Annotated in this window: 38 protein-coding genes and 1 pseudogene (2 of these 39 cut by a window edge); 11 read left to right on the forward strand and 28 right to left on the reverse strand. The window is 39.5% G+C overall.

What is annotated here, in order from left to right; genetic code table 11:
* Nucleotides 1-430: the 5' portion of a DUF5119 domain-containing protein gene (locus HMPREF9010_RS22095; protein WP_232284306.1), read on the reverse strand. 578 nt of this gene lie to the left of the window's left edge; 430 of the gene's 1,008 nt are visible here — the first part of the coding sequence; the start codon lies at nucleotides 428-430; the stop codon falls past the left edge of the window.
* Between the two features lie 9 nt (nucleotides 431-439).
* Nucleotides 440-1,717: a DUF3575 domain-containing protein gene (locus tag HMPREF9010_RS22090; RefSeq protein WP_008646699.1), complete on the reverse strand. Its 1,278-nt coding sequence runs from the start codon at nucleotides 1,715-1,717 to the stop codon at nucleotides 440-442.
* Nucleotides 1,718-1,832: 115 nt separating this feature from the next.
* Between HMPREF9010_RS22090 and HMPREF9010_RS26680 the strand changes: the two genes are divergently transcribed.
* A complete protein-coding gene (locus HMPREF9010_RS26680; RefSeq protein WP_255342286.1) occupies nucleotides 1,833-1,967 on the forward strand; it encodes a hypothetical protein in 135 nt (44 codons plus the stop codon).
* A gap of 100 nt (nucleotides 1,968-2,067) precedes the next feature.
* Here the strand turns inward: HMPREF9010_RS26680 and HMPREF9010_RS22085 are convergent, their stop codons facing one another.
* From HMPREF9010_RS22085 to HMPREF9010_RS22055, 7 genes are all read right to left on the reverse strand, one after another.
* Nucleotides 2,068-3,354, reverse strand: a complete 1,287-nt coding sequence (locus HMPREF9010_RS22085) for a hypothetical protein (protein ID WP_008646701.1) — start codon at nucleotides 3,352-3,354, stop codon at nucleotides 2,068-2,070.
* Between the two features lie 99 nt (nucleotides 3,355-3,453).
* Nucleotides 3,454-4,965 (reverse strand): hypothetical protein, encoded by a 1,512-nt coding sequence (locus HMPREF9010_RS22080; RefSeq protein ID WP_232284307.1) that lies wholly within the window; start codon nucleotides 4,963-4,965, stop codon nucleotides 3,454-3,456.
* 83 nt (nucleotides 4,966-5,048) lie between these two features.
* Nucleotides 5,049-6,053 (reverse strand): hypothetical protein, encoded by a 1,005-nt coding sequence (locus HMPREF9010_RS22075; protein WP_008646704.1) that lies wholly within the window; start codon nucleotides 6,051-6,053, stop codon nucleotides 5,049-5,051.
* A gap of 35 nt (nucleotides 6,054-6,088) precedes the next feature.
* On the reverse strand, nucleotides 6,089-6,670 hold the full coding sequence (locus HMPREF9010_RS22070; RefSeq protein WP_008646705.1) for an LPP20 family lipoprotein: 582 nt from the start codon (nucleotides 6,668-6,670) through the stop codon (nucleotides 6,089-6,091).
* Between the two features lie 30 nt (nucleotides 6,671-6,700).
* Nucleotides 6,701-8,578 (reverse strand): LPP20 family lipoprotein, encoded by a 1,878-nt coding sequence (locus HMPREF9010_RS22065; RefSeq protein ID WP_008646706.1) that lies wholly within the window; start codon nucleotides 8,576-8,578, stop codon nucleotides 6,701-6,703.
* Nucleotides 8,579-8,589: 11 nt separating this feature from the next.
* Nucleotides 8,590-9,852, reverse strand: coding sequence for a DUF6175 family protein (locus tag HMPREF9010_RS22060; RefSeq protein ID WP_008646707.1), 1,263 nt, complete (start codon nucleotides 9,850-9,852; stop codon nucleotides 8,590-8,592).
* A gap of 39 nt (nucleotides 9,853-9,891) precedes the next feature.
* Complete coding sequence (locus HMPREF9010_RS22055; protein WP_008646708.1) at nucleotides 9,892-10,752, reverse strand: hypothetical protein; 861 nt, start codon at nucleotides 10,750-10,752, stop codon at nucleotides 9,892-9,894.
* A 350-nt stretch (nucleotides 10,753-11,102) separates the two neighbouring features.
* Between HMPREF9010_RS22055 and HMPREF9010_RS22050 the strand changes: the two genes are divergently transcribed.
* Nucleotides 11,103-11,498 carry a helix-turn-helix domain-containing protein gene (locus HMPREF9010_RS22050; RefSeq protein ID WP_008646709.1) on the forward strand — a complete coding sequence of 132 codons (396 nt, stop codon included), beginning with the start codon at nucleotides 11,103-11,105 and terminating at the stop codon, nucleotides 11,496-11,498.
* A 151-nt stretch (nucleotides 11,499-11,649) separates the two neighbouring features.
* Here the strand turns inward: HMPREF9010_RS22050 and HMPREF9010_RS22045 are convergent, their stop codons facing one another.
* The 3 genes from HMPREF9010_RS22045 to HMPREF9010_RS22035 form a co-directional block, all read right to left on the reverse strand.
* Complete coding sequence (locus tag HMPREF9010_RS22045; RefSeq protein WP_032852574.1) at nucleotides 11,650-13,425, reverse strand: oxaloacetate decarboxylase; 1,776 nt, start codon at nucleotides 13,423-13,425, stop codon at nucleotides 11,650-11,652.
* Nucleotides 13,426-13,744: 319 nt separating this feature from the next.
* Nucleotides 13,745-14,242, reverse strand: coding sequence for an HU family DNA-binding protein (locus tag HMPREF9010_RS22040; protein WP_004302663.1), 498 nt, complete (start codon nucleotides 14,240-14,242; stop codon nucleotides 13,745-13,747).
* Between the two features lie 1,162 nt (nucleotides 14,243-15,404).
* Nucleotides 15,405-15,626, reverse strand: coding sequence for a DUF4248 domain-containing protein (locus HMPREF9010_RS22035; protein ID WP_004302664.1), 222 nt, complete (start codon nucleotides 15,624-15,626; stop codon nucleotides 15,405-15,407).
* Nucleotides 15,627-15,821: 195 nt separating this feature from the next.
* Here HMPREF9010_RS22035 and HMPREF9010_RS26005 point away from each other — a divergent pair.
* Nucleotides 15,822-15,905, forward strand: a pseudogene (locus tag HMPREF9010_RS26005) (tRNA-dihydrouridine synthase); the annotation flags it as partial.
* On the opposite strand, the gene HMPREF9010_RS22030 reads toward HMPREF9010_RS26005, so the two are convergent.
* Nucleotides 15,895-20,085, reverse strand: coding sequence for a two-component regulator propeller domain-containing protein (locus HMPREF9010_RS22030; protein ID WP_008646712.1), 4,191 nt, complete (start codon nucleotides 20,083-20,085; stop codon nucleotides 15,895-15,897). The pseudogene HMPREF9010_RS26005 and the gene HMPREF9010_RS22030 overlap by 11 nt on opposite strands.
* Nucleotides 20,086-20,446: 361 nt before the next feature.
* Here HMPREF9010_RS22030 and HMPREF9010_RS22025 point away from each other — a divergent pair, with 361 nt between their 5' ends.
* From HMPREF9010_RS22025 to HMPREF9010_RS22015, 3 genes are read left to right on the forward strand one after another with little or no spacing between them, the layout of a single operon-like run.
* On the forward strand, nucleotides 20,447-21,421 hold the full coding sequence (locus tag HMPREF9010_RS22025; protein ID WP_008646713.1) for a fimbrillin family protein: 975 nt from the start codon (nucleotides 20,447-20,449) through the stop codon (nucleotides 21,419-21,421).
* Nucleotides 21,422-21,473: 52 nt separating this feature from the next.
* Complete coding sequence (locus tag HMPREF9010_RS22020) at nucleotides 21,474-23,060, forward strand: fimbrillin family protein (RefSeq protein ID WP_008646714.1); 1,587 nt, start codon at nucleotides 21,474-21,476, stop codon at nucleotides 23,058-23,060.
* Nucleotides 23,061-23,082: 22 nt separating this feature from the next.
* Entirely contained in the window at nucleotides 23,083-23,859 is a 777-nt protein-coding gene (locus tag HMPREF9010_RS22015) for a hypothetical protein (RefSeq protein WP_004302668.1), read from the forward strand.
* A 110-nt stretch (nucleotides 23,860-23,969) separates the two neighbouring features.
* Here the strand turns inward: HMPREF9010_RS22015 and HMPREF9010_RS22010 are convergent, their stop codons facing one another.
* The 8 genes from HMPREF9010_RS22010 to HMPREF9010_RS21975 all read right to left on the reverse strand — a co-directional run bounded on the left by HMPREF9010_RS22010 (nucleotide 23,970) and on the right by HMPREF9010_RS21975 (nucleotide 40,186).
* Nucleotides 23,970-24,770, reverse strand: a complete 801-nt coding sequence (locus tag HMPREF9010_RS22010; RefSeq protein WP_004302669.1) for a sialate O-acetylesterase — start codon at nucleotides 24,768-24,770, stop codon at nucleotides 23,970-23,972.
* Between the two features lie 16 nt (nucleotides 24,771-24,786).
* Complete coding sequence (locus HMPREF9010_RS22005; protein WP_008646715.1) at nucleotides 24,787-27,753, reverse strand: glycoside hydrolase family 2 protein; 2,967 nt, start codon at nucleotides 27,751-27,753, stop codon at nucleotides 24,787-24,789.
* Nucleotide 27,754: 1 nt separating this feature from the next.
* On the reverse strand, nucleotides 27,755-29,677 hold the full coding sequence (locus HMPREF9010_RS22000) for a hypothetical protein (RefSeq protein WP_008646717.1): 1,923 nt from the start codon (nucleotides 29,675-29,677) through the stop codon (nucleotides 27,755-27,757).
* A 122-nt stretch (nucleotides 29,678-29,799) separates the two neighbouring features.
* Nucleotides 29,800-32,763: a glycoside hydrolase family 2 protein gene (locus HMPREF9010_RS21995; protein ID WP_004302672.1), complete on the reverse strand. Its 2,964-nt coding sequence runs from the start codon at nucleotides 32,761-32,763 to the stop codon at nucleotides 29,800-29,802.
* Nucleotides 32,764-32,793: 30 nt separating this feature from the next.
* Complete coding sequence (locus tag HMPREF9010_RS21990; RefSeq protein WP_008646718.1) at nucleotides 32,794-34,413, reverse strand: RagB/SusD family nutrient uptake outer membrane protein; 1,620 nt, start codon at nucleotides 34,411-34,413, stop codon at nucleotides 32,794-32,796.
* A 14-nt stretch (nucleotides 34,414-34,427) separates the two neighbouring features.
* Nucleotides 34,428-37,568: a SusC/RagA family TonB-linked outer membrane protein gene (locus HMPREF9010_RS21985; RefSeq protein ID WP_008646719.1), complete on the reverse strand. Its 3,141-nt coding sequence runs from the start codon at nucleotides 37,566-37,568 to the stop codon at nucleotides 34,428-34,430.
* A gap of 125 nt (nucleotides 37,569-37,693) precedes the next feature.
* Complete coding sequence (locus tag HMPREF9010_RS21980; protein ID WP_004302675.1) at nucleotides 37,694-38,656, reverse strand: polysaccharide deacetylase family protein; 963 nt, start codon at nucleotides 38,654-38,656, stop codon at nucleotides 37,694-37,696.
* A 15-nt stretch (nucleotides 38,657-38,671) separates the two neighbouring features.
* Nucleotides 38,672-40,186, reverse strand: a complete 1,515-nt coding sequence (locus HMPREF9010_RS21975) for an SGNH/GDSL hydrolase family protein (RefSeq protein ID WP_032852420.1) — start codon at nucleotides 40,184-40,186, stop codon at nucleotides 38,672-38,674.
* A 248-nt stretch (nucleotides 40,187-40,434) separates the two neighbouring features.
* On the opposite strand from HMPREF9010_RS21975, the gene HMPREF9010_RS21970 reads away from it, so the two are divergent.
* Both HMPREF9010_RS21970 and HMPREF9010_RS21965 read left to right on the forward strand, forming a co-directional pair.
* Nucleotides 40,435-42,489 carry a glycoside hydrolase family 2 protein gene (locus HMPREF9010_RS21970; protein ID WP_008646722.1) on the forward strand — a complete coding sequence of 685 codons (2,055 nt, stop codon included), beginning with the start codon at nucleotides 40,435-40,437 and terminating at the stop codon, nucleotides 42,487-42,489.
* Between the two features lie 41 nt (nucleotides 42,490-42,530).
* Nucleotides 42,531-44,114, forward strand: a complete 1,584-nt coding sequence (locus tag HMPREF9010_RS21965; protein WP_004302678.1) for a glycoside hydrolase family 28 protein — start codon at nucleotides 42,531-42,533, stop codon at nucleotides 44,112-44,114.
* Between the two features lie 150 nt (nucleotides 44,115-44,264).
* On the opposite strand, the gene HMPREF9010_RS21960 is transcribed toward HMPREF9010_RS21965, so the two are convergent.
* Both HMPREF9010_RS21960 and HMPREF9010_RS21955 read right to left on the reverse strand, forming a co-directional pair.
* Entirely contained in the window at nucleotides 44,265-47,240 is a 2,976-nt protein-coding gene (locus tag HMPREF9010_RS21960; RefSeq protein ID WP_008646725.1) for a glycoside hydrolase family 2 protein, read from the reverse strand.
* A gap of 35 nt (nucleotides 47,241-47,275) precedes the next feature.
* The gene (locus HMPREF9010_RS21955) at nucleotides 47,276-48,397 is read right to left on the reverse strand and encodes a glycoside hydrolase family 88 protein (protein WP_004302681.1); all 1,122 of its coding nucleotides are present in this window, start codon (nucleotides 48,395-48,397) and stop codon (nucleotides 47,276-47,278) included.
* A gap of 230 nt (nucleotides 48,398-48,627) precedes the next feature.
* On the opposite strand from HMPREF9010_RS21955, the gene HMPREF9010_RS21950 reads away from it, so the two are divergent.
* On the forward strand, nucleotides 48,628-50,556 hold the full coding sequence (locus HMPREF9010_RS21950; RefSeq protein ID WP_008646726.1) for a rhamnogalacturonan lyase: 1,929 nt from the start codon (nucleotides 48,628-48,630) through the stop codon (nucleotides 50,554-50,556).
* Between the two features lie 488 nt (nucleotides 50,557-51,044).
* Here the strand turns inward: HMPREF9010_RS21950 and dprA are convergent, their stop codons facing one another.
* From dprA to HMPREF9010_RS21935, 3 genes are read right to left on the reverse strand one after another with little or no spacing between them, the layout of a single operon-like run.
* Nucleotides 51,045-52,169, reverse strand: a complete 1,125-nt coding sequence (gene dprA, locus HMPREF9010_RS21945) for a DNA-processing protein DprA (protein WP_008646728.1) — start codon at nucleotides 52,167-52,169, stop codon at nucleotides 51,045-51,047.
* Nucleotides 52,166-52,567 carry an acyl-CoA thioesterase gene (locus tag HMPREF9010_RS21940; protein WP_004302689.1) on the reverse strand — a complete coding sequence of 134 codons (402 nt, stop codon included), beginning with the start codon at nucleotides 52,565-52,567 and terminating at the stop codon, nucleotides 52,166-52,168. Before HMPREF9010_RS21940 ends, dprA begins: the two co-directional genes overlap by 4 nt.
* 45 nt (nucleotides 52,568-52,612) lie before the next feature.
* Entirely contained in the window at nucleotides 52,613-53,902 is a 1,290-nt protein-coding gene (locus HMPREF9010_RS21935; RefSeq protein ID WP_004302691.1) for a peptidase U32 family protein, read from the reverse strand.
* Between the two features lie 124 nt (nucleotides 53,903-54,026).
* Here HMPREF9010_RS21935 and dusB point away from each other — a divergent pair, with 124 nt between their 5' ends.
* A complete protein-coding gene (gene dusB, locus HMPREF9010_RS21930; protein WP_008646729.1) occupies nucleotides 54,027-55,022 on the forward strand; it encodes a tRNA dihydrouridine synthase DusB in 996 nt (331 codons plus the stop codon).
* Nucleotides 55,023-55,112: 90 nt separating this feature from the next.
* Here dusB and HMPREF9010_RS21925 read toward each other — a convergent pair whose 3' ends face one another.
* Both HMPREF9010_RS21925 and HMPREF9010_RS21920 read right to left on the reverse strand, forming a co-directional pair.
* Nucleotides 55,113-56,078 carry a phosphatase PAP2 family protein gene (locus HMPREF9010_RS21925; protein WP_004312256.1) on the reverse strand — a complete coding sequence of 322 codons (966 nt, stop codon included), beginning with the start codon at nucleotides 56,076-56,078 and terminating at the stop codon, nucleotides 55,113-55,115.
* Nucleotides 56,069-57,076, reverse strand: coding sequence for an NAD-dependent epimerase/dehydratase family protein (locus HMPREF9010_RS21920; protein ID WP_004302697.1), 1,008 nt, complete (start codon nucleotides 57,074-57,076; stop codon nucleotides 56,069-56,071). The genes HMPREF9010_RS21925 and HMPREF9010_RS21920 overlap by 10 nt, the downstream gene beginning before the upstream one ends.
* Before the next feature lie 44 nt (nucleotides 57,077-57,120).
* On the opposite strand from HMPREF9010_RS21920, the gene HMPREF9010_RS21915 reads away from it, so the two are divergent.
* Nucleotides 57,121-57,671, forward strand: the 5' portion of a protein-coding gene (locus HMPREF9010_RS21915; RefSeq protein ID WP_004312254.1) for an RNA polymerase sigma-70 factor. 52 nt of this gene lie beyond the right edge of the window; the window shows 551 of its 603 coding nt (coding positions 1-551); its start codon is at nucleotides 57,121-57,123; its stop codon lies beyond the right edge, outside the window.

Below are 57,671 nucleotides of genomic sequence, written 5' to 3' on the forward strand. Positions count from 1 at the left end.
TTTTCAGCTCATCTATATTCAATACATACAACGAATCGGGTGACCAAACCATCTTTTCCATTCCTGCAATCCCCAAATCATTGCAATATTCTGTATAAGCTTCTATAGATTCATAGGACTCTTCTCCTCTAATTCGTATACGATCCGAGTTAAAGTTATAACCCATAGTTACTACCGAATACCGTCCCGGAGGAACTTTCATTTCTCCGCCTCGCACCGAAAGGTATTTATCTACTTTCCTGCCTTCTCCGTTCTTCGGATAAAAAATCACCCGAACTCCCTCCGGCAGTTGATCTGTCACTCCATCCCAATCCAGCTTTATATCTACCCCACTTACGGGATAATCATCCAATATATCGCGACGGCTACATCCAGTTAGCATCAGCAGCGAGGACAAAAGCACAAGAAACCAGTATCTTGTATTTCGCATTACGCCCTCCTATCTCTTTGTTGTTATCAGCCATACCAAAGAAACTTTCGCCTTGGTAGGACCAATAAAGTTATAACGCCCACTATTTGTCCATATAATATCTCCCTCATAAGGAGTATATTTTTTATATTCTGTTGTCAAATACCCTATGCCAAGACTGAATTCAAGGGAAAAATGCCGTGCCAACTGCCGTGCATATCCATAAGTCACTCCCGCAGCTCTGTAATAGTTACCCTGATAGCCATCTCCACGCAGCTGGAAGTCATATATCCCGCCTTCAGCATAAAGTCCGATAAAATGTCCGGTCAATCGGTCACGTTTCTGACGGTTTCCCAGCCAACAACGTCCTTCCATCCCTCCCGAAAGGAGCTGATAGCAGAAATCATGTTTGCTATTCAGCCACCACGGACATTTATATTCAGTATTCAAAGACCACCTCTTGCCTATCGGAATTTCCACTTCTATATTTGGCGCCAATGCCAAATCATATAACAGATTATTCTTCACTGCAAGTACAGTTTGGCTTTTCACCGGCCCTTCTGCCTCCGATATATCGACCTCACAGGCCTGTTTTTTTTCACTTTCTCCCACAGGCTTATCAGGTTGATCTTTCGGAAGCGCCTCTTCCTGCTTTGAAACAAACAACCCGGAGACAGAAGATACCGGTTCAAAAGCCTCTTTACCTAATTTCGAAGTTTCTCCGACAATCGTAATAACCGATCTCCGCAGTTCTGGAAAGATATTGTGAACAATGTATCGGTAAGCAATTCCCCGATTCAATTTCCGCAACAGTTGCTTCCGTTTATTGACATCATTCTTATGATAATCAATCAATATCAGCACTTCTTCCCGATCTGGTAAGTTGGAGTCGGATGCCACCAACTTACGAAACTCCGACCAATCCTCTCCCTCTGAAAAAAAATGAATCTTATCAACACCAACATCCGAATTATACCGTTGTAAGAATTCCTTTATCGAATCATTTCTCCGGGCAATCAAACTTCTATTATAAGACTCATCACCATCAGGAGAAACAAAAGTTTCCACATTCAGCGCATTTATATATTTCGTATTCAGATGCCCGAAAAACAAAGAATCCAAAGTCGCAATCACCTGATTATTACTTTTATAATTAGGATTCACTCTCGTTTCATTCGCATCAAAATGTATCACAACCCGTTGGATCGTGTCATTCGCAACAGCGAAAAATGGAATCGAAGCATACCCACTTTCTGGAAGGCTTAATAAAGCCATAAGAATAGCCAATATATAGATACCATGTTTCATTGTCGTTCGTTTCTGATGACAAATATAAAAGTTAGAAAACAATTCGAATCATACTTTTAGAACAAAAATCAAGACATGAAAGGTTCTGTGAAACGATTGCAACGATTTTGCAAGTTTGGGAGAGTCAAAGTCCGCCATAAACAAAAAAGATGCACAGGCTACCGACTATAAGCCGATGTCCTGTGCATCCGTCACTACCTCTTCCATCCTCCATATCCTCCGCCATCGTATCGGTCAAACCACCGACTAGCAAATCCACCGCCTTACGATGGACAATACAAAATGCTCGAATAAAAAGACAGATGGACTACTTACAATTCTGCCACTAACAAACTTACTAGTTTTATCCGTTAAAAGTAGAGAACATAATTACGTAAATAGTTCAGAAGCGCCCAAAATGCCATCATCATAGCCAATATAAATAAAACTACGAGACCAATCGCCAGAGCAATCCAGTGTTGTGAATGATCATCAGAATATTCCTTATGACCATCATTAAACTTGTATATTGTCCGCACTGTCTGCGCTCCTGCCAATAAACCAAATACTCCGGCAAAAATGCCATTATGAATGTTTCCACCGCCACGCAGTGCCCGCTTATCGATCAGGAACTGAGGTGCCCTACTTGCTACAATATACAAACCGGTAGCTATTAAAGTGGAGAACATCATACCGATTCCCATCATCCAATACATCAAAATGCCCACAATGACACCCAGCCAGATTAATTTTTTAGAACCATCGAAATGACGTTCTTCACCACTATTAATCACATCAGTCAGTGAATTTAAGCGCTCTATAACATCGGCATCAGTAGGACACATCGCGATAACCTGATCAATCAAAAGAGCAGATCTCTTAATCTGTTTCATCTTTGTCGGCTTTCTGAATTCATCATCACCTGTTTTTTCAATCACAGTCCAAGTAGCGAATGCCTCATCCATCAGCCTCCATGCGTCCGTTATCTCTTCATCCGTCATCTTCTCCGGCATTCCGGCCGCAATACGTTTATTCAACATACCTTCTACCGTGAAAACCTCTTTATAGCGGGCTCCCTTATACCATACGAAAGCCATATGTCCCACAATAAATAAAACGACAGCACCATACAGAATGATTTGGAGAACTGCCAATATCTTGACTCCCAAAGGAACTCCGTCATCTGCAGCGGCATCAGCTATAGCATCGGCTCCGCTGCCGCTTTTTACAAGCTTCAATCCATTAAACGCAGCATCTTTTCCACCTTTGTCAAGTCCGGCAAATGACAATTTATCATCCTTATAAACGATTTTGCATTGACCGGAAATACCGGCATCGACCTCCGGACGTCCGCCCACAAAAGAAAGAGTCACTTCATTTCCGTTCATATCCTCAACATAGAACTCGTAGGTTGCCAACAAAGACTCTCTGCCGCTGGGTTCCACCATATTCACCTCCATAAAGCCATTACATCTGGCATTCTCATTATAAGGATTCAACTGCCAGTTACCATCACAATTCAATGTTAACGCAACCTTTAAATCACCTTCCTTATTTGCCCCTTGCCAATCTCCGCTAAAGGCATCTTCTTGAGCAAATGCGGTCATAGAAACAACCATCATTACAATGCCCAACAAATACTTTTTAATATTCTTCATAATGTGATAAAATTAATAATGCGAACCAGCAGTTATAATAACGAACCGATTCTGTTAGTTAAAATGTTATTATTCTATTGTTTTTATAATCAAGAGACATTAATACCTCAACACTTTGGCAGCCACATTCTTAAATTGCGACATGGCAAGGCCGATAGAGGCCCCGATATAAGTAGGATCACAAATAATATATTTTTTTCCGCCCACAGTAACATAGTCTCCGTCAATGTTTTCATCAAAACAGACTGCCGTTGCCATGTGGTTCGGATACTCCAGCAATACAACATCAAGTCCCATAAGCGTGCGAACCAGATAAGAATACAATACCGCACGATCTTCACAATCGGAATAAGGATAATAAAACAGCTCGTCTACAAAGAAAGGCTTTTCATAACCGAACTGGTCGCCATCTGTCTTATAGTCAAAGGCCGTCTGTACAAAATTAATCAACATATTGGCTGCTTCCGATTGTTTTTTCCCTTCTATGACAGCTTTCAATGGCGGAAGCACCGTCTGTTGTACTTCCTGACTTACGGGAGCCCCCACATAGACGGAAAAATCACATTGCGGATAGTCTTTATAAAAAGCAACAAGTCCTGAATTGACTTTCGAACTGACTTTAACGGAAGGATAAGCTTTCGCTTGCAACGCCTTCGTCACATAAGTGCCTGAAAACATTTGAGGAGCATCGATATTCATATTTACCGTGTTCTTCGCGTTGGCAAAATCACGGTTATAGGTATAAATGGAATTGGTTTTATTGGGAGAAGTATCAAACCTGTAATAGGTTACCCCATTCAAGGTGATGAAACAAGTAGCGTAAATCATATTGTCCGAAGCATAGAACAAAGTAAGACGGTTATCCATACGCGCCACTTTTACCCTATATCCCGATTGAGAAAGAATAAACATCTGCATAAGAGCTATTTCATCCGAGTGGACACTTCCACATAACTCCGCGGCAACTTTCCTGGTCAGCAACAGGTAGCCGTAGTCATTCAGGGAATTTTCTTTTTTGATGGTCAGACAGTCATCTATCAAAGGCTGATAATTACTGCGTGATAAAGTCTCCCATCCGGCAGAAATATCTTTTTCTGCAATACCTTTCAAGGTGAGCCGGTTTCTCAATGACGCACTAACAACGCAGTTCTCACTGTAAAATGAGAACTCCATACCGGAAGACGAACGTTTTGCCGGAGTAGTCACATCCGGTTGTACGTCTGATTTGATTGCAGGCTTCGCAGCAGAATCCTTTACCGGTTTTACGGCAGAATTCTTTCCTGATCCCACCGTAGAATCTTTGCCTCCCGGTATAGCCGGAACCGGTGTTTTCCCCAAAGAAGGCGAAAAGGTAGCACTTGGTGCCACTACCGGAATGGGAAGTCGAGTAACTTCCCCGATTTTAATCTCCTGCGGTTTTGCTGCCGGTTTTTTACGATCAAAGCTGACCGGCTTCACGGGCTCCGGCCTTTGAGGACGCTTCACCGGTTTCTGCAAATCATACTCCTTCCAAGTCTCTTTCAGAAATTTGGCAAACTCCTTATTCTGCTCACTCACAAAATCGTCGAATTCTTTCTGTTGCTGCTTCACGAAGTCATCAAACTCCTTCATATCTTTATCAATCTGCGCGAAAAGATTGAACGGTAGACATAACGATAAGACAATTATAAATAATGTCCGTTTCATCATTTTCCTCATTTCCTTGTTATATTTTGTTGTTCTGTTATTTGCCAATCCACACACAATTTATTATTCCGTATCTCTTTGATAAAAGGAAAAATGGACAAAACTGCGACAACTTTCTCCCGGTATAACCCACGACTGGCACTATTGCTACCATTGAAACAATCATCCACTTGCTTGACATTTACATCAGAAAACGGATATAATAACAAGGCTTTTACAAAAGAAGTCATATAGGCATTCCAGAAAGCATTTTTCAGTTCTATCATATCCGTTCTGTTCTGACTTCCGAAAGCGACGTCTTCATACCAATATCCCTTTTGCGAAGGAGAAATTTTAACCCCGTTAATACATGAAAATAGTTGGGGGGATGCCAGCGTGCCTTTAAGTTGAAACCATGATTGAAACGATTGCTCCACACGGCTATCGGATTCCAGCAATAAATTAAACCTCACTTCTTCTTCCTCTACTCTTTCTTTCGTAAACAGAAACATCAGTTCGCTCGTGGAATAATAAGCCAAGTCGCAACTATCATCCGACTGCGTAAAAGATACCTCCAGAAATTTCTCTCCGAATATAGACGTGTATTCATTCTCAATCCGGTAGGATGCATGCTGAAGCGGTTGTTCAATCACTCCTAAAGCAAGTATTTTATTTCTTTGGTCTTCATACGTGTTACTGGCTATCTCCATAGTTGAAAAAATGTCCGAGAGAAGTTTCAATTGTACCCCCTGCTGTAATGAATACAGATAGGCCGCTCTTTGCAAAGCCAACATCCTTGCCGCCGCAGGTTTCATACAAGGATCAGACACTCCGATTACCCGGCCTTGCCGCCGGGAGGCAAACACCCACCCCGGCAAAGTTTCCCGCTGCCCTGACACCCAATCATAAGACTGGTTATAGACCGTATCAACCGGCATTATTTGTGAGAATACCTCATTGCTCAGAAGTAAAGGCAGCAGGAATGCAAAAAGAACTACCCGGCTATGCTTTATGTCCGATAAATCACATTTCATTATTCAGTATTTTGATGACCGGGCAGTCAAGTTATTTACTGGGCATTCTTGCTCATTTCTTCTTCAAACACTTTCTTGAACTTTTCATATTCAAAGTCAATGCGCAATTTCTCATCGTTCTTGATACGGTTTGCCATAGCATCCATGATTTCCTGTCCCGCCAGTTCCAAAGATACATATACCTTATACTTACCATCAGGGGTTTTCATTGTTTTCTCGCAAATGACACGTGTACCGCTCAATTCCTGTTCCACTACCGTACGGGTCAGCGATTGATAACGACTTTTACTTTCATCGTTCTCACCCTGCTGATATGAAGAAGCGTAACTGTCAGTTACCGACTTCACTTTCGCGCTGATAGCAGTAGCGATTTCAGCCCGAGCCTCTGTCATCGCTTTTTTCTTGGCAATAGACATATCTGTAGAAAGCCCCATCGAACTAGCTCTGAAATACTCCTTATTTGTTTGAAACTCCGGTCCCGAACAAGGAACATTAATCTCGACATCCTGCTGGACTGCTGGTTGTTGCACAGGTTGCATTGCAGGTTTCGAACTGCCACAACTTGTCATAACAGCGATAGTGAACAATGAAGCTCCCAATAAATTAATTCTTTTCATTTCCATTCATTTTTAATGTTAATATAAAATTCATTTCAGATCTCTCAACTTAACTATATTATTCTTGAAATCTTTCAGTTGAAAGAGTGCCACAGATTGCAGCCTACCTACTTCAACGACCATTTCAGTAGACAGATCAGGCACAATAAGAGCAGTGACTCTGTAGTTATTGGATTTAGCCCCCAGTTTGAGATTAGTAACCGGTTTTTCCTCCCCTTTCTCGTTTACAACTGTCAGATTCATATGATAAAGATCCACTTCACAATCATCCGTATTCGTATTGATAACCTTAAGGTGTATCCTCGATTTATCTCCCATCGTCGTAAGTTTGCCAAATTCGACAAAGACACCATCAAACCACTCTACCCGCATTGTTTTCTGCGGCTTTGGCTCCGGGGTCTGCACCGGAACAACAGGAGAAGGAGTAACTTCGGGGACCACGACAGGAACAGATACGGAAGGTTCGGGGTTCTTTTCCGGCAGCGGACGGTCAACTACCGGAACAGGAAGATCCGGTTCCACGTGCTGTCTTTCCGGAATCTCTCCGGTTCTGTCGAATGTCACTTTCTTCAGTTCGCGGACAAACTCCCGGTTCAGCCGTTTTATCAATTCACGCGCCGCCATATTCTTACCTTGGGAAGCTGATTTATTTTCAGGTACCAATGTCCGTTCATTATTGATAGAATAACTCAACATGGTTTGTCCCGTCCGGTTATTCTCTATTTTAATCGCCAACGTAGAAAAGAATTCAATAAAACTGTATAGTTCACCCGGAACGGTATTGCCTTTACGACACTTATTATCCAATGTAACGATGATGTCCGCTTCAGAAGGGGATGTTACTACATTGAAAAAATTATTGTTCAGCAGGCTCTTTACAGTTCGCTCCACCATATCCATATCGCTCTGTACACTTCTGACATAGGCAGAAGGCTGTGTCTGCGCCATGTTGACAGTCAATGTCGCCCCGGGAAGAGAAGAAAGCATCTGTTTGAATAGAGCTGCATAACTTCCCTTCCGGAACAACCTGAACACATCATCAATTAATGAAATCCCGATTTCCTGCTGCATTTGTTTAGAAGTAATATTACGCACATAAAGAGCGGCAACTCCCGATTCATCGGTAGGAGACATTGAAGACAAATCTCCCGACCCGGAAACAAACTCGGCTTTCAACCGGATATTCCTCAACGGATTTCCATTACGGTAAACACCTATGGCAATAGGCTCCCTTATACCTTGAAACGGCGTGGCTGAAACTGTTGCCGGATTCAGGACAATCGTTATTCCATCGAATACTCCTGCCAAAGCCGCATATAATTCAGTCGCCAGATTGATCGTTTTTCCTTCGTAAGAACAGAATAGTTCCTGATTAAGAACCGGACGGATAGCATCCATTCCATTCGAAAATAACTCTATGGCAGTTATCAAATTCCCTTGTTGCAAAGTCACGTGTCCCTTATACCAGAAATCAAAACCATTACGAATTGCTTTCTGGCGACGCGCTTCCATAAAAGCCTCATAGTCATCCTTGTTCAGTTCATAGTAGACCCAATACTCATTGTCCCCCTGCCAGGAGTCCACCAAACGGAAGTTCTCTATTTCCGCCCTGGCTTCCATACGAATAGTCTCGACAAATGTTTGTTTTAAATGCCCGTCATCTTCCAAAGTATTCAGCAAAGAACGGGTGGCTACCTCTACCTGAATCGCGGAAACAAGATCGGACAAAGCATTTTGCTTTGCCTTTTGCAGATAATCTTCTTCCGAAGTTTTTGCCATCCCTATCCCACTGTAACTCAGGCCATCTGCCGGATGCTGTCTGACCCAATCGGGACAGTCTGTTTGTTGTCCGGATAATGGAAAACAAAGCAATGAGACCGCAAGGATAAATAAAAGCCAATGTTTCATACGCTACTTATCTATTGAATAGTCAAATAAATTGTACTACCATCCACTCTATGTTCACTATCTATTCCGGAGTCAGTCAGATAATTAACCAGATTGTCCGCAAACGTGATGCAGTCCATCGGCAAACCGTCGCCATCTTTTGCCGGAATCTGAACCGAATCAAAAATCAAACTATCATCCACAGCACCTTGAATATGATAACGTCCTCCCTGGGCATTCTTCCTCACCCAGTTACGTATATACGCTGAAAGAGTAGTGCTCCCGTTTATCCGGCTGTTCATCGTGTTGACAGCATTATCAGCAAGACTGACCCGAAGAACTATCGTATTTCCCTGTTGGACTCTCCGGGCAAACTCCTTTGAAATGTCTTTCAGAAAACCATCCAAAACATCCTGTGCCGCATACGCACATAGTTTGTCCACATCTGTTGTCCTAAAGCGGTTCGTCCAGCTTTTCCGGCTGGCTAAATCAATTCCGGTGGCAGTCTCACGAGCAGTCATAATCAACGAGACTCTACTGCCTGCAGCTGCCGATATGTCTTTCCGCAAATCAACAATCACATATACATCTGCTCCCGAATTCATCAACAACTGTTTATCATTGGAATCAGCATTCTTACTCTCCCATTCAGAAGCACGCAGAGTACCTGCCTGTTTTCCTTCGGCAGCTACCGTCTTCACACCAAGTTTGACGAATCCTTCTTTTACCGTACTTACCGCTACGCGAAGATCAAAATCATTTTTCAGAATACCGGCATACGAACTCCGGTCATTACTTTTATAAGGAACCACCATAATAGTTGGCAGAGCAACCTGTTGCCGGGTTTCTTCCATCGACATCTCCTCCACGGGCTTTGTCATCAATTTGTTCCGTATCAAATCCTTTTTAAGTGCACCCAATAAAATTTGGGCCGTAACCGTACCCTTATAAAGTCTGGAAGGTTGCCGCACCGGTTCTCCGACCGTCTCATAGTTTTTCACAAAGAGCATATAGCGTGAACTGAAAAACTGGTTCATATAGTAAGAGTCCTCTTTCCCAACCAGCGGCCGACCGTTTTCTACTCCGTCAATACCATTCAAGAAGATAGCATTGAAAATCGACTTCAATGCCATAGAATATACATCTTTCTTCTTTTCTGCTATTCCGGAGGCTGTGATAACGGCTAAGTTATCATCTGCTTTCACGCAAAACAGGTCATTGGAGTATAGCTCCTGCGCTGTGAGATGAATAGTATATGTCGCCAGCAGGCCCAAAAGTAGTATTCGTAGTTTCATATTTCTTTTGCTAGGAGAGAAGTTGATAATTGAAATTCATTATAGTGATAAAAAGGTATCTTTCCTCGAAATGATAATCAACTTCTTTTCTTCCTTGGTGGCTCTCATTATCTCTTCCCCACCTTTACTGACACTACACAAAGAACGTGCCCCGCTCAACACTTCTTTCACGTTTAAGCGGCCGACTTCTTTCAATGACAATTCACCGGCAATGTCCATCTCTATGTAAACGGTAAACTTCTGTCCTTTCTGTATACCTCTTTTTGTTCCAAGATCAACGTATACAGTTTGTGCCTTATCTTTCTTTGTGCTTTCCACTTGTACAATCGTACCTTGTATCTTAAAATTCTCGTTAACAAAGTCGTCCATGCTTATTTTGGCATAATCCAATGTTTTAAGGATTGCTTCTTCAGGAGTATCTCCTATGCTTCCGGTCAACCCTTCATGAGAGAAGGCCTGGGTACCTTTGAGCGTACCGTTAGAAGGATCCACAATCTTTAATGTGTAAGAAACACTTCCTTTATAATAAGGCTTTCCTTTACTGTCCGTTTTTTTAATGCCCTGCATACTTGTAATATTCCCCTGAATCAAATATTTAGCTCCCAACGTCGTCATAGCCTCACTTCTGGCGACAACATCTCCCATAGCAGAAGTTTCCTGACGCCGCCTGGCTTCGGCTTTCAATGCCTCATTAGAATCAACGTCAATCAACACGACACGATTCATTTCTTGAATACCTTCAATAATTTTATTACGCAAAGCTTCTGCTAAAATGTTGCTGATACTGCCAGGACGGGAAAAATAATCAATGTAAACGCTTTCTTTTCCATCTTCATTAGTTTGTGCATAACCTAACATCGAAATTAAGCAGATTGAGAACAATAGTAAAATCTTTTTCATGTTTGTTTTTTCTTTTATTATTAATGCAATGTTTGTTTTTTAAGTGTTAAGAATCATTATGTGTTTCTCCGGTTGCAAAGTTAAGCACACATCAAGGTCAATTGTATACACAATATTTACCACAACTATCCGTTAAACGCATAGTACTATCCAAATATCAACGAGAAAGGAAAATAGAAGAGGGAATATTGCAGTATGTACAATAAAATGAAGTATTATTCTCTCATTCAAAACCTTTGTATCATTCTATTTTCTTCAGTTCCCTCGAATAAGTATAAAATAGCATTTGTTATATCCGCTAAAATTGTTACATTTGTCGAATAAAAAATTGCTTCCCAACAACAATATACATGGAAACGGATTTAAAAAAGATAGTAGGACATCGGCTGCAAATGCTTCGTATGGAAAAGAATCTTACTCAAGAACAAATGGGAGAAAAGTTGAACCTGTCAACAAGTGCCTATTGTAAGATTGAGTATGGTGAAACCGACCTCACATTAACAAGGCTGAACAAAATAGCAGAAGTGCTAAATATGTCTGCATTGGAGCTATTTAATAAAATAGATGGAAATGTGTATGTCAATAATACGGGTACAATCGGGACAAATATCGGAGTCGCTAAAGATTGTAGCACTGTCCGTATCGAAGCTGCAGAGGATCTCCGTGAACTAATCAAGGCAAACAGCCGGTTTATCGAGATATTGTGCAAACGCATAGAACTTTTAGAGAATAAAGTGCTGATATAGTAACATACACATAGAATAATTCCATTAAGATAACCATAATAAAGATGCACAGATCACCGATTATCCATCGATTTTCTGTGCATCTATTAATTAAAAGATTACAGCCTGACTTCTTTATCAGATAGCCTAGATCCTGACTCCTATAAGAGGCTTACGCAAAAATATCACTCCGTAGAATATAACCGATTACGTCCCCTTTACGCACATTAGCACCTTGTTGTGCACATATCTCCACCACACGTCCGGTAAATCCGGTCAGAATCTTTTCATATTCCCCCCACGGAGTAGAAAGATAACAGAAGACTTCGTCATGCTGATATTTGCGTCCGATGAAGGGCGCAATAGATGGCCCCTCTACAGAAACCTCCCAAAGTACCTGCCCATTATCGGGAGCAATGACAGGATCTGCCTTGGCACGCTTCAACCTCTTGATATCTTCTTCCGAATAGCCGCTCTTGGCCATAGCCGCATCCTTGGCGCGTTGCAAATCATCCTCGAAACGTTTCTTGGCAACACCCGACTTATAATCACGATACTGGCGATCGTGCATGGCCAGTTCGAAAAGCTCTTCGTCATCTTCCCCATATTCCCAGCCATTCTCATCCATTTCCTTACGGTATTCATCCAAAGCATCCGGATAATTCAGCTGCGGATCAGTATCGACAAACTCATATCCTTTAGAATTCGCCAGTTCTACAATCTCCGGAGCAAGTTTACCCGGAAGACGCCCACTCTTACCCAAAATCATATCCCAGGTATGATTATCTATCATTGTCCAGCGTTCCTCCCCTTTTACCAACTGCATAAGATTCATCAATGCAACATTCTTCACGTACTGACTGAAAGGAGTCACCAAAGGAGGATAACCCAACTTAGGCCACACATATTCCACTTCGTCGAAAAGCATTACCAGCAAATCGTCAAGACTAAGTTCAGGTTCGTTCTTACTCTTTAATATCATATTGATACCGGAATGCACCCCCTTCAAGTCTGCCATCATAGACCCCATCATACCACCCGGCAAACCACATTTCAATAGAAGTGAAGACATATATTTGTTGGTAGGATCCATGAAGTAACCCAGAAAATCATCTATGAATTCCTGCGTCATCGCACGAGCCTTCATATATGCTTTCATATTAATATCCGGAACCTGAAAACCTAAATCTTTCAACATTGCCTGTACCGAGATCACGTCCGGATGCACTTTACCCCAAGACATGGGTTCCATAGCCACATCAATAATATCCGCACCATTCTCGCAAACCTCGAGGATGGATGCCATAGACAATCCCGGCCCACTATGACCATGATATTGTATCAATACATCCGGATGTTTCTCCTTGATAGTCCTAACCAATTCTCCCAACATACCCGGGCGACCAATACCTGCCATATCTTTCAAACAAATTTCAGGTGCACCAGCCTCAACCAGCTGATCGGCAATTCGAGCATAATATTCAACGGTATGCACCGGAGAATAGGTGATACAAAGAGTTGCCTGCGGAATCATACCTGCTTCCAAAGCATATTTAATGGAAGGAATGATATTTCTCGTTTCATTCAGCCCACAGAAGATACGTGTGATGTCCACTCCTTGCGCATGCTTGACTTTATACATCAGTTTACGCACATCTGCCGGAACCGGGTACATGCGCAACGCATTCAATCCGCGATCAAGCATATGCGTTTGAATACCCGCTTCTTTAAAAGGTGCGGTAAAAGCACGGACGGCCTTATTAGGATTTTCGCCGTACAACAGATTCACTTGCTCAAAAGCACCGCCGTTTGTTTCAACTCTGGCAAAACAACCCATCTCAATAATCAAAGGAGCAATACGGACAAGCTGATCAACCCGAGGTTGATATTTACCGGAAGATTGCCACATATCCCGATAAACAAGACTGAATTTAATTTCCTTTTTCATCATAGCCAATAATAAGTGATTTTTTCTTCGGTTAACTTCACATATACAAATATAAAGGTTTAAACTGACATATAGTCAAATAATCACCTTAAAAAATAGAACTAAAGAGATGTTTTACATCATAATGTAAGAAGATCATCTCCATATAGATCCATTTGTTATAAATAACAAATCAAATTGTTTTATGTTCGCATTTATTTTTTTAAGAAATGTTTTACTGACATATATACAATAAAAGATGCACAGATCACCGATCATAAATCGATTCTCTGTGCATCACTACTACTCTAAAGACACTTTTAAGACAAAACTAACTAAATTATGCAGCCGGATCCGGTGCTTCCCCGTTATCTCCCTTACCATCATCACCGGAATCAGGATTACCGCCATTATTACCACCGTTACTACTTCCATCCGTATAATCCGTTTCAATCTCCACACGACGGGTAATACTCATATCTTCCAACGTATCCTTAAAGATTTTTCCCGGATAAAAAATAATTTTTCTTTGAACGATCGACTTGGACGAAACATCTTTCTCATCATCCGCACTCTTGGCACGGATAGTAGGACTGAAAATACCGAACTCACCCAACTGAACGCTCTTTCCATCGTCAATATCCTCGGCCATTTTATCTACCAGACCGCTGACCACCAAATCAACCACCTTACGATGGACACCACAAAGCTGACTCACCTTGCGACACATCTTTGCAAAATTCACCTTACCGGAACGAACCGATTTTGCTACATACTTTTCGTTTTTGTCCTTGTCAAAACCGAACACACGTTTTGTTACTACATACTCTAAAGCCATAATTGTTAAAGTTTAAATGGTTAAAAAAATAAAGGTTATCTGTTTGTCATTCTCTTTGTTTGAATGACTCTGCAAAGATATAACAGGGCAGATACCGCTCAGTCCCCTTTTGTCCCTTTTATGTCTCCTTTTAACAACCTGAAACTTACAATTACTTAGGCATAAACATCTATTAGACAGCGTTCTATATGAATTAATTATTTTTTCTGTAAATCAGCGTTCAACAAGATACTGAACCTGCCAACGGATGGGACTCCTGTTTCAGTCCGCATTTGCAGAACAGATTCATCCGGTTTATTTTCTATTCCACAGGAGTTAATTTGTGTTTTTGAAGTGTATCACAAACAGGAGGCCATATAGGCAGACACACTATCCCTTCCTTTACGCATAGGTTCCTAGGATGAATCACATAGCATTTCTCCTATGCGCTGATAAAAACTCTCGTTGAACCTGATAAGCGAACAAATGGTATACTTGTCATTCGATTTTACCTCTATTGGAAAAGTTTTACATTTTAGGATAAGTAGCCCGGTATCACCCATATAGTACTTCACATAAGTCCTGTCTTCATTCAGCGAGAGTCCCAACCGAGTCACTTACCTTATTGAAATCCATCAGAAGATAGCTTCGGTATTCATTCTTTGTGAACTCTTCCACAAGAGTGGATTTACCTATCCACCGGGCACCTTCTATTAGAAGTGCCTAAGTGCCTGCCGCCTATCGTTTCCAAACAAACAGTTTGTTATACATTTTAGTTTAAATATCATGTTATTCACTATTTATCATCTTATCAATACACAAATTGAATACTATATTCCACAATACGCACTTTCCCGTATTAGATTTGCATCAGCCCGATAAAGTGTACCAACTAAGAAAGTACATATTATTTATATAACATTATTTTACCACTTCACATGTGTAACAAAACAAAATTCAAGTCAGAAACATCCCCTTACACAGAAAAAAGCTGATCTTTTATATTAAATCCCCGTCAACGTTTCTAATAAATTCTTGCACCGTTTATTATAAACGGTATCCGAGTTTATTATAAACTCTAACTTCCCTTTTCCATAGAAAGCAATCGAATATATACAACAAAAAAGGCTGCAAAACTCCTAGAAGTTTGCAGCCTCAAGCTCATTGGTGGGTTACTTATACCCTAATCCTCATAAGGATCTCCTAGATGTTTTGTTATAATCTTATACTGTTTTGCAGTCAGATACCGATGATTATACGGCAAGTACCCTGTTGGTATAAGTTCTTTGACCAACGGGTTGCAGTCTTTAATCCATCGGCTCAGACAACGCACTGCATTTTTACTAGTTGTACATCCGGGGAAGTACATCACAGCGAGTACGGCAAAAGATAAGAATCGTTTCATTCGTTTTTAGTTTTTTATTCGTTGTTTTATGTTTCACATCTACAAATATACAACATAAAAAAGCCTTTGTCAAGTCCTAAGAGACTACAGGCGTTCATTAATAAATGAACGCCACACATAAGCCACTGTGTATCATATCCTTACTAATAAAGATTCACCTATAATGCCTGAGGATACTAATCTGTCTCCAGCTACAAAGAGTGTTTTGACTGCTATGGAGTAGATGCAGTGATGATTGGCCGTGCCAGCTTCGGTCGTCCATGGATATTCAAGAAAGTTCTCCGTTCATATTTTCCTCGGTATCAACCTTCCCTGCACTTTTCCTGTATTGAGAAGGAGATTTACTAAATGAATTCTTGAAACACTTACTAAAATAAAAGGGGTCATTAATACCTACCTGAAAACCAATTTCTGATACATTCATTTCGGTCGTTAGCAACAGTTCTGCAGCCTTCTTCATTCTAAGTACTCGCACGTACTCATTAGGAGAGCAACCTACGATGCCTCTTAGCTTGTTATAAAACGTAGTACGTCCGATATTCAATGCCGAAGTATACGATTCAAGTTTGAACTCAGCATCACCCATATTCTTCTCTACGATGGCATTTACTTTATCCAAAAACGCTTTATCCCTGTCAGTGGCACTTATCAGCGGCTGTAACGTACCCGGCTCAGTAGCAAATTTTCGTTGTAATTTCTCACGTTGTTCAACCAATTTCACAATACGAGCCAATAAATATTTCATACTAAAAGGCTTCGTTATATAAGAATCCGCTCCGGCTTGAATACCTTTCAACTGATGTTCCTCAGATGAATAAGCCGTTAATAAGATTACAGGAATATGACTAATGTTGAAATTGGCCTTTAAACGCTTTGTAAATTCCAGCCCATCCATCTCTGGCATCATCACATCACAAACCACAATATCCGGCTGTTCCCCTATTAACTTTTCAAGTCCCTCTACTCCGTTAGAAGCCGTCGACACAGTAAAATACTTCCCAAGTTGAGCTTCAATAAGGTTACGGACATCATCGTCATCATCAATCACCATCACTTTATATTCTTTAAAAGGTTTATTTACCGATGTTCCTAGAATTTCTGCCGCACGTTCCTCTGAAATAGATATATCAGTAGTCAGTTCCGTCATCGCAATTTCTTTATCTTCCTTTATAGTCTCTATAATGTCGGCAGGGTCATAATTTTCATCCGACATCGGGATAGTAAGTGAGAAGCAAGCACCTCCCAACAGCGAATCCACATAAGTTACCTGTCCTTTATGTACCTTAGCCAATTCCGCGGTCAAATGTAATCCGACACCAGTTCCCTCCGATGCATAATGAATCTGTTCAAAACGTACGAACAACATTTTTTGCTTATCAACAGACACTCCCGGACCATTATCCGAAACACTCATCGTAAAGGTGTCATTTACCACTGAAAAGTCAAGTTTCATCACAATCTTACCCCCTACTGGAGTATTCTTAAAAGCATTGGACAAAAGATTATAAGCAATCTTATCCATTTTACTCCTATCAAGTAGCATAGTCTGTACAGGTTTATTAGATTCAAACAGGTATTCTATTTGCTTCCTGGCAGCCATATCCTTAAACGTCAGATAAATATCATAAAAGAAGCGTTTCGTATCTGTTCGCTCAAGTTTTAGTTCCATCTTATTATTCTGTAAACGACGAAATTCCAATAACTGATCTACCAATCGGAGCAAGCGCCCCGAGCTTTTTGAAAGCAGACTCAACTGTTTACTTACAGAAGAAGGCAGATCTCTTTGATTAACCAAATCCTCAATCGCCCCACGAATAATCGTCAACGGAGTACGAAACTCATGGGATATATTCGTAAAAAAACGCAATTTATACTCGGTCAATTGTTTCTCGACCTCCACTGCCATATTCAGACGATGCATCTTGAGAACAAGCCTCGATGTGAAATAAATGATGATTATCCCAAGGACAATATACAAAAGAATAGCTTCAGTAGACTCCCACCAAGGTGGAAGAATTATAATCTCCAAAGTTGTTTCCTGATCACTCCAAACTCCGAAACTATTGCATCCTTTCACTTTGAAAAGATACTTTCCTGGAGGAACATTTCTATATGCAGCTACATTATTACGTGATGATCTATTCCAATTAGACTCATATCCGTCTAAATAATAAATATATTGATTAAGCTCGGGAGCATGGAAGTTCAGCATCGTACATTCCAAATTAAAGGAATTCTGATTATATGCCAGAACCACCTTCCGGGTATTGATAATACTCTCAGTCAAAGGAGAATCCAGGCTTTCCGGTGTCACAGGATTTCCATTAATCAAGAAACCGGTAATTGCCACTTTTGGAGCATATGTATCAAATGTAATACCGGATGGATTAAATGTATATACTCCGTTATAACTGCCAAACATCAATTCTCCATTCTTTTTTTTCCAACAAGACAGCTCATTAAATATAGAAGCATGGCGGTTGTTTGAGAATATAAAATTCTCAAAACGCTTAGTATTTAAATTAAATTTCGAGATACCACTCTCCGTACTTACCCAAATAAACCCTTCTTCATCTTCCAAAATAGCTTGAATCGTTTCATTGGATAAACCGTCATCTGCCCCATAATGTTCAAAAGTAGATTGTTCTAATGATTCCCCTTTCACTAACAAATTAAGTCCTCCTCCGGTAGCTCCTAACCAAATACGCCCTTTACTATCTTCAAAGACAACCTTAACCTCATTGTGCCCCAAAGATTGTTGATCTTCAGCATACAAATGCAAAACCTTAAAATTCTGTTGATCCTCTATCAATCCATCCGGATCAAAAACAATAACTCCATCATTGGTTCCTATCCATACAATCCCTGTCTTATCTTGAATAATAGAACGCATCATATTCTGATGTCTATTATCAAAACTGAATTGCTTGAACCTCAACTGTTCCCGGGAACCTTCCGCAAGATGCAGCCCCCCACCAAAAGTTGCTAGCCACATACGATTTTTACTATCGCGCATTATGGTAAAGATATTATTGCTCGAAGATGATTGCCTGGTCTGATCATTCAGCGTATATTCTTTTATTATCCTGTCTCCTTGAGGAGATAGAATTAATAATCCCCCTCCTTTTGTTCCCAACCATTTATAACCAAGAGTATCTTCAGCAATTGTAAAGGGTAAACCACCTGTAATACGATGCTTATATAACTGATGTAAAGTAGAATCACAAACTTGCAAATTTCCATCACGCGTACCAAACCAATATCTTCCCTCTACATCCTGATAAATTAAACGAACAGCATTATCCCTATCAGCATTACCACCAGGAGTTGGATAAAATATATCAAAAGGATAATTGGTTAAAGAGATCTTATTCACTCCTCCCAACTCTGTACCTACCCAAACTTCTCCAGAAGTATCCTCAGTTATACAGAGTAAGTAATTAGTGGATAAATCTTTATCGGCAGTATAATGGTATTTTTTTCCCGTATTCTCATCAACAGCAAATAGGCCATTACCAAATGTAGTTATCCAGATAATATCCCTTGAGTCATGATATATCTGGAAACGTTCCTGATTTATTAATGAAAGGACATCAGCAGGAATCAATGTCAAAGGCTCAAACGTATTATCAGTATGATGTCTCCATAGCACTCCCGACATATTATATACCCAAATGTGCCCCTTATTATCAATATAGAAGTTCGCATTACGCGGACTTGTCCCCTGAAAGAATCTTTCTGGGGAAACCCATGTTTTATTAATAGTATCAAATACAAACATACGTTCATTTGTAGCAATCATAACCAATCCGTCATTTAACACACATGAGCGGGCATGTCTCGCAGGTTCCGTTTGTGTAGGAACAAATAAAATAGCAGGCAAGAAATATTTCCGCAAATTATCAAAAATCAGAATACGATCTCCAGCTATAAAATACAAATCATCTAATTCCTGTGCGCCCCAAAATGTTGTTCCCTCCAACATTGTATTCACCTTATCATGAGCTACCATGAACAATTCTTTATCAGCTCCTATCCAAACTCTACGATCCGAATCTTCAAAGATAAATGTCACCGACTTATCCCGCAATTTCTTCTCTGTCGGTCTCCAAGAAACCAGTTCTCCATCTATGTGGCTCACACGACAACATCCTTTATCTCCCCACATCCACACATCACCATTAGAAGTAACCATTATTTGGCTAAAAATCTTAGTAGTATTCTGCGGATCATAATCAACAATTTTTTCCAATTTCATATCATAGCAGAAAAGAGTATTTGAGAAAGTACGTATCCAAATATAGCCATGTTTATCTTCGGTAATACTGCGAATTCTACTATCCGGTGATGATTGAGAGGTGGCAATTCCCGGCTGTATCACAACAAAATCCTTTCCGTTATAACGATTCAAGCCATTAATTGTTCCCATCCACATAAACCCATGACTGTCCTGCATCATACATCTAATTGTATTCTGTGACAAACCGTTGCGATCTGTGATAGTACTGATATTTAAAACATCAAAAGCAGCTACTCGACTGCAAAAAAGCAAAAGAATTAGGATTATACGGGCACTCCACATGGTGTTTTGATTTAAAGAATAACGCAAATATAAACGATAATATCGAAAAATCCTGCACAAAATCCCTAAGAATATGGCATTTTATGCATGTTTGAACTGGGGTACATGGAAATGTACAGCCGTCAAGGTACATTATAAGCAAATCGCATACCTTTGCTCTATACAAAGTCAGAGAGACCTATAAATAAACAGGGAATATATAACAACCACATTATTTATATATAAAACAGTAACGTTTATGAAAAACATGTATTTAACAGTAGTACTAGGAATACTGGTTCTCACCGGATGCAACAGCAATGAATATGGTGGACCAGATACCCCTGGTGCAAAAGCTGAAATCTGGGGAAGTATAAGCAGTCCTCAAACACGCTACCACGGCTCCATGTGGGGTCAGGGAGAATGTATAGGTGTATCCGTTACCGGAGGGGATACAGGAAGCACTAATATCTTATATCAATGCTCCGGAGAAAACGAACAACTTTTTACTGCTGTAGGTGACCATAATGATATTTATATCAAAGGAAATGGTAAAGTCTCACTGACTGCATATCACCCTTACACCGGTATCAACGGTACAGCAGGAGGGCTTGTTACAGTAGACACCAAAAGTGAAAATCAAACCGCAACTAATCAACTCAATATCGATTGGTTGTTTGCCGAAGCCACTACTACCCGAAGTAATCCTCTGATCAATTTTCAATTTACACATCAACTGAGCCAACTTAGCTTGATCTTCAAAAATAAAGATGAGAGTAAACCCGAAAATGTTTCTTACACTTTAAAAGGATTTATCACAAAGGGATTCTTCAACACCTCAAATGGCACAACCTCTTTAGGAACAGAAAGCGAAGATGTAAGTGTACTAGTGAATGACAATACATCAACAACTTCGACATTAATTTTATTACCTCAAGAAGTAGTACAAACTACAATAGAAGTGGTAGCCGATGGGGTTTTTTATGAGAAAACAATAGATAATATAACATTAGAAAGCAATAGAAGACACCTATACACGGTTACTCTGGGAGGAGAAGGAGAAAATCCTAGTATTACCATCACAGAAAGTGGCATCACAGATTGGCAACCTGGTAATGGAGGAAATATCAACTCTACAACTGATGCTCCTGAAACAGATACCGCTTTTGATTCTTCCTATTGGAATAACTCAGGTGAGACACAAGATATAAAATCGCAATCAACCGAAAAATAAAAATAAGGAAATATTTTCCCTCATTTCTAATAAATATAAAAAACAAGAAGATATGAAACGAAATATATTTGTATATACGATAGCACTTGCATGCTCTTTACTTATAGCGGCATGTTCACAAGACGAGAACATTACTCTTTCAAACAATGATAAAAATAAGATTCTAATTAATATCACAGATAAAGCTATATATAATAGTAGCAAAACCCGTGCAACAACAGATGAAACATATAAAACAACATTCGAAAACGAAGATCAGATAGGTTTGTTCGCCGTTAAAAATGGAGAAATTGCAGGCTCAATTAATAATGTATGCCTAATTTACAACAAGACTCACGATGTATGGATACCTGCAAATGGCTCTTTATTTTATAGCAGCGAACTGGAAGGAGCCACTTATTATGCATATTATCCTTATAAAGAGGAAGTTAGCAATTCTTTTAAAGCATCCATTGAAAACCCTTTTGCAGAAATCATAAGTAACTGGAAGATAGGTGCTAATATGAGTGGAAGTGAATATACCCAATATGACTTGATGACAGGCTCTGCAGAAGCTGAACTATCCGGTAAGAATTACTCACTCAATCTAACATTAGAACATCAAATGGCAATGGTAGTTATTCAGTTACCGTCCACCACATATGAATTTACAAACCAAGGAACAACAATAGCTCCATACAACATTCCTGCTGCTAATCCAACATTCAAGCTAACCAAAGGAGAAAGTGAGAATATAGAAGTGCAACCATATTATGAACCAAGCACAGATAAATATCGCTTATTGATAAACCCTACAACTACTTATAAAATAAATGGCACTTTCATTTCAAGCGAGAACAAGCAGTACGAAATCGCAATTACAGGAATAGAAAAAGGAACATACGCACCATACACTGTTGATGGTGGAACAAAGAAAATACAGCACGAACTGAAGATTGGAGATTTCTATTGTGCAGATGGCACTTTAATTAAAGCAGATCAAGATTTAGAATCAGAAGATAAAACCAAAATCATTGGGGTCATTTATCAAATAGGGACCACTGAAGCTATAAGAAAAGACTATCCTGAATGTACGCACGCACTGGTATACGCATTAAAACGTAACGAAGGAACCGGACAAAGATGGGGAACCGTATCCAGTGTTAGCAATAAGACATGGTATACAGACATTCTTCCTGCACCAGTCGGTACAAGTTCAGTCAACGGGCAAAAAATTCCAAATGAAGAAGAGTTTTCAAATACTGGCTACCAAGATACCAAAGCATGGTTAAATTCAGACATCGCTGTTGTTGGAGCAGATATCAACTCTGTTGTAAAAGAGAAACTTTCCAGCTATTCAGTCCAGGCTCCATCATTCACGACCGGTTGGTATGTTCCATCAGTCAAAGAGCTACTTATCATACAAGAGCAAAATACCACTATCTCAAGCAGCTTAACCAAAGCCGATGGAGAAACGCTATGGCAGGATTCTTCATGGGAGCGATTAACTTCCGGAAGTGGTTATTGGACATCCACACTACGTAGTGAGTCAACAATATGGGTATATACCGGACTTAATGAGGAAGGACATCGAGAAAAGAATTATCTTGCCCTCAATCTAAAAACAAATTCATACTACCGCTTCGCACTAGCATTTTAACACTTAAAATATCAATAGCATTATGAAAAAGATTATTTTAATTATCTCATTAATCACCCTTAGTCTGACAGGCAATGCACAGATTATCAAAAACAATCTTCTTGATGGATATAAAACCGGAGACAAGTTAGAGAAATCGGCATATATTGAGCCTAAAGCAATGATTCAAGAAAATACTTGGTGTGCTGCCTATACTAAAGATCCCAAAGCAGCAACAACATCAAGTCCCATAATTGGAAAAGAACTAAGTTACCCCGAATATCAGGAAGGTGGTCCATCCATACAATTCGGATTTGAGGATGGGATAAAAGGGACACGTTCCAGTGTGTATTCTATGACATCATCCGGCAAAACATATCGGCAAGGTAGTTATTACCTTGCTTGCCTTGTCAACTTCTCAAAATTAGGAACTAAAAAACCTAGTGAATTTTTAGCATTAATCGCTAACCATGTAGGCGGTAGTGCACGCGGAAACATATATGCACATCGTAATGAAAATGGCAAGTTAAAATTCACAGTTGGACTAGGTAAGAATCGTACGGAAGTTCCCAATGAATACGATTTCAAGAAAACCCATTTACTCGTATTAAAAGTAGACTACACTAATAATCGAGTAGAATTATTCGTAAATCCGTCTCTAAAAGGAGAAGAGGCCCAATCTGATGCCATGGCTAAAGGAGAAGAAGGTGCATTAAAAGCAGGATTAAAAGCAATATCTATCAGAAATAACCACACATATCAAGGAAATATTGGAAATATTCGTTTCGCCGGCCGCTGGACCGATATTACTACTAAATAATACATAATATTAAAACACTATTTCCATCATAAGCTCTCCCTTATTTGCTAGATATACATTTATTTCCAGATAAACAAGGGAGAGCTTTTTGCACAAATCTTTCTAATTCATCATTTTTTTAATAATCTTTTTGCGGCTTCTGCATAACGTCTGCCTAGTATTATTTGGCTGTCTGCATCAAAATGAGGATCTTTCTCATTCTTCAGTGGCTTTAGCCCCTCGGACGAAACACAGGCGCTATTTGGAAGAAAAGAAGAAATATCCTTAATCATATCGTTAAATGGTTTCGTTCCTTCAGGTATATAAGGCTTCTTTGTCCAGTTCCATTCTGCCAATTGTCCTACAATGACAGGTAAATCAGGTATTCCCAAATCATTACGAAGATCCGTCATTAGCTTTATTATTTTCTTTTTATATCCTTCAGGATACTGACAATCTGCCTCTCCCTGATGCCAAATAATAGCTTTCAGTTTGCCATATTTCATTGCTTCCTTAGTTCGGCGTAAAGCTTCATTATAATAGAGCCCACCTGTTTTTTCTGTGCTCTTCAACCAAGAGCGGATGGAAGTACCGCCACGAGCATTTACTATCAAGCCTACCGGATGTTTTTTAGAAGCCATTGCTTTAGCAAAACTATATACAGGTCCCAAATATTCACCGGTAAGTCCCCTTCCGATAGTAGAATAACGATTTAAAGGATTTACTGCTAGCTCAAACTGGTCTTCGGCATTTAATAAATAAACATTCTGCATCGTATCCATCACCGCCGGAGAAAGTTTTCCTCGTCCGGCCATGTTAGATTGTCCAATACAAAGATACAAATCCATATTCTTCACAGGCTTGCCTGCATATACCATAGGTATTCCCAGTAACAATATCCCTACAAAAAGGGTGATTACATTTTTTCTCATTTTATTATTCTATCTTTTAAAAATTCAACTTACTATTTTCCAAAAATTCAACCTCAATAATTGGTAAATAACGTTCTTCATCCGCCTTTTCCTGTACGCGTGTATTTGATGCTTTATCTTCTACCTCAACAATTTCTCCGAAAGCATCTTTCACACTAACAGATCCCTTCAAACGGATAGTTATATTATCCGTACGCATCGGCATTGTTTTCAAATGTATATATCCCAAATTTCGTTCTGTCTTTCCACTCCAAACGAGGGTATTTCCTGCATATACCTCTAACGGATAACTATTCTTACGCCACCCTCTTAACTTCAAACAGACATCATCAATATTCGCCTCACGTTCAAGCTGGTAAGTAATCCAAGCCGTACTAAGCTGCCCATCATTAGTCCATTCACTAAGTTCATCATCATCATAACTTTTCGCTACATTCTGGCTATTAGCACCTGCTTTAGCCGAAACAATGCCTATATTAACTTTTTTATCTCTATATGAAGAGGATAATGGCGTTTCACCTTTATCTAATCGTCCTTTCAATGTCATTTGTGGCAAATAGTTACTTACCCCATCAACTTTTTCCACCGGAATAGTTTCTAAGGTTATAGAAGCCTCAGGAAGGCCTTTCGCTTTTGCTGTAAGTATCAATTTCCCGGCTTTCGTTGTACTACGGATAAGAACACGATTTACTCCACATTCTACAGGTAAGTCCTTACTAAGGATATAATTATCCTCACCCTGCGCAATACCACCGCGCCATTCAGCTTCACCTTTCAAATCAAATTTGACAATCCGATTATCCAATGGACAACGTTTTCCATCCTTATCTACTACCTCGAATTGAATAAGTGCCATATCTGCTCCATCGGCATGAAAACCTTCCGGATTTTGTATAGCTGTCAATCTTATATTTGTAGGCTCACCAACAGTAGTCAAGACATAGCGGCTCAATTCTTTTCCAGCCTTATTATAACTGACAGCCTCCAGTTTACCCGGTTTAAATGCCACTTTATCAAAAGTAAACAAAAAATCATACTCACGTTCTCCTTCACCTAATAGCCGGTCGTTCAAAAATAATTCCACTTTTTCCCCGGTAGATACTACATATACAGGTTTCACCGTATTTTCCGGATAATTCCAGTGACCAATTATATAAGTCTGTTCAGATTCTATATCTACCCAACCATTCCACATCACCTGATGCGCAAAGAACCCGTCTTTCTCTATACGCATAGCATCAGTCACACCACTACGACGATAATTTTCTGCTCCACGAAAGTGTGTATTACTATCAGAGAAAATAATCTTAGTTCCTCCAGCATTGATTCTCAATCCAGTCCCTGGACGCTCACGCCAATAATCATACCAGCGACGGACTAATTCAACCGCAAACATATCCTGATTATGATTATAGCTCTTGGCAGATCCTCCACGGTGTAAAGGACCGTCACCTTCCTTATGATACGGATAACTATAATCATCCCAATATTTCCTTAATCCTTCATCTCGACAATATTCCATTGACCACATCGGATGATGCCTACTCTTATTAACATAAAGCATTTCACCACCATATTCTGCTTCACGAATATCAAGCATCTCACGAGAACCAATAGCACGTCCACCATAAGGATCATATTTATCACGTATTGCTTTCATTTCCAACATATGTTCACGCTTAATCCCCTTATTTCCACATTCATAAAACAAAATACTCGGATTATTACGATTATAAATAATTGCATCACGCATCAGTTCTGTACGTTGTTCCCATTGACGTCCCTTGGAATCCCGCTCCTGATCACCTGCTGGCATTGCTTGTATTAATCCGACACGATCACACGACTCCACATCCTGTTTCCACGGAGTAACATGCATCCAACGCACGAGATTAGCGTTACTTTTCACGACTAAATCATTAGAATAATCACTCAACCATGCAGGAACAGACATTCCAACTCCCGGCCACTCATTAGTTGTACGCTGTGCATAGCCTTTTAAATGAATCACACGGTCATTCAGCCAGACTTTACCTTCGCCAAATTTTGTTTTTCGAAAACCTGTTCGAGTATTCACTTCATCAACAACCTCATTATCTGCATTTACCAACTTTGTTTTTACCGTATATAAATAACCATATCCCCAACTCCAGAAATGAAGATTATTCACTTCAGCCTCCGCTTTTATAATCTTTACCTCTTTTGATTTCAAGCACACATCAGGCCCCTTGAATACTTTGACATTTTTTCCATCTGCATCTACTAAAGTTACCAAGAAACTAAATTTCCGTGATTTATGACTGTCATTCTTCACTTCCGATTCCACATGAATTTTAGCCTTCCGGTTTTTAATATCAAAATCTGTTGCATAGACATAAAGTCCAGTTGTTTTCAAATTATTATATAGTGGCAAAGTCTGATATACATCATTCGTCACATGCAAAAAAACATTTTTAGGAATGCCGCCATAGTTACAATTGAAACGGTTATCATGCCATTGAAATTTTGTATTTGTACTTACTTCCTTATAGCTCCAGTCATTATCTACACGTACAGCCATAACATTATCACCATTTTTCATATAAGGAGTTAAATCAAATCCCACCGCCATAACTCCATTTTCATGCTTGCCCAAATGATATCCATTCAAATAAAAATCAGCTCCCTGACGAACTCCTTCAAACTCAACAAAAACCTTACGAGCATCTAAAACTGCAACTTTAAAGTGCTTACGATACCATACTATTGTATCAGTCAGTTGGTCAATGGCAACTTTAAAAGACTCATTTTCATTAAAAGCTCTTGGAAGAGTCACCATATTCCAATCACTATCCTCAAAACCAACAGCTTGTGCATTGGGAACATCACCTATCTTCAATAGCCAGTCACTATTGAAATTATATTTTTCACGTCCTGCCGCACACCCCTCTGACAGGCTGAAAACGCATAGAATAAATGTTATTACTAAAATTCGCTTCATCATCTTATTTTTTTATCAAATCTGATCCAAGATAGTATCCTAATTGTGTAGGTTGATTATAACCTATATTCTGATTGACAGCACTCATCTCATAGACATGATCACTCATCAAATAAGGAAACTTATATTCAGTAGGATACCATGTACTAAAAATGCGCAGTTCTGTGCCATCCTTGGTAATCATAATAACCTCTTCACGCCAATCTCCGGTGATATCACCATAGAAACATGGATTGGATTTGGTACCATTAACAGTTGTCACATCATATCGATAAATAGTAAACATCCTGTCATTAGAAGCATTCTTCACAGGCGCGTCAATTGCACTTTCATTCAAAAGTTGCCTGTTCAAAGAACCAGACCACCAAATCGCCATATTGCAGGATTGTGACTTATAACCCAAGTCTACTCCAGTACATGAATATACATTACTCCTGAACCACCACATTTCGCAACCTGGAGACTCCGGATCTATATCAGCAACTAATGCACGTCCTATATCCGAAGAATCATCGTATTTCCATATTACTTCTCCTGTGTGAGCATCTCGGAAAGCCGCCCCGACTGCTCCCGTCTCAAAGCAAGACCAAATCTGTAACCCCGGTCTCGACGGATCGAATTTACCCAAATGTAATGCGTCTCCATGACCAAAACCTGAATTGTTCAATCCTTTTCCATCATGATCAATAGTACAAGCACCATATACAACCTCATCTAATCGGTCACCATCTACATCACCCACACTCAAACTATGATTCCCTTGTCCCGCATATGAACCATGAATACCATCCGTGGTATCAAATCTCCATCGTTTCGTCAATTTTCCACTCCCAAAATCCCATGCCTCCAAAACCATTTTATCATAAACTCCTCTACAAATCAAAATCGAAGTATTTGTCCCTGAAAAATTTCCCAAACCAACCCGATAACTGCTGGAACGTTTATAATAATTGTCTCCCCAATCCTCACTTGTCCCTAAAGAAATATAATTTGTACGAGCCAATTCTTTCCCTGTAGCTCCCTCTATGACAGAAAGAAATTCCGGCCCACCATGAATGTAATTTTCTCCAGGAACCCGATAATCAGTCTTTCCATCTCCATCAATATCCCCAATTTCCGTTCCATCACCAAATATCGTCCCTTCGGAAGTACGAAGAGCAATCTCGCATTTTCCGTCTCCATCAAAATCATAGACTGCAAACGAGGCCGAGTTCCCCATAGGAATATTAGGACCTGAAGCTATTCTCCACATAAATTCCCCATTCAACTTATAAGCTTCAAATAAGGTCGTATGTCTGACCTCGCTCGTTGTACTACCTTCACCTCCATCTGTTGTCGAAGTATGCACCAGTCTCTTTAAAACAATTTCATAAATTCCATCTCCATCCAGATCACCGACACTAGCATCATTAGCTTCATATAGAAGCAGAGGGCTCACATTTACTGTACTCTGCAATGGAATTGATAAATATGGTAGTCCTTCACTAGCCTGCCGAGCCGTAATTGTATAAGTATCCAATGTTTCATTACTATTGGCATAGCATAATCTATATGTATTATCAACAGTACGATCTGCCTCTACATCCTGATAATTAGTAGAGTTCTTTATTGGTTCTGAGTTCAACTTTATTTCCATAGTATTACCACTGGTACGATACAAATCAAATGCTGTAGAAGCATCATCAATAGGAAACATACGCCAACTAACTAATATCTTGTCATTAAATTCTCTAAACTTCTTCAACGAAGCATCCGGACGACTATTAATAGATGCCCATAACATCCGTTTCAAAGGAGAAGCCATATTAGTTACCGGAGAATAATCAGGTATTTCCGAAACTGGCGATTCATTAACAATTATCTCATCATCTGTACAAGATGTAACCATACATAGACCTACAAACACAAAAAGTATATATATCTTCATTTCTCGCTATTTAAGTTAACAAATTACAACTTCCTTCCTTAAAAAAATGGCACCGTTTCAATTCTCATTAAAACGACACCATTTACTAGTCTAATCAATCTTATTACAATTTAAGCAAGATATCATTTCACATTCTCAAGAAATTCAACCTCTATAATCTTAAGATAGCGTTTTCCCTTCTGTTTGTTATCTTGTAGTTCCATTTTATTGGTCACTGTAGCTGCCACTTCCACTATTTCACCAAATGCATCACTTTCTGTAGCACTACCTTTTAAAGAGATTGTTATTTCATCTGTACGTACCGGAATAGTTTCCAAATGAATATAACCCAAACTTTTATCCGTATTTCCTTTCCAAATCAACGTTTTCCCTGCATACACCTCCAACGGATAACTATTTCTACGCCATCCCCGTAATTTCAAACAGATATCATTAATCTCTGCTACACGTTCAAGTTTATAAGTAATCCAAGCAGTTGATAACGCACCATCATTACCCCATTCACTCAGTTCATTATCATCATAACTCTTTTCTACATCTTGTGTATTAGCACCCGCTTTGGCAGAAACAATGCGTACTTCTTTTTTTGTATCTTTATAAGATGGAGTTCGAGGTGTTTCACCTTTATCAAATCTCCCTTTCAATGTATATTGAGGTAAATAAGTTCCCAAACCATCTTTTATAGTAACAGGGATTGTTTCCAATAAAACAGAAGCATCGGGAAGTCCCTTAGCTTTCGCAGTTAATATTATTTTTCCTGCTTTTGTAGTACTACGGACAAAGACACGATTTATACCACATTCAACTGGTAAATTCTTACTAAGAATATAATTATTTTCACCTTGTGCAATGCCACCACGCCATTCAGCTTCCCCTTTCAAATCAAACTTAATGATTCGATTGTCCAGTGGACAGCGCTTTCCTTCTCTATCTACAACTTCCACTTGAATTAAAGCCATGTCAGCTCCATCTGCCTGGAAACCATCGGGATTCTGTATAACTGTCAATTTCAAATTCGCAGGTTCACCCGCAGTTGCCAAAGTACAACGACTCAATTCTTTTCCTTTTTTATCATAGCTTACAGCTTCTAATTTGCCCGGTTTAAATGCAACTTTATCAAAAGTAAATAAGAAATTATAATCACGATTGCCTTTACCTAAAGACTCCCCATTAAGAAACAATTCCACTTCTTCTCCTGTAGATACTACATACACAGGTTTCACTGTATCTAGCGGATAATTCCAATGACCAATTATATGAGTTTGGTGGTTTTCTGTATCTACCCAACCATTCCACATCACTTGATGAGCAAAAAAGCCATCTTTCTCAATGCGCATCGGGTCAGTCACACCACTACGACGATAATTTTCCGAACCACGATGATGGGTATTGCTATCAGAAAAAATAATTTTTGCTCCACCGGAACTAACTCGTTCCCCCGTTCCGGGACGTTCACGCCAATAATCATACCAACGACGAATTAATTCAACTGCAAACTCATCTTGATTATGATTATAACTGGTAGCTGGTTGATTGCGATGCAAAGGACCATCTCCCTCTTTATGAAACGGATAACTATATTCATCCCAATATTTTCTCAGTCCTTCATCACGACAATATTCCGTAGCCCACATCGGATGATGTTTACTCTTATTGATATACAGCATTTCTCCTCCCCATTCAGCTTCACGAATGTCTAACATCTCACGGGAACCAATAGCACGACCACCAAACGGGTCATATTTATCCCGAATAGCTTTCATATCTAGCATGTGATCTCGGCTAATCGAGTTATTACCGCATTCATAGAACAAAATACTCGGGTTATTGCGATTATAAATGATCGCATCACGCATCAACTCCGTACGTTGCTCCCATTGGCGACCTTCCCTATCTTTTTCTGAGTCTCCAGCAGGCATGGCTTGAATAAGGCCAACACGGTCACATGATTCTACATCTTGTTTCCATGGTGTAACATGCATCCAACGAACAAAATTAGCATTACTTCTTACCATCAGATCATTTGAATAGTCACTAAGCCATGCCGGAACAGACATTCCTACCGAAGGCCATTCATTACTAGTACGTTGAGCATACCCTTTCATTTGTATGACACGATCATTCAACCAGATCTTTCCTTCTCCAAATCTAGTTTTACGAAAACCTGTACGCGTTGTTACTTCATCAAAGATTTGTTTCTGAGCATTTACAAGTGCAGTCTTCACCATGTAAAGATAACCGTATCCCCAACTCCAGAAATGTAAATCTCCGACTTCGGCGGCAGCTTTAACTATTCTTGTTTCTCCAGCTTTTAATGTTATATCAGAACCTCTAAAGGATTTTACAATTTTACCGTCTGCATCAATTAATGTCACCTGATAACTAAACCGACGAACTTCACGACTATCATTCTTTACCTCGGATTCCGCATGAATCTTAGCTTTACGGTCTTTTATATTTATATCAGTCGCATAAACATATACTCCTGTTGTTTTCAAGTGACTATATAATGGAAGAGTTTGATAAACGCTATCTTTTACATACAAATAAACATTTTTGGGGATACCGCCATAATTAGCATTAAAATTACGATCATTCCACTGAAATTTGGCTTTTGTTGCCACCTCACGATATTGCCAATTATTATCAATACGTACAGCTAGCACGTTATCTCCGTCTTTCATATAAGGAGTTAAATCAAAACCTACTGCCATTACACCATTCTCATGCTTTCCCAAACGATGTCCGTTCAAATAAAAATCACCAGCCTGACGTATTCCTTCAAACTCAATAAACACTTTCCGATTGCCTCGATTTTCAATCTTAAAATGTTTACGATACCACATAACCGTATCGGTCAGTTGCTCTATCGAAACTTTGAATGCTTCATCCTCATTAAAAGCTCTCGGAAGTGTTACCTTGCTCCAATCATCATCTTTAAACTGACTTTTCTGTGCATCAGGAATATCGCCTACTTTTAAAAGCCAGTCGTTATTAAAACTATATTTTCCACATTCCGTTGTATACCCTTTAATGGCAAATGTAAAAGTAAAGATATACAATAATATAAGAAATTTATTCTTCATACTAATTCTAAATTAACAATTATATTTTAATCACTTATAAGCCTCATTCTGTTCATATAATCCTTCTTTCACTTTCATCTGTGTATCAGGAATCGGATAAAGATAAGTACCTTCTTTTACACGATCAGCATATTGAGCAACTAGAGGGCGAGTGATATTACCTTCTGAATTAGTAGCATAATGCATAAACTTGTCTTTCACGGCTTGCAAATTATTATGACGGACAAGATCATGCCAGCGAATACCCTCAAAAGCCAATTCCTTACGACGTTCTTTTTCTATACACTTCTGGAATTTATCCGGTACTTTCTCCGCATCACTTAATTCACTCAAGCCGGCACGAGTACGAATCCTATCTACCATATCTATCCCCCTATCCGTAGGCCCCACAATCTCCGCATACATTAACATGACATCTTCCAACCGAATTAATGGATAATTAATAGGGAAATAAGTACGATCTATTATTTGCCCATCAATATCGGAATATCCCAGTTCCTGTCTCTTAATCTTATGTTCCATAAATTTAATAAAGAAATCATCGCCCGAATATCTAGTAATTTGGTTTGGGTTGTCTTTATTGACAAATTTCGTTGTATCAATAGTTGCCAGACAACGTACATCCAAGTAATGTCCTTCTGCATCTTTCTCTTCCCCCAGAAGTTCTTTCAAACCATCTGCACATCCCATGCTCCATCCTGCCAATTGTACTGCGGTATATTGGGAGGGAAGTTTAGGAGTACATATACCTGCCATCGGATTACCATAATCTTTAGCTGCGATATATTGAATCTCAAATATATGATATTTATTATCATTGTCACTAATCCATATCCTCTTCCACTCATCAGCATTTTTCGCCCAAAATTTCTTTTTTGCGTCAGCGTAATCTATCACTTTCTCAAATAAGTCTTTTGCTAATTCTTTTTTACTTTCATCATATAAAGGATAACCTGCCATAGTTAAATAAACCTTGCCAAGTAAAGACTGTGCAGCTTGCAAAGTAGCGCGTCCTGTGGAAGTTGCCTTTCCCAAATAATCAGTAGGAGCATCATTTAAACTAGTTATAGCATATTCTAAATCGGGTATTATGGCTTTTTCATAAATTTCATGCGCTTCTGATTGTGGAACAGACATAGCCTCGGTAATAGTCAAAGGAGATAGAGTCAAAGGTATGCGTCCAAAATAGCGTACCAAATCAAAATAGGCCAACGCTCTTAAAAAACGCGCTTCCCCTATCATCTGTTCTTTTGTTCCTTCTATGATAAATGTTACTCCATCAACTTTTGACAGAAATACATTGGTACGATATACAATCCGGTATAATTCTTCCCATGCTCCACTTATAGTGGAAGTAATAGCCAAATTAGGATCATAGGTACTAATAGCCAAATAATCCCGTTGGGCTCCGGTATATTCACCACACCAAACATTATCAGAGCGAAGTTCCGACATTAATAACGAATATTCCGACACAGGAAGTAATCCATTATAAATCCCCATTAACGCTTGTTCCATCTCTTTGGGTGTCTTATAATAATAGTTTGTTGTACGAGTGTCTACTGGTTCTACTTCCAACCAATCACTACATGATGAAAAGAGCGATCCTAAACATAAAGCTCCACCTAATATGTATTTATACAATTCCATAATTTTCCGTTTTATTAAAATGTAACATTAACTCCCAAAGTAATCGTTCTTGGCTGAGGATAAGCTCCATAATCATAATCTGCAGTTTTACCACCATTATTAGATTCCGGAGAGAATCCCCCGTCATATTTATCCCACATCCAAACATTCTCTGCCGACATATACAAACGGGCACTGCTAAGATATTTAAACCTTTTAACGGGAATACGATAACCAAGAGTAATATTTTTTATCTTTATAAAGTCTGTACTATATAACCACCGTGAGTCATATAACGAACTTGTATTTTTATTATCAATACCTGGAGTTTTTCCATCTCCCGGTTCTTCTTCCGATCTCCACATATTCTTCCATTTAGCTAATACATTAATAGAAGCTCCCATACCTGGACGGTCCATAGCTCGGCCTAACACACTGTAAAGTTTACCACCGGTTTGAGCCGTAAGCAGAATAGACAAATCAAAATCTTTATATCTGAACGAGTTTGTGAAACCAAAAGTATAATCAGGTGACGGTTTACCTACTAATGTACGATCCTGGTCATTAATAACTCCATCATCATTAGCATCGCGATATCTCACGTCTCCCACCTGTGAGTTTGTCATGGTAGGATATTTCTTCAAATCTTCTTTAGTCTGATAAACTCCGACAGCATCATACATATAATAAGCTCTCAATGGCTGACCTACCATAAATACCTGAGTATTAGAATCACTATAACCAATAAATACAGTAGTATTATCTTCTCCCAGACTCTTTACCTCGTTTTTATTATAAGAAACGTTTAAGGATGTACTCCAATTCAGCTTCCCTGTCAAGTTCTGAGTTGTCAGTTCCAATTCAAAACCTCTATTTCCTATACTACCAATATTTCCCCAAGCTTTGGTGAATCCCATAATGGCAGGAACAGAAACTTTATACAAAAGATCTTTGGTCGTTTTATCATAATAGTCGGCAGCCAGCACAATACGGTTATTAAAGAATCCTAGGTCTATACCAATATTCCAGCTATGTGTCTTTTCCCAACCCAGTTTTTCGTTGTCAATAGAACTTGGCGCAAAGCCATTAACCAAACTTCCCAATGAGTAATTTGCACTTTCCATCAATCCTAATGCAGCACCATTAGAGATGGAATTATTACCATTCAGTCCCCAGCTTGCACGCACCTTTAATTGATTCATCACAAAATCTTTAGGCCAGAATTTCTCATTCGAGACACGGTAAGCTGCTGATACAGCAGGAAAAGTACCCCATCTATTCTCCCTGCCAAAACGCGAAGAACCATCCCGGCGAATACTCGCTGTCAATAGATAGCGATTATCGTATTCATACTGAAAACGTCCGAAATAAGAAAGTAAACGGCTAGGAGTCGTTAAAGTAGCAGATGCTCCGGTAATCGCCTGATCATTCAAAGTAAAAACTTCTAAAGAGTTATCCGCAAATTGCTTTGCAGACAAACTACTTGATGCCCCAGAAGAAGACTCCATAGAGTAACCAGCCATCAAGCCTACCGTATGCTTGCGAAAAGTTCTGTTATAATTCAATATCGTTTGGAACAAATATTTATGGGAACGTGTATCAGAACGATTTGCACTTGTATGATATCCTTCACCCACTTCCCATTTCTTCAGAACTGAGCTTGGAGTAAAGATACGTCTATGCTGACTTGAAAAAATATAAGAGCCGGTTGCTTCCAATTTTAACCCTTTCAATAAATCAATTTTCAAATAAGCAGAAGAGTTTACATTAATATTTTCCCGATGATTAACATTCTGCTCCATAAAAGCTATTGGACTCACATTGGAACTAGCCCACAAATAACTATCATAAGGCTCTGCACCCTCATATACCCCTGCTTCCGGCTCAGCTATAGGACACATAGACAAAACTTTCTGCGCCTGTTGATCTTTTCCTTCAATGCTCCCTCCTTCATTCCAAGTCATAGTCGGAGCAATATTAAATCCCATTGTGATACGATCAAACAAACGAGACTCTACATTTGCACGTAGATTCAAACGTTTATAGCTTGTTTCAATAGCAACACCTTGCTGATCAATATATCCCAACGAAAGACGGTATTTGCTATTCTTATTACCATTAGATACAGATAGTTGGTAATTCTGTATAGGAGCCAAACGAAAAAACTCATCCTGCCAGTCTATCAATGCCAAACCACCATAATTAGGCTGTGACCAACGAGGGTCATTCATGTAATAATAACTAATCTTACCACCATTCATAGCTAAACGAGTTTCCCAATCATCATTAGCAGTAGCTCCTTTTGCAGCATATTTCTCTACATATCTATAATTATTATATGCAGTACGAAAATCAATCCATTCTTCCGGACTCAAAACATCTACCCTTCTCTCCAATTGCTGAATACCATAAGATGCAGAAAAATCAACACGTACTTTATCAGACTTCGATGCAGTTTTCGTCGTTATCAAAATAACGCCATTTGCACCACGTGAACCATAGATAGCAGAAGAAGAAGCATCTTTTAACACCTCAATCGACTCAATATCGTTCGGATTAATGCTCCCCAGATTATCTACCGGAATCCCATCCAATACATATAAAGGTACCGCATCAGCATTAATCGATGCTGCTCCCCGTACACGAATCTCAAGCTCTTCTCCAGGCGCTCCACTTGTTGAACGGATTTCCACCCCTGAAAGCATACCTTGCAATGCAGAAGCAATATTCGGCGCCGGACGATTTTCAATTTTCGAAGCATCCACTTTGGACACAGAACCTGTCAGATTACCTCTCTTGGCAGAACCATACCCTATAGCTACTACCTCATCTAATTGAACCAATGATTCTGTCAATTGAACTTTATAAGTTGATTGTGCTTTCAACTGGACCTTTGCTTTATTATATCCTAAAAAAGAAATTTCCAGAGTTTTAACTGTAGATGGAAGATTTAATTCAAAAGCACCGTCCAGATTTGTAATAGTAGAACGGTTGGTACCGATAGCAACAACCGTTGCACCAATAACAGGTTCCTCATTTTCATCAATTACTGTACCCCTGATAGTACGATCATTTTGAGCCAGTAACGTAACTGATTGCAAAACAAAGACAGTTAGCAGAAAGAGAAACAAAGTTCCTCTACTTAAACAACTAATGCCGTACTCTGTGCTTTTCATACATTTCATTTTCATATTAGTAAAAACTTAATTTAAACATTCAATTTTGTGATTTTCATATTGCAAATGTAGTACAGGAACATATTTTAATTATGCAATCCAGTACAAATAGATGGTACAGAATCCTATTTTTCAATTAAACGCACCTTTATTAAACCATCATAAGGATTAAAATCAAAAATAATTTTATCCCCCAAGATATTTGCTGATAGTCGTTTTTTATTTTGGGTAACAACTACTCCTTTTACTCCTTCCTTTCTGACTATCATTGTTAATGGTTCCGCAAAAAGTTCCTTATTTAGCTTCAATTTTGGAGTAATAACCAGCACATCTTTTTTATCTGATACTTTCAGTTGTATTTCTTTCCTCTCCTTTATATAAGAAGCGATTTGCCGAAAAGTACTTATCCAAATTTTATCCTCCATATTTTTCACTTCGTCCAAATGTTCCCAAAATAATTCAGGTGACTTGAAAGCATCATATCCGTAATTAATGCCATGGGTCATGGTTACTCCCCAATCCTTGTTTTTTATTAAGTCTTCCAACCATTTTGCAAACCGTTGAGGACTTGCCTTACTTCCACCTATCGAAAATTGTTTCACACGTGTTGCCACCCTATTTTCAGAAGCTATCTGAGAAATCGTATCTGGCTTATAATTATATGGATAACAATAGGTAACAGGCATAATACCAATGTTAGCAAAAATTGCACTATCATTTTTCTCTATCTCATCTTTAATACGAGCTAAGGGCAAACGTGACATTTTCTTATGTGACCAACTATGATTGGAAATCTCATGTCCTTTATTTGCCATTTCCTTCAATTGCATCCAAGTCATTCGAGGAACCTTTGCATCCATTCCCTGTTCCGTATAATAGCCGCATATCCAAAAAGTTCCTTTAAAACCCCGTTTTTCCAATTCTGGAAAAACGATTGTATAATGTTCTGCCAACCCATCATCAAATGTATAACTAATAGCACATATTTTATCATGCTTATATTTGGCTACATAAACCTCCCTATTTGCAGCGAATGCAGAATTAGAACAAATGATAAGGTTTAAAATAAGGAAAAAGAATATTTTCATGACTTTTCTAATTATCTATTTATCCATTATTGTACAAATTATTTTAGAGGCGACAATTTCTTGTCCAGCCCCTGCCATGTGCACTCCATCACCAGCATAATAATCAAGTATTCCTAATAACGGATGATATACATCAACCACACTAAAACCTTTTTTGGAAGCCATATACATCAATTCCGGTATCAAATTATTTAATCTCTGACTAGCTCCTTGGAACTTTAGACTAATATTTTTCTCTCTGAGAGGAGGAGGAGTTACGAAAATTAATTTTGTATCCGAACCTTTATACAGATTATGCATTTTTATCTTATTCAGAAGTTTCTCAAAATTTAGTACAACCTCATTCTGCCTGGCTTCAAATATTCTTTTTGTATCATTAGTTCCTAAACACAAAATAATATAATCATACTTTTTCTTTTCAACTTGTGCCTGATCTAAATATGAATTGATATTTTTAAGTCCATTCAATCTTTCCTTACCATTATTGTCAAACCCAATAGTACGCCCGGCTTCTGAATAATTAATTATTGTAGATTCCGGTAACATCTTCTTCAGTTGTGCAACCCAACCATCTTTTTTCTGTCCATTAGAATCACCAATAGTCAGGATATTATATTTTAGGTCTGTAATTTTATTGTAAGGTATCAAACCTAAAGCCTGAGGAATTTGATCATAATCACTCTCAAGAACTGTTAACTGTATGTTACTATACTTACGTATCAAATAGACATCACAACCAAACATCCTTCTATTCTTTTTGCAGTCAAAATTACTATGTTCACCCAATAAATCAAATATTTCGTAACAAGATATAAGGCTAGGATCATTAACCGCCTTCATCTTAATATCATCCATATTCAATATTCCATATTTTAACTCTCCAACTAATCGATTGTATATATTCAAAGACGGTGTAACAGAAAGAGAATCTTTATCTCCCCCATTCATCTTAGCATAGATAAACAATCGGGCATCTTTACGCTTTTCAATCAAACATTGATGTTCTAAAGATAAATCTACATTCAGTGCTCCCCAAACCGAAAAAGATTTCACCGGATAGTTAAGATTCATGTAGCTTGCCAATGTCGCAACGCCACCTTTTCCTGAACCTATTATATGAACATCATTGGGATTGGCATTGGTTTGTCTTAATGCATATCGAATTGCATCCTCAATATGGGCCAACATTTCAAGAATACTCACTACACTCACTTCTTGATTGACTTCTTCTAAATTCGGATGAATATAATTCCAGCCACGAGCTATAATTTCTTTGATTAAAGGATTCTTCTGTACAGAATCATTATTCCAAGTATCAAGATTCACCACCAAAGGCTGAGGACTTTTGCAAATAGTCTTATACATAAGTGCTCGCCGAATAGTGCCATCTTTAACAGAAGGAATCTCCACGTTCCTCAGTGCAGAATCCCAATTAGTCTCCACTGCATTATCACAAATCATTTTATTTTGAGCAAACATTTGTAAAAATGACAAGCCCCCCAAAAGAAATATAAACGTAATCTTTCTCATGATTATTCTATTTTTACTAGCTTTCATTATTTTAGCTCTTACTATGCAAAAGAAGCGCAAATTTATGAATACAGCCTTAATCACCATACATTTATATGTATTCCTGTTCAAAATATACCATCACCTGATTTTTGCGATTTGTTTTGCATCATAATACTTGTTTTCGTACTATATTACAGGAATAAGAGAATACAACGCCCTATATTTGCCAATAAAAATTCTGCATAATAATTATAACTTAATAATTTATGAAACACAAATTATCCACTTTATGCCTCATTATTATCGGGCTCTTGTTCCATTCTTCTATCCTTGCAGAGAACCATCCTCGCACCTCTATTCTATTGGATAAAGGCTGGGGATATAAACCACTCACCAGTAATAAGAAAGATGCATCACTTACTCCGGTAACTCTTCCTCACACTTGGAATGCGAATTATCTGGAAGGTACCACAACATACAATCGGGAAATGATGGTATATAAACGTGATTTGGAAATTACTCCGGAAATGAAAGATAAACGACTTTTCCTCTATTTCGAAGGTGTCAATTCTGCCGCTGACATTTTCATAAATTACCGGACTGTAGGACAACATCTAGGTGGCTACACAGCTTTTTGCTTCGAAATCACAGATTTTGTACAGAATGGTAATAATGATCTGGAAGTGTGGGTAAGTAATGCATATCGTACAGACATCCTGCCAATTAGCGGAGACTTTAATATCTACGGTGGAATCCACCGTCCTTGTCATCTGATTATAACAGAAAAGAATTGCATCTCTCCTGTATTCTATGCCTCGCCAGGAGTGTTTATCCATCAGAATAGAATTACCAAGCAACAAGCCGAAATCTGTGTAGAGAGTATTCTTTCTTTAAAAGAAGTAAAATCCGGTCTGAAACTGAAAACAACCATCACAGATACTAATGGAAAAGAAGTGACCAGCAATATAACAGCAGTCAGTGAGGAGACCGTCAAACAGCCACTTACAATCACTAATCCTATTCTTTGGAATGGAAAAGAGAATCCTTATTTATACAACGTATCAGTAGAACTATATGATGGCGACAAAGTAATTGATAAAGTAACTCAAAAAACGGGATTCCGCTACTTTCATGCTGACCCGGAAAAAGGTTTCTTCCTAAACGGAAAATACCTGAACCTCTATGGTTTCTGCCGTCATGAGGATGTAAAAGGTAAAGGAAGTGCTTTACAGCAAGAAGATTATGATAAAGACATAAGCCTGATAAAAGAAGTAGGTGCGACCGCTATGCGTTTGGCACATTATCCACACGCAGAACCCATGTACGACTTATGCGATCAAAACGGAATTATATTATGGACAGAAATCCCGATGTGCGGTCCCGGCGGATATGCATATACCGGCTATTTACACAATAAAGGATTCGAGGATAACGCCAGGCAATCCCTGAAAGAACTGGTATATCAAAAATTCAATCACCCTTCTATTTGTTTTTGGGGAATATTCAATGAGCTATTGATTACCGACAATAAGAAATTTCAAGAATATGATAATCCGGTTCCTTTTGTTAGAGAAATTAATGAATTGTATAAAAAACTGGATCCGTCCCGTCTGACTGCTTTTGCAACTTGTGTAGACCAAACTAATTATCTGGGTTGTTCCGATCTTATTGCTTGGAATAAATATTTCGGTTGGAAAACCTCTCAACAATCTGCCGAAAAGTTTTTTGATGATGTAAAAAAGAACTCTAATAACCAGCCAGTGGGAGTATCGGAATATGGAGCCGGCGCCAGTATCCATCAACACGCATGTCCCCTCGACCATAATACCCAACGTCCTAAAAGAGAACATCCTGAAGAATATCAGGCAATCTGTCACGAAGGTTATTGGACAGCATTTACCGAACGCCCCTATTTATGGGCTAAGTTTATCTGGCAATTCGCAGATGCACAATCCTCTATCCGACAGGAAGGAGATACAGATGGTATTAACGACAAAGGTACTATTACCTATGATCGCAAAGTAAAAAAAGATGTCTTCTACTTTTATAAAGCAAACTGGAATTCGGAACCGATGCTCTACATTTGTAGCCGTAGATTCACCGAACGTACTAATCCAAACACGTTAGTCAAAGTATATAGCAACCTAAATGAGGCAACTCTGTATCTTAATGACAAAAAAATCGGTAAACAGAAAAAAGATAAGATTAACCGGATCATATGGGATAATATAACCCTTTCTCCCGGAGAAAATGTCATTCGTGTAGAAGGGAAGTCCGGAAAAGAAATATTGAATGATACTTGTATATGGACACTTAAATAAACTTCTTGATAGTTATGAGAATTTATAAACCGTATTTATTAATGGCTTTGACACTTCCCTTTTTGTCAGTCTCTTGTCAGCCTCAAGTCGAATCTGCAAAGATTGTAACTATAGATAAGGTAGGCGCCATTGCCATGCCGGAAGAAATTGCCCCTATTGGCAAAATACCGTTTCAGATGCCTGATCTTAAAAGGCCTGTCTTTCCTGAATTGACAGTCAACATATCAGATAAGGGAGCCAAAGCAGATGAACCTATCACTCTTATTGTCAATCAAACGATCATGGACGTTCACAATCGAGGGGGGGGGACTGTCGTCATCCCCAAAGGGAAATGGAAATCAGGGCGTATTGTGCTAAAAAGCAATGTGAACCTCCACTTAGAAGACGAAGCCGAAATAGAATTTCCCGGAACTGTAGAAAGTTATTTACCTGCAGTGTTCACTCGCCACGAAGGAATTGAAATTATGGGAGCCGGGGCATTCATCTATGCAAACGGAGAAAATAATATAGCTGTGACCGGCAAGGGCATTATTTATGGTCCAGCTATGAATGCGGAGATCAGACAACTACCTAATGGAAATACTGTAGTTGAAAATGACATATCGTCAACCACTCCGGTAGCGCAACGAATATTTGACGGTATGAACGGAAGAGGATTCTATCGCCCAAAAACAATCTCGCCCATTAACTGTACTAATGTATTGGTTGAAGGTATTACTATGGAACGCAGCGCATTCTGGAACATCTGTCCGATTTACTGTGAAAATGTAATAATCCGTGGTATTACTGTAAATTCGATTGGAGTTCCCAGTGGCGATGGTATCGACATTGAATCCTGTAAGAATGTACTGATAGAATACTCCACACTCAATTGTGGAGATGATTGCTTCACTTTAAAAGCCGGACGCGCTGAGGATGGACTACGTGTAGGTAAGGCTACCGAGAATGTCGTAATCCGCTATTCATTGGCCAAAGACGGACATGGTGGCATTACTTGTGGAAGTGAAACTGCAGGTGGAATAGAGAATATTTACCTACATGACTGTGTGTTCGATGGAACACAAGTAGGAATACGGTTTAAAACCCGCCGCAATCGAGCCGGAGGAGTATCTGATATTCTATATGAAAATATACGCATGACGAATGTAGGAGAAGCTTTTAAGTGGGATTTGCTTGGCAGCAAACGATATATGGGAGAATTGGCCAGTCGCATTCCACCAAGAGCTGTGAACAGACTGACTCCTGTCATAAAAGATATAAAGATAAGGAACTTTATTGTGGAATCAGCCCATAAAGTATTAAGCATCAATGGCATTCCGGAAGTACCCTGTAGCAATATTCTTATTGAGAACGGCAAAATCAACAGTCAAGAACTCATTACTGCAATGAATGATGTTAACGGATTTATCTTACGTAATTTGGAAATCAACTCACAAGATAATAAAATTAGTATTTTGGACGGACAAAATATCCTATTCGACAATGTACTTTTTACAGTTCCAGCGGGAGAATTATATACCAACATTAGAGGTGAAAAATCTAGAAATATTGTTTATCAAGACGAGAAATCAAAAATAATATGTACACATGAAAAACCAATAAAGGTAAAACAACTTACTCATTAATTAAGATATTCCCCTCTCTTATCAGTTTTCAATAGGTAAGGGCTTCTCAAACAAAATGAGGAGCCCTTTTTATTAGTCTTCAAAGAATAAACCCCAACCAATTCAAATTAAAGAACTAGCCGGGGCAACCTTAAACAAACACAATCCTATTTATTTCTTTAGTGTTTCCAAAAATTCAACTTCCACTATTCTCAATTCATTATTTGTTTTTTCACCGCCTTTTACCCTAAGAAGGTCAAGATCACCAGCATTAGGCTCAACAACTTCCACTATTTGTCCGAAAGCATCCGATTCTTTTGCCTCTCCCTTCAACTTGATAGTTATTTTATCCGTTCGTACAGGCTTGACAAATAGATGAATATACCCCAAACTCTTTTCCGTATTTCCACTCCAAACAAGTTTATCATCTGCAAAAATCTCCAAAGGATAAGAACGTTTCCGCCAACCAGTCAATTTAATGCAAATATCATCTATTTCTGCTTTTCTCTCCAAATGATAAGTAATCCATGCCGTACTCAATTTTCCATCATTTTTCCATTCACTTAATTCGTTACTATCATAACTATAAATAGCCTGTTCACTATTTATTCCGGCAATAGCGGATTTTATTCCTACGTCTACTTTTGAGTCCTGATAAGAAGGAGTCAACGGGGTTTCACCACGGTCAAACCGACTAATCAACTTTTCACTTGGAAAAAACGTGCTAAGTCCGTCCTTTACTTCAACAGGATTAGAGGTTAATGATAGCTCTGCTGAAGGTAAACCAGCTGTCGTAGCCCTTACCATGATCTTACCCGCCTGTTCAGTCGAACGAATCAAAGTTCTTGTTATACCACACTCGACAGGAAGCTCTTTAGCCAATACATAATTGTCTGTAGCTTGCGCAATGCCTCCACGCCATTCGGCAGGTCCTTGCAAATCAAATTTAATCATATTATCAGCAAGCGGACATCTATCACCATTCGCATCTACAACCTCAACCTGCAGTATAGCCAAGTCAGCCCCATCTGCAAAAAGTCCCTTTGGTCCATGCATAAATGTGAGTTTCAAATGATGAGGTTCTCCTATCGTTTTTATAGAATAACGGCTCAATTCTTTGTTATTCTCGCCATAGCTCACTGCTTCAATTATTCCTTTCTCCCACTGGACAGAATCAAACGTAAATAAAAAACGATAATCCTGTTTGCCGAAACCCTTTGATTTACCATTTACAAATAATTCTACTTTATCACCTGAAGAAACCACATACACAGGTTTAGTCACTTTAGATGTATAATTCCAGTGACCAATGATATATGTATGTTCCTTTTCCGTATCAACCCAACCGTCCCACATGGCTTTATGAGCAAAAAATCCATCTTTAGGTATTCTCAACGGATCCACGACTCCACTCCGGCGATAATTTTCTTCACCACGACTATGCGTCTGTGTGTCCGAGAAAATAATTTTAGCACCGCCGGAGCTAACTCTCCTTCCGGTACCCGGCCGTTCACGCCAATAATCATACCACCGCCGAATCAATTCTACAGCAAACATATCTTGATTATGATTATAGGCACTTGCATCCTGCCCTCTATACAAAGGTCCTGCTCCTTCCTTATGAAAAGGATAGCTATATTCATCCCAATACTTACGCAGACCTTCATCACGACAATATTCGGTGGCAAACATCGGATGATGCTCACTCTTATTTATATAAAGCATTTCACCGCCCCATTCAGCTTCACGGATATCCAGCATCTCACGAGAACCTATTGCTCTTCCCCCATAAGGATCGTACATATCACGAATAGCTATCATTTCAAGCATATGTTCACGACTTATAGACTCATTACCTGATTCGTAAAACAATATACTCGGATTATTCTTAAAGTAGATGATAGCATCACGCATTAGCTCCAAACGCTGTCCCCACCAACGGCCAACGGCATCTTTTTCTGCATCTCCGGCAGGCATTACCTGTATCACTCCTACTCTGTCACATGATTCAACATCTTGCTTCCAAGGTGTAACATGCATCCATCTAAAGAAATTCGCATTATGCTCAATCAACAAGCCATTAGAATAGTCACTCATCCAAGGTGGTACCGATATGCCTACTCCCGGCCATTCATTACTTGTACGCTGGGCGTATCCTTTCATTTGCAAAACCCGGTCATTCAGCCATATCTTTCCGCCACTAAAACGAGTCTTTCTGAAACCTGTTTTAGTTACTACTTCGTCAACAATCCTGTTATCCACTATCAACTTTGTCTTTACATCATAAAGATAACCATATCCCCAACTCCAGAAATGCAGATTTTCCAATTCTTTGGCAGCTTTTAGCTTTACTGTCTCTTTAGATTTTACTATCACCGGAGCACTTTTAAAAGTACTTACCCAATTGCCGTCGTAATCATATACACATACTTCATAGCTTACATTGCACGATTTATCATATTCGTTACGTACTTCAGATTCTGCATTAACAAATGCTTTACGGCTCTTAGTACATATATCTGTCGCATAGATATACACTCCTGTCGTTCGTAAGTTACTATACAAAGGTAATGTTTGGTATAACTTATCCGTGATATGCAGCCATACGTTTTTAGGAATACCTCCGTAATTAACATTAAAGTTATTGTCGTTCCATTGATATCGACTGCCGGTAGCCCGCTCCTTATACTTCCAATCATTATCAGTACGTACAGCTATTACATTCTCCCCAGTAAAATTCAAATACGGTGTCAGATCAAAGCCTACAGCCATTACTCCATTTTCATGTAGCCCAATATGTTTACCATTCAAATAAAAATCGGCTCCCTGACGTACTCCTTCAAACTCTATAAATACTTTTTTCCCCTTGGCTGTTTTCGGTAGCTTAAAATGTTTACGATACCAGGAAACGGTATCTGTCATTTCTTTAATAGCAACTTTAAAAGCCTCATCTTCATTAAAAGCGCGAGGCAGAGTTATTTTCTTCCAATCCTTATCAGTAAAAAATAACTTTTCTCCTCCCTGAACATCACCAATATGCAATAACCATTGAGAATTAAAATTGTATTTCTCTCTATTATTAGCCCCCAGTAGCATAGGTATCAGCAGTAAGAGAAATAATAACTTCAAAACTTTAAATCTTCCCATACTTCAAAATATCAATGTTTTATCAAGTTTTATCATCAATCTATTTTATACACCTCCGTACCAGCCAGCAGGAAGCATCCTACTCCGTAATCTTCAAAATCAGGAACGCTCTTGTAAGTTACCGGCTGGCTGTCTTTAGGCTCTTTGCCACTACCCTGCACGAATCCCAAGAAACCATTCGGATGTACAGCCTCTTTCACAATAGCATTCCATGCTTTTACAATGACAGGCATATATTCTTTTTTATCCAATAATCCATTGCGCACTCCCCATGCCATGCCATAAACAAATAAGGAGGTTCCTGATGTCTCCTTCCCCCCATAATTGGATTCATCATGCAAACTTACATTCCAGAAGCCGTCTGCGCGCTGACAAGCCTTCAACGCTTTACTCATTGACAGGAAATCTTTTATATAATCCATACGATGTGTATCATTCTCCGGAACCTCATTCAGGACTCTCACCAATGCGGCATATACCCATCCGTTTCCCCGGCTCCAAAAGCAATTCTTTCCGTTAGGTTCTTTATAAGGAGGAACGAAATTAGCGTCTCTCCACCACAGTCCCTCTTTTTGATTAAACAGTCCATTGCCTATCTCATTACGGGAGCAAGAATACATCTGCCACATTTTATCATAGTATTTCTGTTCGCCTGTCAGCCTGCCTAACTGGGCAAGAACAGGCATCCCCATCTGTATCGCGTCAATCCAAGTCCAGTCGTCCACTTGAGGAGTATTTACCAGCATATCTATTGAAACTTTGATATTTTTTATTTTCGCCGGATCAGGGGAAATCTTATAAAGTTCAATATATGCCTGTCCGCAACAGTGGTCATCTGCATTACGTGTGATATTGCCACCACGCAATCCCCACTTATGAAAATCCGCCCAGTCATATGCATAATCATAATAATCCGAACGGGGATAGACAGTATGCAAAGCCATCAACCCTTCATAATATACCCCGCGAGTCCAGATATTACTGGGTCTGAATTTCCCCACATAACTTGGTCGGGTAAAATCAGCGTACTTTTTCATAAAATAATCGTTGACTTTCACCAATGTTTTTAATGTCTCTTTCCGGTCGGGAAGAGACTGCGCCGACAGGAGATTCCATCCGGCAAGCAATGTCACAACGAGAAGTAGTCGTCTTTTCATGATATAATTTTAATAATACATTAATTAGTTTTCAGCAAATGTAAGGCGAAAACTTCTATACCGGATGTATCATAATACTATTCCATTAACTACAATTCAAACCTGCAAAATGTGAAGAAACATAAGAAGCTTACTTCCATTTTTCCATGTTTTTGTATCTTTGTACATCAATTACAGGTAGAATATGCCTTCCTTTGCCTATCAATTACAAATAATTAATTAACTGCAAAATGAAAAACATAGTACTTTTTTCAGTTTTGATTTTCTGCCTTCTCATAGAAGGAGCAACAACTCCGACCTATGGAATGAAAAGACAAATGGAAGCTTTAGATAGAGGATTAGTAGCCGTGAAAACAGAGAATGGGGTTTTCATCAGTTGGCGCGTATTGGGTAACGAAAAAGAGACAGCCTTTAATGTGTATAAAAATGGCAAATTATTTAAATCAGTTTCTTCAAAACAAGCTACCAACCTGACCGACAAATCCGGTAATCTAGAAGATAAATATGTAGTGAAAGCTGTTGTAAAAGGGAAAGAAACAGACAGTTCCAAAGAAGTGAAAGCCTGGGAACAAGACTTTCTGACTATACAACTAAACCGTCCAGAAAAAGGAATTACTCCACCGTGCATCGCCTTGAATCGTTCGAACGGAATTGCCGAAGAGTATCCGGAGGGACAGGAATATACCTACGTTCCAGGAGATTGCAGCGTAGGAGACTTGGACGGAGACGGCGAATATGAGATTATAGTTAAATGGAATCCTTCTAATCAGACTGATAATTCTTATTCCGGAATCACAGGTCCCGTCTATCTGGATGCCTATAAATTAAGCGGTAAACATTTGTGGAGAATTAATTTGGGAAAAAACATCCGTGCGGGCTCACACTACACACAATTTATGGTATATGACTTCAATGGCGATGGCAAAGCCGAACTAGTCTGCAAGACAGCACCCGGAACGGTAGACGGAAAGGGGAAAAAGATATTCCTTGGTACAGATGACCCGGACAAAGACTGGAGAAACCTGGAAATGAATAAAAAAACGTGTGGCTATGTATTACAGGGTCCGGAGTATCTCACCATTTTCAGTGGGAAAACCGGAGAGGAACTACATACCGTTCCTTATGAAGCAGAACGTGGAGAAGTCAGTTCTTGGGGAGATAGCTATGGCAATCGCGTAGACCGCTTCTTGGCTTGTGTCGCTTATTTGGACGGAATACGTCCAAGCGTTATCATGTGCCGTGGTTATTACGCCAAAACAACTTTAACAGCTTATGACTTTATTAAAGGGAAGCTGATAAAACGGTGGGAACATATTTCTGATATAAAAGGGAAAGGAGCTTATGGACAAGGTAATCATAATCTATCAGTGACCGACGTTGACGGAGACGGCTGTGATGAAATTGTCTACGGCTCTTGCGTGATTAATAATGACGGAACTGTACTTTATCGTACGGGACTGGGACATGGAGACGCCATGCATATAGCTAATCTGGATCCTGACCGTCCGGGATATCAGGTATGGGAAGTACACGAAGAAAAAGAGGCTTGGCAAACATACGGTTATGAAATGCATGACGCACGAACCGGAGAGAGTCTTTGGGGAGGTCCTACAAAAGGAGACAACGGACGTGGACTAGCGGCAGATATCGACCCTAATCACCGCGGATTCGAAATGTGGAGCTCAGGAGCACCGGGAGTTTATAACTGCAAAGGGAAAAAAATTGCAGACAGAAAACCATCTATCAGCTTCCGTATCTATTGGGATGGTGACTTGCAAGATGAAATCCTGAATAAAAATGTCATAACTAAATGGAATGGTTGGAAACCCGTAACACTACGCACTTTTTCCGGAGCTCGACATACTAGTGGAAGTAAGGCGGTTCCTAACCTAAGCGCGGATATTCTAGGTGACTGGAGAGAAGAGGTCATTCTCTGTGATGCTGAAGACCCAAGTAAACTACATATCTATACTACTACTATCCCTACCGAACATCGCTTATATACATTAATGCACGACTCTATGTATCGTTTGGGAATTGCTTGGCAAAATGTAGGTTATAATCAGCCACCACATTTGGGCTTCTATATCGGAGACGGCTTAAAGAATATTCCTTGGCCGGAGATGTATACACCGAAGTCCAACCTGTTTAGCAGATAAACTGCATTAGCAAAATAAAGATATAAACCGCAAATATTCAGCACAATACAGTAACAGTTTTTCCCTTTAAAAGAACACCTCGTTGGTTTTAAAGAAAGGCTGCCTTGGTTTTAAACCAACAAGTTGTTCCTTTAAAACCAACGAGATGATGATTTCCAGTCTGTTTTCAGGCATATTTTCTATGTTTTATTAATTCATAATAAAATGTTATCCGAAACCAACTATAAGATATATACCTATTTCCCCTTAATCTATGTAAATAGGAACAATAATAAGTGCCACAGAAGTGCGTCGTGTCCGATAACAGTGAAAATCAGTGAAAGAAATTAAAAGAGAAACAAATACAACAGAATTATTTGGAAAAAATAAGTTGATAGCTTACATTTGTCATGTGATTTTTTTCATAGTATTAGATTTAAGGTTAACAAAGGTTGGAGCAAGGCGTTGCTCCTTTTTTTATGTCCATATGTGAGATTAGTTCATGTGAGTTAATTCAATAATTGGTACATTCCTCCTGCCAATACACGAATCACCCCTTTCATTTCCAGTTCGAACAGTAGGGCAGTCATCTTATTTACGGGAATATCTGCTTCTACCACAAGAGAGTTGATCTGCAGATTTCCCAGTTTCTCCAAAATAGCGACTATTTTTTGCTCCTCTTCAGACAATTCGATAAAAAGACTACGTTGCACACTTACCTTTTCTGAAAGAGTCGTCTGCATATTCCATCCCATTGCCTGTACAAGATCTTCAGCCGATAATAATAAGGAAGCCTTATTATCTCTAATCAACCGATTACACCCCTTTGAATATTCATCATTTATCCGGCCGGGAAAAGCAAAACAATCGCGATGATAGCCTTCAGCAAGTTCAGCAGTGATTAATGAGCCTCCTTTTTCTGCCGATTCAATGACAACCGTAGCATCACACATACCTGCGACAATGCGGTTACGACTGACGAAATTATGTTTGTCGGGATTCGTACCGGACAGAAATTCGGTCAATAGTCCTCCTTTTTCGAGCATATCAATGGCTGTTTTCCGATGGACATAAGGATAAATACGATCCAGACCGTGGGCAAGGACACCTACCGTAGGCAGATCATTGACCAGCGCTTCACGATGCGCATGAATATCGATTCCGTAAGCAAGTCCACTGACCACCAACACATCAGGACAAAGTGTTTTCAGATCGCGTAAGAAAGAGGCGCAAATCCGGGTACCATAATCAGTGGCATTACGGGTGCCTACCATATTTATTATATGCAGGGAATTCAAATCGGTATTTCCTTTAAAGAAAAGGACAATAGGAGCATCTTCACATTCCCGCAAACGAGAAGGATAAGCCTCGTCATGGAAAGTCAGGCAGGAGATCCGGTTCTTCCGGATAAATTCATATTCCTGTTCGGCACGGATCACAGCTTGTGGACAATCCAACGCATCTACCACCCGTTGACTCACTTCAGGAATACGTTCCGGTATTTCTTTACGCAGACGGAAGACATCAACAGCATTATTCATTCCGTCTATCAGATGTTTCGCCCCTATGTGCCCGATACCGGGCACCATTGTCAGGGCGATACTATAAATCTGTTCTTCCTCGGAACTGCTCATTTCAGGTAAGGGGCAAAGACGCTATCGAATAATTCGCTGTCACTCAAACGTCCGTTTACCACACATACCGTTTCAACAGTGGATTTCACTACTACTTTATTATCACTCTTACGGAAAATATCCTGATAGAATACATATTTGATACCTTCCTTCTTCATATAGAGTTTAGAGACAAACTCGTCTCCGCTTTTCAACGGCGTTTTGAATGCCATATTAATGCGTGCCACTACCGGATCGACTCCCTGTTCGTGGAGTGCAGCAAAACTGATGCCTACCGACGTCAGAAACTCATGGCGGGTATGTTCCAAATAATGCTGATAGTTCGCATTATTAACAATCCCTTGAAGGTCGCACTCGTAATCACGCACCTTCATTTCCAATTCATAGATATAGTTCATCAATTAAAAATTGAAGATTAAAAATTAAAAGTTGAGAAATAGCAGTTAGCCTCTTTTTTGCTCAATATCGAGTCCTTTGAACTTCTTCAGTTCTTCGGTTGATACCAGTTTATACAGCTTGTCACTGGGGCGTATCTTATCTGATTTCATGGAGAAGTGCTGGCCTTTCTTCACAGTCTGCACGGATTCCAAGTCAACACGGGCTTCTTCCAAAGTCATGAATAGAGCACCTGTGGTCGGTCCGGTAATGAGAAGTTTATCGCCTACGCTAACTTCCGCAGCCTCTACCAGAAATTCGGAAACTCCAATGTTAGAGAAGTATTTGATACCTTTACCTACATATATCTTACGTTCCGTAGCTGCCGAGCCATAGTTTCTGGTCCATTCGCCTAAACGTTGTCCCAAATAATAGCCATCCCAAAAGCCGCGGTTGAATACAGTTTTCAGACGTTCGTCCCAAGCTGCAATCTTTTCATCGGTAAATGTTCCTTCCAGATAAGCTTTGATAGCCTCTTTGTAACATTCTACCACTGTACGCACATATTCAGGTCCACGGGCACGGCCTTCAATTTTGAATACACGCACACCGGCATCCAACATCTTATTCATAAAGTGGATGGTCTTCAAATCTTTCGGTGACATGATATATTCGTTATCAATATCCAGTTCCACATCCGTCTCTTTGTCACGGACTGTATAGGAACGGCGACACACCTGCATACAAGCGCCGCGGTTGGCAGAATGGTTCATCTCATGCAAAGAGAGGTAACATTTACCCGATACAGCCATACAAAGCGCACCGTGACAGAACATCTCAATGCGAATCTGTTCACCGCTCGGACCACAAATATGTTCTTCCTGAATCTGGCGATAGATTTCGGCTACCTGCTCCAGATTCAACTCACGGGCCAATACTACCACATCTGCAAATTGTGCGTAGAATTTTAAAGCCTCTGCATTGGAGATGTTCAGTTGAGTGGAAAGGTGTACCTCCTGCCCTATCTGACGGGCATAGTTCATCACCGCCACATCGGCTGCAATCACCGCAGAGATTCCGGCTTCCTTGGCTGCATCGACAATGGTATGCATCAATGGAATATCTTTATCATAGATAATCGTGTTGACCGTCAAGTAACTTTTCATCCCGTGTTCATCACACGTACGGGCGATCTCCCGCAAATCATCAATCGTAAACGTATTGGCCGAACGGGCACGCATGTTCAGGTTTTCTATACCGAAATAGATAGAATCGGCACCTGCCTGAATAGCCGCAGCAAGAGATTCGCGCGAACCGACAGGAGCCATTATTTCAAAATCTTTCAAACTAAGACTCATAGAATATATACTTATTTGTATCAGTTAAGCAAATGAATGTGTGCAAAGGTAGGCTTTTTTCCGTATTTTTGCAGCGAAAACAAGAAGTTACTTCAATCATAAACAGTAAATATCAGATTCATATATGAAGATAGGCCAAATAGATCTGGGTAAATATCCCATCTTACTTGCTCCCATGGAGGATGTGACTGATCCGGCTTTCCGCTTGATGTGCAAGAGGTTCGGAGCAGATATGGTATACACCGAATTTGTGTCGAGCGATGCGCTGATTCGCGCTGTCAGCAAGACTGCGCAGAAACTAAGTATCAGTGATGCCGAACGTCCCGTTGCCATCCAGATATACGGGAAAGATACGGAAACGATGGTGGAAGCTGCCAAGATTGTGGAACAGGCACAACCTGATATTCTGGATATCAATTTCGGATGCCCGGTAAAAAGAGTAGCCGGAAAAGGAGCAGGAGCAGGTATGTTACAGAATATCCCCAAGATGCTGGAGATCACCCGTGCGGTAGTAGATGCGGTGAAAATCCCCGTAACGGTCAAGACTCGCCTGGGATGGGATGCTAACAACAAAGTAATTGTAGAGCTAGCAGAACAGCTACAGGATTGTGGCATTGCTGCACTGACTATACATGGCCGCACCCGTGCACAAATGTACACCGGAGAAGCAGACTGGACATTAATAGGCGAAGTGAAGAATAATCCACGGATGCATATTCCTATTATCGGTAATGGTGACGTGACGACGCCTCAACGCTGCAAAGAGTGTTTTGACCATTACGGAGTAGATGCTGTCATGATTGGTCGTGCCAGCTTTGGTCGTCCATGGATATTCAAAGAAGTGAAACACTATCTGGAGACTGGGGAAGAATTACCACCGCTAAGTTTCGACTGGTGCATGGAAGTGCTTCGCCAGGAAGTGGTCGACAGTGTAAATCTACTTGATGAGCGCAGAGGTATTCTGCATGTACGCCGTCATTTGGCTGCCAGCCCATTATTCAAAGGAATCCCTAATTTCCGTAATACGCGTATTGCCATGTTACGGGCAGAAACAAAGGAAGAGCTTTTCCGCATATTTGAAGAAATCACTTTCCAACGTAAAGAGAATCCGGAAATTTAATCTACCATAGATCATAATCTTCATCCGCAAACTCTGACTCCTGCGGATGGAGATTATCTGTTTCAAAATACAGAAGTATATTCCAATTTTCTACTTAAACATCGGTTGTGCAAACCACTTCTTAAACATCCAGGTCACAACCACATACAATAGGAATGCAGAGAAAAAACCTACAATGGCATCAATCACATAATGTGCCTGAATATATACGGTAGCCCCGCAAAGCAACATATAGAAAGGTATCAGACAAGCAAACAATTTCTTGCTGCCACGCCATGCCATAATCATCAAAATAGTAGAAATACCGACGTGTGAACTGGGGAATGCTGCCGTAGGACGTTCGCCTACCTGCTGTGAGCCCTCCACTAAGCTATAAAAGAATCCATGCTGATAACCCGGTCCGGGAAGTAATTCCTGATTATGATTGAAATAGTCACCGATAGCAGGGAAAATACCTTTAGATACATTATCAATCCCGATGGCAGGGAAATAGAATTGAGGCCCCGCGACAGGAACGAATATATAAATCAGATAATAGATAAAGAAGGAAGTGACGAGAACAAAAGACATCTTTTCGAACCACTCAAACTTATAAATGAAATAAAACAATGCCACAATCAGCATCATCGGATAATAAAAGAAATATCCCATATTGAATGCTTCACTGACGATAAGGTGCGGAAACGTATGGCAAAACCAGATAGCAGGCTGACCATTGAAAATAAACTCCTCGGCAGTTGCAAATACATGGTCTAAATTCGGAAAGAAACGATTGAACTCGAAAGTATCCGGATACCAGTAAGACAATAGACTCATCTGGATAACAATGCGCACAAACGCTGAAAACTTACAGGGGGCAAGACGATAAAGATACATCAACAAAAAGGTCATCGCCGCGATCATAGCCCTATCCAGCAACATGTGCCATGGATGATCCATTCGCTGAAACAGGAATAGAATCAATATGGAAGTCAACAGATTATAAATCAGTGTAATCTTTTCCACAGCAAACAACCCTTTCCGGGTTTCTACGCGCTTAAATAAGTCTAAAGCCATCCTTCATTTTTATACCAGGCAATGGTTTCACGAACTCCCTTTTCCAAATCATATTCGGGTACATACCCAAGTTCTTTCATTACCGGGGATATGTCGCATTGCCAGTTGCGTTGTTTCATTATCTTATATTTATCCGAATTCAGGGTACTGCTCCTCCCGGAACGTGTAGCAATGAATTCAGCGAACAAAGATATAACTTTTAGCACAATTAATGGACATTTCAAGTGAAGAACAAACGGATTGCCCAATTCTTTTTGTATCAGATCCGAAAAGGCACGACTTCTATAGATTTTCCCATCTGTCAGGAAATACGCCTTTTGAACCACTTTTTTCTCCATTCCCAGAAAAATCGCCTGCACAATGTCCTTCACATAAACAAAAGTCAAGTCCTGACGACGGAAACCGACCGAAAAGTCTACATGCTTCTGAATGGACTTGGCCATCAGGAAATAGTCTGACTCACGGGGACCATAGACTCCCGTAGGACGATAAATGACATAAGGAAAACCGGGAATACTCTGAATATATAATTCCGCTTTCAATTTACTCAATCCATAAGCCGTATTAGGCATCGGAGTATCTTCTCCGCTTATCGGAGTATAATCCTTCTCACGTACAGGTCCGAATACACTCAACGTGCTAATATATATAAACTGCTTCGGAACCATATTCAATTCCTTCAGCGTGTCTATAAAATATTTAGTCTGAAGATAATTCACATAATCAAAGGTCTTTTTATCAGAACACTTTGTCACACCGGCGCAATGGATGATATAATCAAATTTGCTGTAAGTACCTTTATGCCCGGAGAGTTGGGCGCGAAGCTCATTGGGATGTGCAAAGTCCAGTTCCAGAAAGTGAATTTTCCGGTTCTTTAAATACCGCTTGCTACTCGTGGGGCGAATTCCGGCCCACACACCAAACTTTCGTTTCAACGCTTCCTCCACGATGAAACTTCCTATAAAACCACTTGCACCTGTAATTAAAACACTCTCCATTATTACTTCCCTGGTTCTACATGAATATTGATTCAAAAAATATGATGCCACAAAGATACGATAAATATAAAATAAAAGCCATTTTGCTTTTCTCAATTATTATTTGTTTATTTGCAACGCGATTTATTTACTATTCAACACTTTTAAAGCACGTGGAAGATAAGGCCGATTTTGATTTTCTTTTTAAAGAGTACTATCCTCAACTTTATTATTACGCATTTCATTTGATTAATAATATGGAGGCTAGCAAAGATATCGTCAGCGACGCCTTCGAATTTATTTGGGCCAATTATGCTAAAATAGATAAAGCCACAGCTAAATCTTATCTATATGTCTACGTTCGCAACAAAAGCATTGATTTCCTGCGGCATCAGAATACACACGAACAATACGTACAAATCTATTCCGAACTGACCAAAAGTTATGTTGAGACGGAGTATCAGGAGCAGGATGAAAGAATGATGCATATCAGTAAGGCGATGGAAAAACTGACTCCACATACCAGGCATATTTTAGAAGAATGTTATATTCAACGCAAAAAATATCAGGAAGTGGCAGAGGAATTAAATATTAGTGTCAGTGCAGTCAGGAAGCA

Source organism: Bacteroides sp. 3_1_23 (genome assembly GCF_000162555.1).
Taxonomy (GTDB): Bacteria; Bacteroidota; Bacteroidia; order Bacteroidales; family Bacteroidaceae; genus Bacteroides; species Bacteroides ovatus.

Bases quoted from the DNA above. Each gene is read 5' to 3' on its own strand.
- dusB (WP_008646729.1), top strand. From the start codon at position 54,027: ATGAAGATAGGCCAAATAGATCTGGGTAAATATCCCATCTTACTTGCT.
- HMPREF9010_RS22020 (WP_008646714.1), top strand. From the start codon at position 21,474: ATGAAACGAAATATATTTGTATATACGATAGCACTTGCATGCTCTTTA.
- HMPREF9010_RS22075 (WP_008646704.1), bottom strand. From the start codon at position 6,053: ATGAAATGTGATTTATCGGACATAAAGCATAGCCGGGTAGTTCTTTTT.
- HMPREF9010_RS21935 (WP_004302691.1), bottom strand. From the start codon at position 53,902: ATGAGTCTTAGTTTGAAAGATTTTGAAATAATGGCTCCTGTCGGTTCG.
- HMPREF9010_RS21975 (WP_032852420.1), bottom strand. From the start codon at position 40,186: ATGAGAAAGATTACGTTTATATTTCTTTTGGGGGGCTTGTCATTTTTA.
- HMPREF9010_RS22045 (WP_032852574.1), bottom strand. From the start codon at position 13,425: ATGAAAAAGGAAATTAAATTCAGTCTTGTTTATCGGGATATGTGGCAA.
- HMPREF9010_RS22080 (WP_232284307.1), bottom strand. From the start codon at position 4,965: ATGAAGGAGTTTGATGACTTCGTGAAGCAGCAACAGAAAGAATTCGAC.
- HMPREF9010_RS21940 (WP_004302689.1), bottom strand. From the start codon at position 52,567: ATGAACTATATCTATGAATTGGAAATGAAGGTGCGTGATTACGAGTGC.
- HMPREF9010_RS22000 (WP_008646717.1), bottom strand. From the start codon at position 29,677: ATGAAGATATATATACTTTTTGTGTTTGTAGGTCTATGTATGGTTACA.
- HMPREF9010_RS22010 (WP_004302669.1), bottom strand. From the start codon at position 24,770: ATGAGAAAAAATGTAATCACCCTTTTTGTAGGGATATTGTTACTGGGA.
- HMPREF9010_RS22065 (WP_008646706.1), bottom strand. From the start codon at position 8,578: ATGAAACATTGGCTTTTATTTATCCTTGCGGTCTCATTGCTTTGTTTT.
- dprA (WP_008646728.1), bottom strand. From the start codon at position 52,169: ATGAGCAGTTCCGAGGAAGAACAGATTTATAGTATCGCCCTGACAATG.
- HMPREF9010_RS21995 (WP_004302672.1), bottom strand. From the start codon at position 32,763: ATGAAGAATAAATTTCTTATATTATTGTATATCTTTACTTTTACATTT.
- HMPREF9010_RS22040 (WP_004302663.1), bottom strand. From the start codon at position 14,242: ATGGCTTTAGAGTATGTAGTAACAAAACGTGTGTTCGGTTTTGACAAG.
- HMPREF9010_RS22015 (WP_004302668.1), top strand. From the start codon at position 23,083: ATGAAAAAGATTATTTTAATTATCTCATTAATCACCCTTAGTCTGACA.
- HMPREF9010_RS22030 (WP_008646712.1), bottom strand. From the start codon at position 20,085: ATGATGCAGGACAGTCATGGGTTTATGTGGATGGGAACAATTAATGGC.
- HMPREF9010_RS22060 (WP_008646707.1), bottom strand. From the start codon at position 9,852: ATGAAACTACGAATACTACTTTTGGGCCTGCTGGCGACATATACTATT.
- HMPREF9010_RS22025 (WP_008646713.1), top strand. From the start codon at position 20,447: ATGAAAAACATGTATTTAACAGTAGTACTAGGAATACTGGTTCTCACC.
- HMPREF9010_RS21950 (WP_008646726.1), top strand. From the start codon at position 48,628: ATGAAAAACATAGTACTTTTTTCAGTTTTGATTTTCTGCCTTCTCATA.
- HMPREF9010_RS22055 (WP_008646708.1), bottom strand. From the start codon at position 10,752: ATGAAAAAGATTTTACTATTGTTCTCAATCTGCTTAATTTCGATGTTA.
- HMPREF9010_RS21980 (WP_004302675.1), bottom strand. From the start codon at position 38,656: ATGAAAATATTCTTTTTCCTTATTTTAAACCTTATCATTTGTTCTAAT.
- HMPREF9010_RS22050 (WP_008646709.1), top strand. From the start codon at position 11,103: ATGGAAACGGATTTAAAAAAGATAGTAGGACATCGGCTGCAAATGCTT.
- HMPREF9010_RS21965 (WP_004302678.1), top strand. From the start codon at position 42,531: ATGGCTTTGACACTTCCCTTTTTGTCAGTCTCTTGTCAGCCTCAAGTC.
- HMPREF9010_RS22090 (WP_008646699.1), bottom strand. From the start codon at position 1,717: ATGAAACATGGTATCTATATATTGGCTATTCTTATGGCTTTATTAAGC.
- HMPREF9010_RS22085 (WP_008646701.1), bottom strand. From the start codon at position 3,354: ATGAAGAATATTAAAAAGTATTTGTTGGGCATTGTAATGATGGTTGTT.
- HMPREF9010_RS21955 (WP_004302681.1), bottom strand. From the start codon at position 48,397: ATGAAAAGACGACTACTTCTCGTTGTGACATTGCTTGCCGGATGGAAT.
- HMPREF9010_RS21970 (WP_008646722.1), top strand. From the start codon at position 40,435: ATGAAACACAAATTATCCACTTTATGCCTCATTATTATCGGGCTCTTG.
- HMPREF9010_RS22005 (WP_008646715.1), bottom strand. From the start codon at position 27,753: ATGATGAAGCGAATTTTAGTAATAACATTTATTCTATGCGTTTTCAGC.
- HMPREF9010_RS21925 (WP_004312256.1), bottom strand. From the start codon at position 56,078: ATGGCTTTAGACTTATTTAAGCGCGTAGAAACCCGGAAAGGGTTGTTT.
- HMPREF9010_RS22035 (WP_004302664.1), bottom strand. From the start codon at position 15,626: ATGAAACGATTCTTATCTTTTGCCGTACTCGCTGTGATGTACTTCCCC.
- HMPREF9010_RS21985 (WP_008646719.1), bottom strand. From the start codon at position 37,568: ATGAAAAGCACAGAGTACGGCATTAGTTGTTTAAGTAGAGGAACTTTG.
- HMPREF9010_RS22070 (WP_008646705.1), bottom strand. From the start codon at position 6,670: ATGAAAAGAATTAATTTATTGGGAGCTTCATTGTTCACTATCGCTGTT.
- HMPREF9010_RS21990 (WP_008646718.1), bottom strand. From the start codon at position 34,413: ATGGAATTGTATAAATACATATTAGGTGGAGCTTTATGTTTAGGATCG.
- HMPREF9010_RS21960 (WP_008646725.1), bottom strand. From the start codon at position 47,240: ATGGGAAGATTTAAAGTTTTGAAGTTATTATTTCTCTTACTGCTGATA.
- HMPREF9010_RS21920 (WP_004302697.1), bottom strand. From the start codon at position 57,076: ATGGAGAGTGTTTTAATTACAGGTGCAAGTGGTTTTATAGGAAGTTTC.